Raw genomic sequence first — 57,671 nt, 5'->3', positions numbered from 1 at the left:
GACCCATCGCTTGCGCCATCGGGATGAGTTCGTGTTCCACCGTGCGTTCGATCAGGCTGTATTCGATCTGCAAAGCGACGAACGGCGACCAACCGCGCAGATCGGCAATCGTCTGCATTTGGGCGATCAACCAGGCTGGCGTGTTGCAGATGCCGACATAGAGGATCTTTCCTGTGCGCACAAGGTCATCCAATGCGCGCATCACTTCCTCAGGGCGCGTCGTGAAGTCCCACGCATGCACATAGAGCAGTTCGATCCGGTCGGTATCAAGTTGCCGCAGGCTGGTTTCCAGCGAGCGCACCAGATTCATGCGATGATTGCCGCCGGAGTTTGGATCGCCGGGGGTTCGCGCCATCGTAAATTTCGTGGCGAGCACAATTCGGTCGCGTTTTTCTTTTACCAGCCTGCCCAGAATGGTTTCGGATGCACCATTGGTATAATTGACTGAGGTATCGATAAAATTGCCGCCATAATCGACATATAAGTCGAATATTCGTTTTGCCTCGGTTTCATCCGAGCCCCATCCCCAGTCGCAGCCGAACGTCATCGTGCCGAGAGCCAGTGGCGATACCCGCAAACCGGATCGTCCGAGCAAGCGATATTGATCGAGTGTTGTATTCATTGACATGTATAGGCGTCTCCATAGAAAGTAAATACGTCGCTGTTTGATTTACTCGTTATCTATTTAAGCGAGATTGTGTTAGTGAAGGGTAGACGGTTTGTCCGCAATGCTTGCACGATTATGCGAATACCAGCCGTGCTGTTTTATTTGTATAAGGTGATTTGAGGATGACTCAACTTGATAGACTGGCGGAGATTATTGGACGCCATGCGGCTGATGACGGTGTAAATTCGTGCCCATTACCTGGCGTAAAGTTGTTGCGCTCTTCAGTGCCGACGATGCCGATACCTGTTATCTACGAGCCGACGCTTTGTCTCATCGCTCAGGGACGAAAACAGGCTATGCTCGGCACCACTGCTTTTGTCTATGATCCCGCCACTTACATGATGGCCTCTGTCGATCTACCGGTTATGGGGTCGGTTATCGAAGCAAGCGCGGAACGGCCATACTTATGTCTGCAAATCTCGCTTAATATGGCGGAACTGGGCGAACTTGCGATCCGTTATCCAATGCCATTGCAAAAAGCGCATGATTTTCCTTTGGGTTTAACGCTTAATCGCACCACCCCTGAACTCTTGAATGCCGCTGTACGTCTGGCGAGCTTGCTGGATACGCCAGAAGATATTGGCGCGCTTGCTCCGCTGGTGTTACAAGAGATCCTTTACCGCCTTCTGACCGGTGACGGCGGTAACACTATCCGGCATATGGTTCTGGCTGATAGCCGGTTGAACCATATTTCTCGTGCCATTGTCTGGATCAAAACCCATTTTCGTGAAACCTGTCCTGTCGAACAGGCGGCAGAAATTGCGGGTATGAGTCGCTCCACCTTTCATGCTCATTTCAAAGCCGTTACCTTGATGAGTCCGCTTGAATTTCGCACACGGTTACGTATGTTGGAAGCTCAACGTCTGATGATAAGTGATGCACTGGATGCCGCCAGTGCCGGTTTCCGTGTCGGTTATGCAAGCCCATCTCAGTTCAGCCGGGATTATGCCCGTATTTTTGGCATGCCTCCCGCCAGGCACGCCGCCCAACTGCGCAGAACAATGCCAACGTAGTTGAATACCAGTATGCAATATGAAATTTTCGGATTCCGGCGTCTTACCGGACGTAAACGCCCGGTTTCCGGTTTATGATGGCAAATGCCGATACGCGGCGGGAGGGCAGTCTCTGCTGTCTACACTACTTCAGTTTGATCTGATTTAATGCCAAACAAAGCATTTCTTTATCGGACGTTTTCAGGTTATGTCGTTGTATTGTCTGGATAGATGAACAGTAATCGACCTTAACGCCGCGTTTGTTTTTTAGCTCATCGGCGATTTGCCGGATAGTGGCGTCACTCAGCGCGCTAATTTGTTGCCGGATATCCGCCAAATCGCGCGGTTTCCAGTGTTGCTCCGGCACGGATAGCCAGTCGGCGCGATAGCGATATTGAATGGCTTTGGCCACGCTGATTTGTGCAATCATAAAGTTCTTGACGGATTCCCCTTCCAGACCCAAAGATTCTGCCTCAGCCAATGATTTTTCAATCACCTTACGCTCCTGGGGCAGATCCTCTACGGGTAAATGATTTTCAGCCTTATACCCAGCGACATCTTTCATATAATCCAAACGCTGATCAATCAGTTGCGTTATTTTCTCGTTTTCGCCGGCCTGGGCGGTTAATGCCCAAAAAGAAAAGACAGCCCAGCATAAAATATGAGGTTTAATTAAATACTGAAAATAACGAGATAAACGGTTATCACCCTTAATCATAAATCCCTCTTTTATCGATCGATATTGACTGAAAATTGCTTTAAATATACCCATGATAATTCCAGGTGCAAGTGTACGATAAATAATCACCCGTCAATCGCTAAAATCGCCATGAACGCCTCACGAGGGATTTCCCGTTTTGAAAATCCGATATTGTGTTTCTTATTTTCGCGTTGCTTACGGATGAGACGTTTTTTCTGCGATACGCTGCCCTGAAATCCTTGCGCCAGCGCGGTTTTCCGCAACGGCGGAATATCTTCCCGCGCGATAAAGCGGTTTTCCACTTTTGCCTGTACCGGCACCGGATACAGCTTGCGTGGGATGACGTACTTAAGCGTTTTCACGATTTCGGACGCCCGCGCCCAGGCTTTTTGTCGGGCGATAATAAAAGAAAAGGCGTCCACCAGTTGGTTATCGAGATAAATATCGCAGCGCACCAGATCGGAGCGGCGATAGCCTGAAAATTCGTAATCAAGCGTGGCGTAGCCCTGGGTGAGGGATTTCAGCGTATCAAAAAAGCCGAAAACCATCTCATTAAGCGGGATCTCCCAGGTCAAACGCACGGCGCCGCCGTCCAGATAATGCATATCCACAAACTCGCCGCGCCGGGAGGCACAAAACTCCATCATTGCGCCCACATAAGTATCCGGCGTGTGAATGGTGCCGACGACATAAGGCTCTTCGACGTAATTCAGCACGTCTTCACCCGGAAAATGAGCTGGATTATCGACGCTCAGGCATTGACCGTTATGTAACCAGACGCGATATTCAACGCTCGGCGCGGTGGCAATCACAGAGATGCCGTATTCTCGTTTCAGGCGCTCGCGGACAATATCCATGTGCAGCATACCCAGAAAACCACAGCGGAAGCCCGCGCCCAGCGATGCGGAGACTTCCGGTTCAATATGCAGCGCCGCATCATTAAGCGACAGTTTATCCATGGCGTTGCGCAATCCTTTCAGATCATCATCGGCATCAGGATAGAGGCCGGAAAACACCATCGGTTTCATCTCCTGATAGCGGGAAACCGCTTCGGTTGCGGGATTTGCCGCCAGCGTCAGGGTATCGCCAACCCGGATCGCTCCCGCATCTTTAATCCCGGCGGCGATATAGCCCACTTCGCCCGTATCCAGTTTTTTACACGGCTGACGCTCAGGCAGGAAAGCCCCGGTTTCAGTGACCTCAAAGCGAAAACCGGATGACATGAAACAGAGGGCATCGCCGATGTTGATGCTGCCGTCCACAATACGCACATGCATGATGGCGCCGTGATAAGGATCGTAATGGGAGTCAAATACCAACGCCCTGAGCGGGGCGTGCGATTCGCCGCGCGGGGAGGGGAAATGCCGGGCGACAAACGCGAGCACGGCGGCTACGCCTTCTCCGGTTTTTGCCGATACCGGCAATACCGTGCTGATATCCAGTGCGGGAATGTCAGCCAGTTGCTGCATCACGTTATCGATATCGGCTTGCGGACTATCAATTTTGTTCAGGACCGGCAGTATGGTCAGCCCATGTTGTCGCGCCAGATTGAGATTGGCAATGGTCTGGGCTTGAACGCCTTGCGTGGCGTCAATCAGCAGTATCGCGCCTTCGCAGGCGGCCAGGCTGCGTGAAACTTCCGCGGAAAAATCAACGTGTCCCGGCGTATCCACCAGATTGAATTGATACTGGCGGCCCTCATCGCTCTGATAGCGCATGCGTACCGTTTGCAGCTTGATGGTGATACCGCGTTCACGCTCAATATCCATTGAGTCGAGCAGCAGTTCCCGCATGTTTCGCTGGGCCACGGTAGAGGTTAGCTCAATAAAACGATCGGCAAGCGTGGATTTGCCGTGGTCGATATGGGCGATAATGCAAAAATTACGAAGGGAGGAAAATGACATGGAAATGGCCTTTTACATCACTGTTCCGCTTATCAACCAGCGCTGGCAATCGAGCGGACAAGAGAAATCACACTGAATATTCAGTGAACGAAAAATCAAAAAGATGTAAAAGTAGATAGCCGATGCGGATGATAACGCATTCCATTTTCGACATGCAAGCCTGTGTGCATGACAGCCCGATTTTTCTTGCGGCGACGGTTGATCAGCGCATTTGATGTCGTGAATGTTCATTTTAAATGTCCTTTCAGTGGATTAGTTGGCCTATGACGTACTTCAAAATGCTGAGTCTTGGTTTTCTCTGTGTGTTGCTTTTGTCGTTCTGGCAGAGTTGGGCGCATTCAACCCGTAATGGAGAGACATTTAGTGGTCAGGGCTGGTCGTCGTCACGGCGCGATTCAGCCGGGATCGCGCCGGATCCGGTGCGGTCGCGCAGTATCGCCATCGTTCAGGTTTATGCCGCGCCAACCTACGGCTGGCGCGGTCTGGTCGCGGTTCATCCGTGGATTATTTTCAAGAACGCCGGGGAAACGCAATATCGCCGTTACGAGGTGGTCCGTTGGGGCAGCGATGACGTGGTGCGTCTTAATCGCTCGCTTCCTGATGGATTCTGGTACGGCGCGGCGCCAAAGCTTCTGGCGGAACATCGCGGCGCGCAGGCGCAAGCCATGATCCCGCAAATCGAAGCCGCGATTAAAAGTTATCCCTGGCCGCGAACCTATCGGGCCTGGCCGGGGCCGAATAGCAATACCTTTATCGCGCATATCGGCAGAGAAGTACCGCAATTGAAGCTGGACTTGCCCGCCAACGCCATCGGTAAAGATTACCGACCGTTAACGCGTCCGATTGGTTTACCGCCGTCTGGCCTGGGGCTACAGATATCGCTGTTAGGGGTGCTCGGCATGACCGTGGGCGTGGAAGAAGGCATTGAGGCTAATATTCTGGGCGTCAATCTGGGGGTGGATGTCAATCCTCCGGCGTTGCGCTTGCCGTTTATTGGCCGACTCGGTTATGACAATAATGCGCAAGAGAAGACAGAAAAGAATGAAAGCTGATCATCTCGTACTGACAAACTGATGTCCGCTGACTTGAGTCGCATTGGCGGGGGGTAACAGCGAAAGAATACCGTCCTCCAGCCATAACGAGCGCTGGCGGACGGTATTTGCAATCAATTACGTGCGTCAATAAAGAACGACTTTTGCCGTGCGATGACGTCAGCGAGTGTCTTCATTTGTTCCGTAATCAAGCCAAGGATTTTTTCGTCTTGCAGATTACCATGCTCATCAAAACCGCCGGCAAACGCATTCGAGAACACTTCCGGCTTGTTGAGCGGATGAATGTTCAAGTAGACACAGGTTTGACGCAGGTGATATTGCGCGCGGGACGTCCCCATTCCGCCGCCGGCTCCCATCAGGGCGGCTGGTTTGTTGTCCAGCACATTGATATCAGGAAGACGGGAAAACCAGTCAAGAATGTTCTTCAGAGCCGGTGCCATGGAGTAGTTGTACTCCGTACTGGCGAAGACGAAGCCATCGGCATCTTGCGCCTGACGAGCAATACGTTGTACCGATTCAGGTATGTCGGTAAGGTCGGCATTGTAAAACGGCACATCCAGGAGCTCGGCGATTTCCAGCGACACGCCCGGCGGCAGCACCGATTGGGCTGCGCGCAGCAGCCCACGGTTGGTGGAGGCTTTGCGCAGGCTGCCTGCAATACCTAACAGTTTAATCGTGCTCATCGTGTCGCGTCCTTAAAACTCAGCATCAATATCGACAACAGAAATCAATTTGTGATTAACAAACTCTTTGATGCCTAATCCGATGAGTTCACGTCCATAGCCGGAACGACGAACGCCGCCGAAGGGCAGGTCGGCTTTCACCCGCGTCGGGTGGTTGACGTACACCATGCCCGTTGAGATGCGTTTCGCGACCTCAGCACCATGCGCCGTATCGCGTGTGAATACGGAACCACCAAGGCCGAAAGGCGAGTCGTTGGCAATGAATACCGCGTCATCTTCATCTTTAGCGCGGAAGATCATGGAAACCGGGCCGAAAAACTCCATATGGTAAGCCGGGTTATCGGGGGTGACATCCGTCAGGATCGTCGGTTGAACGAAAGCGCCTTGCTGCGGCACTTGCGGGCCGACTTCCACCGCCACCGCGCCGTGAGAAACGGCTAACTGGATTTTTTCTTTCACTTCTTCAACGGCATCCTGCGAAGAAAGCGGGGCGAGAGTGGTGTTTTCATCGAAAGGGTCGCCAGCGCGCAGTGCGGCAACGCCCTGTGTATAACGCTCAAGAAATTCGTCATATACCTCGTCAACGATGATCATGCGTTTGGAGGAGACGCAAACCTGACCGCCGTTCCAGTGACGGCCAAACACTGCCCATTTAGCCGTTTTTTCCAAATCGGCGTCAGCCAGAACGACAAACGCATCGGCGCCGCCTAATTCCAGCGTCGATTTCTTCAGTGCTTTCGCGGCCTGCTGCGCCACCGTTGCCCCAGCGCCTTCCGAACCGGTTAACGCGACGCCCTGCACCCGCGGATCGTTCAGAATCATCTCGATATGATTGCGGTTGGCGTACAGGTTGGTGAATGCGCCATCCGGCAAGCCTGCATCTTTCATCAGTTGTTCAAAACGGGCGGCGCTTTGCGGAACGTTTGATGCGTGTTTCAGGAGCATGGTATTACCCGCGGAAAGTTGCGGCGCAATAATGCGGGCAATCTGATAATACGGGAAGTTCCAGGGTTCGATAGCCAGCAGTACGCCCAGGGGTTCATGAACCACCTGCGCCGTCGCTTCTTGCGGGTTGGCGACCGGGAGCGTTTCAGGTTCCAGTAAACGTTCCGCATTGTGCACGTAATACTCGAAGATTTGGGCTGACAATTCGACTTCCGCACGCGCTTCGCCAATCAGTTTTCCCATTTCAAGCGTCAGCAAACGTGCGAACTCTTCCTGATTCTGACGCAACAGATCGGCCGCTTTTTGCAATATCGCGCCGCGCGTTGAGAACGATTCCTCTTTCCATTTCAGAAAGGTATTATGTGCTTTCGCGATGGCATCAGTGACTTGAGCGTCAGTAGCGTCTGGGAACGTTTTAATGACTTCGCCCGTATACGGGTTGGTTGTTGCATATCCCACTGTAAACCTCCTGAAAATAAGATGTACAAAAGTATGATGCTTGCATGAACTCCAGCAAGTGTTCCGCCTGTACAACGCGATGGACGAAAGTTGCCGAAAGTTGATACTTTTAGGTGACATACATACCAATAAATTTCGAGATGCCGCCAGTACGCGCAACCACTCGAAAGATGATCAGTATAGGCAAAGGTTCTTATAATTTCCTCATTAGACTTATAATTTGCGTAGTAATAAACAACATAATATCGACCACAATGCGCTACACCTGGTGAAATGGTGATGAAAAAGGCGCAAGGTATTCAGGTCATTTCAAGAGCAGTTAACAGTTTGCGATTGCTGTTCATTGCGCGCTTATATACCTTTTTATCTGTATGAGTCGCGCTGATGGCGGCTCTATTCTTGTATGACAATGATTTATCAATGACTCGGGGTGTCCGTAAGGGCTGAGAAATACCCGTATTACCTGAACTGGATAATGCCAGCGGAGGGAAGTCACGGTATACCAACCGGTTACCGCCTTCTTGATCGCCGGTTGGGAGAATGATGAATACTCGACCTGTCTCTTTACCCGCCGCTGCCGCGGCAGCCTCTCTGACACAATTTCATGCGCTTTCGCCATTGGTGCACTGTCTGACCAACGATGTGGTGCAGTCGTTTACCGCGAACGTCCTGCTGGCGTTAAAAGCCTCGCCTGCGATGGTGGTCGATCCTGGTGAAGCCGCCCAGTTCAGTGCGCAGGCGGATGCATTGTTGATTAATGTGGGAACGCTGGAGCGGGCGCGGGCGCAAGCTATGTGGGCGGCGGTTTGCAGCGCGAATCAGGCAGGAACGCCGTGGGCGCTTGATCCTGTTGCCGTCGGCGGACTGACGTTGCGCACGGAATTCGCTCATGAACTGTTGGCCTTGAAACCGGCCGCGATTCGCGCAAACGCTTCGGAGATCATGGCGCTATCCGGTCTGGATGCACGGGGGCGGGGCGTGGACAGTACCGACGACTCGTTAAGTGCGCTGTCCGCCGCCCGCGATCTGGCGCGTCGTCTGTCAACGATTGTCGCGGTGACGGGCGAAGTTGATTATGTTACTGATGGCGAAAGAGATTTCTCGATTAACGGCGGCGATAAAATCATGACTCGCGTCGTCGGAACCGGCTGTGCCTTATCTGCTGTGGTGGCGGGATTTTGCGCGCTGGACGGCGATCGGTTGCAACATGTGGCGACGGCTTGTTATGTCATGTCGCTGGCGGGGTTTCAGGCGGCGTCACAGGCGCAGGGGCCGGGCAGTTTTATCCCGGCATTTCTCGACCGGCTTTACGGACTGCGGGCGGAGGATCTGGCATGAAACGGATTAACGCGCTCACCATCGCTGGCACCGATCCCAGCGGCGGCGCGGGCATTCAGGCTGATTTAAAAACTTTTTCCGCGTTGGGCGCTTATGGCGCGACGGTTATTACCGCGCTGGTGGCGCAGAACACGCGAGGCGTACAGTCGGTCTATCGGATTGAACCCGGTTTTGTCGCCGCGCAACTGGACTCGGTGCTGAGCGATGTCCGCATCGATAGCGTCAAAATCGGCATGCTGGCGCAAGCGGATATTGTCGAAGTTGTCACCGAACGCCTGCGTCATTACCAACCGCCATACGTGGTGCTGGATACGGTGATGCTGGCGAAAAGCGGCGATCCGCTGCTTTCGTGCGAGGCGGTGGCGTCGCTGCGCCAGTTACTGCTGCCGCAAGTGTCATTGATTACGCCTAACTTGCCGGAGGCCGCCGCCTTGCTTGACTGTTCGCCTGCCGCCAGCGAGCAGGAGATGATTGAACAAGGCGAAGCATTGCTGGCGATGGGATGTCGGGCGGTATTGATGAAAGGAGGTCACCTGAGTGAAGAGGAAAGCCCGGACTGGTTGTTCAGCCAACATGCGCCACCTCTGCGTTTTACTTCCGCGCGGGTGAATACCCGACATACGCACGGCACCGGGTGTACACTTTCCGCCGCGCTTGCCGCATTGCGGCCACGGCATACGTCCTGGGCCGATACGGTGAGGGAAGCCAAAGCGTATCTGCAACAGGCGTTGCAACAGGCTGATTCGCTGGAAGTCGGGCAGGGCATCGGGCCGGTACATCACTTTCATCGCTGGTGGTGATTGCCGGCTAGCGTAAATCAATTAAATTAACAGCCAAAACGCATAGACATTGGCAATGGCGCCCGGTAATTTTCAGGACATGCAGGTTGTCCGATGGCGGGTGTCATCGGGCCGTCCTTCTGTTGACACAACCGGAGGACACCCTTGCCAGACAAGCAAGCGAAATAAGTGCAACTTGCCTTTAATGAGTTAGTGGTATGACGTGAGGAAATGGATATGGCAGGTTCGGCTCGCAGTGCTCTGGCTGCAAAAGTGCTGCAAACAGTACTGAATATCGGGCTTTTGGCGCTGGCGCTGATATTGGTGATTTTTTTGGTGAAGGAAACAATACATCTGGGCGAGGTGCTATTGATTAGCAGCGAAAAGGATTCTTCCTATCAGTTGATAGAAGGCATCGTCATCTATTTTCTCTACTTTGAGTTTATTGCGCTGATCGTTAAGTATTTCCAGTCCGGCTATCACTTTCCGTTGCGCTATTTTGTTTACATTGGCATCACCGCGATTATCCGGTTGATTATTGTCGATCACAAAAACCCGTGGGATACACTGGTATACGCGGCTGCTATTTTAGTGCTGGTCGTTACGCTTTATCTGGCCAATAGCAACCGCCTGAAGCGGGAATAGCGGCTATCCAAGCAATGCGCATTGCGGTGGCAGGCGACACCGAATAGCGGCGGGCAGCACTTCGATGTGGAAACGTTTTGCCTTGAGCGGTTCACCGTCCAGATTGAATGTCATCTCGTCTGGCGCGGTGATTTCCAGCCAGGGCAAGGTTGCGGAGATCATGTTCTGGTTTTCACTGCCGGTGAACCATGCCTGAAGCATATTGGGCAACAACTCCTGTGCGGAAAGCACGCTAAGCTCCAGGAATCCGTCGTTGATCAACGCATCCGGGCAGAGCATCTGCCCGCCGCCCGCTTGACGACCATTTCCCACGGCAATCACCAGTGTATCGCCTGACCAGCTAAAATCCGGGCCGCGGATTTCACAGCGTTCCGATTGCAGCATATCCATACGCAACAATGCATGCAGCACATAAGACGCGCCGCCTAACGCCGATTTCATTCGAGCGGGCGTTTCGCGGGTGATCCGCGTGGCGAATCCGCCGGTCGCCATGTTGATGAAATAGTGCTCGTCATTTACTCTCGCCATATCGATCGCCGTTGGCCGGCCTTTAATGGCCAGCATCAACGCGTGGTCCAGTTCAATGGGGATCTGGCTGCTGGCGGCGAAATCATTGGCGGTTCCCAATGGAATAATACCGAGGCAAGGCCGTTTCCCTTCCGGTTGTCTGGCAAGCGCGGCGGCGACTTCATTAATGGTGCCATCGCCGCCGGCGGCAATCACATTATCGGCTTTCAGACGGACGGCTTCTTCCACATAGCGTTGTGCGTCGCCAAATTCCCAGGTTACACGGACATCCAGATGATAACCGTCCTGACGAAATGCCTTGATTGCTGTGCGAAGTTCCTCATTGCCAGCACTTTTTCCATTCAGAATCAGTAAGGTAACCGGGCGTTTATCCATAGCATTCTCCATATCAAGGCGTTCAGATGAAAGCGGTAAGTTTAAGCCAGCTAAGCATAGTCAGGAAATACCGACACAGATATCAGAAGAGTCGGTGAATTGTGAATCAGTGTGTCGGGGGGAGGGAAGCGTCAAAGCAGGACAAAAGAAAAAGCCCGCTCAAGGGAGATTGAGCGGGCCAAGGAGGTGGTTCCTAGTAGTATCACTACGCTTATTTTTCGTTCTAAATTTTCTCAGCAACGCAATAATAGCCAGAAGGCTCGGCAATTGATGTGATCTGATTCTAATATTTATCCAAAACCCTGCTTTCTGTGGTTATATCCGTTTTTTTATCCGAACGCCATCTACAGATTATCCTCAACAACCCGGCGCGCTAGCGCTATTTAGCGTTGGGATTGCGCGTGGTGGTGCCGGGCAAATTACGCAGAAGTAACGCATAATCCAGCGTAATGTCATCGGGAACCGGCAAATAGACGATGTGTCCGTTACCCGGCGCGACATCCGCCGCCTGTCCCTTAGCATTTTGCATGGCTTCAATGGTGAACTGAATGTTGCCGTTGGGCGTCATCATTTCCACACTGTCGCCGCAGGAGAATTTGTTTTTTACCGCGACTTCCGCCAGTCCGTCGCGGCGAACTCCGGTAAACTCCCCCACGAATTGCTGACGATCGGAGACGGAATAACCGTAATCGTAATTCTGATAATCCTCATGCACATGGCGGCGCAGGAAGCCTTCGGTATAGCCGCGGTGAGCCAGACCTTCCAGCGTTTGCAGCAACGTCGGATCGAAGGGTTTTCCCGCGACGGCGTCATCAATCGCACGCCGGTACACCTGCGCGGTTCGGGCGCAGTAGTAGAAAGATTTGGTGCGGCCTTCAATCTTCAGCGAATGCACCTGCATTTGCGTCAGACGTTCGACGTGCTGAATGGCGCGTAAATCGCGGGAGTTCATGATGTAGGTGCCGTGCTCGTCTTCGAACGCGCTCATGTACTCGCCGGGTCGCTGGTTTTCTTCCAGCATAAAGACTTTGTCCGTCGGCGCGCCGATACCCAGCGTCGGTTCGACGTTTTTCACCGCAATCGGTTCGTGCTGGTGCACGATATTGCCGACGTCATCCTCTTTCCCTTCCTGTACGTTATATTCCCAGCGACAAGCATTGGTGCAGGTGCCTTGATTGGGATCGCGCTTGTTGATGTAGCCAGACAGCAGGCAACGCCCGGAATAGGCCATACACAGGGCGCCGTGCACGAAGATTTCCAGTTCCATCTCCGGCACGTTTTTGCGGATTTCCTCGATCTCTTCCAGCGACAATTCGCGGGATAAAATTACGCGGCTCAGTCCCATTTGCTGCCAGAATTTCACTGTGGCCCAGTTCACGGCGTTGGCTTGCACGGAAAGATGGATCGGCATCTGCGGAAAGTTTTCCCGGACCAGCATAATCAGGCCCGGATCGGACATGATCAACGCATCCGGCCCCATCTCAATTACCGGTTGCAGGTCGCGCAGGAAGGTTTTCAGCTTGGCGTTATGGGGAGCGATATTGACGACGACATAGAATTTCTTGCCCAGATCATGCGCTTCGGCAATGGCTTGCGCCAACGTCTGGTGGTTGAATTCATTATTGCGCACGCGCAGGCTGTAACGGGGTTGACCGGCATAAATCGCATCCGCGCCATAGGCAAAGGCGTAGCGCATATTTTTCAGCGTACCGGCCGGAGAAAGTAATTCCGGTTTGAACATGGATGTCTCTCGATTCTGATTACAAGTCAGGCTATTCCCAAGGGGAACAGTAAAGGCGGGGATTCTAGCGCTAATGCGGAACAAATGCAGCAGACGGCCTACGAAAAGTAGGCTTATTGTTTGATGTACATCAACGGTGATGGCCCGCAACCGTCACGGCGTTTTGCGGGCGTGATAACCATTAGCGGCTGGCGATAGTGGATTCGCCCAGCGCATTCCGGTTGTGCGGACGATACAAATCCGTTTCCGGGCCGGCCGGCACAATCTGGGTGGGATTGAGCCAGGCAATGCCATAGTAACCGGCTTTGATGTGGTCGATATTGACCGTTTCCGCAACGCCCGGCCATTGATATAACTCGCGCAGGTAGTTCGACAAATGTGGGTAATCTTCGATACGACGCAGGTTGCATTTGAAAGCGCCGTGGTAGGCGACATCAAAACGGATCAAGGTAACAAACAAACGCCAGTCCGCTTCGGTCAGGGTATCGCCGGCGATATAGCGGTGGGTCGTCAGATGTTGTTCCAGTTTATCCAGGGTGCTGAACAAAGGGATGATCGCGTGATCATAGCTCGCCTGCGTTTTGGAAAACCCCGTTTTGTATACGCCGTTGTTCACATTGTGATAAATCGTTTCATTCCAGCTATCGATCTCGCTACGCAGAGCGGGCGGATAAAAATCCAGATGGTTATCCGTCAGGTGGTTAAAGGCATCGTTCAAGATGCGGATAATGTCAGCGGACTCATTATTCACTATCCGGCCTTCTACCCTATCCCATAAGACCGGAACTGAAACTTTCCCGGTGTAGTGCGGTTCGCTGGCGCTATAAAGCTGATGCAGAAAACGGATCGGCGCGACGTGTTCGCCAGCGTCCTGCGGGGTTGTGAATTCCCAGCCGTTATCGCCGATATGCGGTTCGGCGATAGAAAGCTGAATGATGTTTTCCAGCCCTTTCAGCTTGCGGAAAATCAGCGTGCGCGATGCCCACGGACAGAGATAAGAGACGAAAAGCTGGTAACGCCCGGATTCCGGCACGATCTCGGTTTGCCGGAATTTTGTTTCCTCGCGATGGAAAGCGCCGTTTTTTATTTCTTCGGCCGCCACATCGCCGTTTACCCATTTACCGTCTACTAAACCTGACATCGTTTTATCCCCAATCTGTTCGTATGCTGTTCATGACTTCAGTCCAGCAAGGTTAACAGCCACAGATAAAGAAAAAATGATAAATTTTTAAATAAATCCGACAGATTTTTTGACTGTATCCGAGCGCGCTTACGTCCGCTGTTTGTGGTGCGCGGCAAGCGTCAGATTAAACCAACTCCGCAGGCGTCGCTTCCCAGCGATAACCCATGCCATAAACAGTACGAATAAATGAGGTTTCCCCGTCAAGCTGTTCCAGCTTGCGGCGCAAGTTTTTGATGTGGCTGTCAATGGTGCGATCGGTGACGACCCGATAGTCGTCATAGAGTTTATCCAGCAATTCTTCCCGGGAAAAAACTTTGCCCGGTTCGGTGGATAACGTTTTGAGCAGCCTGAATTCCGCCGGGGTCAAATCAAGATTCTGCCCGAGGTAGCTGGCCTGAAAGCCGCTTTTATCGATCCGTAACGTGTTTTTGCCTGTCGCTTGTCTGGGTTCGCTTTGCCAGCCGCAACGACGCAGCAACGTTCTGACTCTGACCACCACTTCCCGTGGGCTGAAGGGCTTACAGATATAGTCATCCGCGCCGATTTCCAGCCCAAGCAGGCGATCGATCTCCTCGCTGCGGGCGGTCACCATAATGATTGGCACGTTGGAAAATTGACGGATGGTGCGGCAAAGGGTCAGGCCATCGCAGCCCGGCAGCATCAGATCCAGCAGGATCAGCGCGGGCGGGGTTTGTCGCACCCACTCAACGACGTCGTCGCCGTTGGTGATCCAATGGGTTTGATAACCCGCCGCCTGAAGATAATCGACCAGGAGTTGCCCAAGCTTTGGCTCGTCTTCGACGATCAATACGGGTAAAGGACTAGCGCAAGCCGATTCAGTTGTCATCATACCGGGTTCGTTGTAACGCATTATTCCGCTATATGCTGGGGAAGCTCGACAGTAATCAACAGGCCGCCCCATGAAGAGTGCTCAGCATACAGTCGTCCGCCATGCGCCTCAACGATATTATTGCAGATGGCCAGCCCCAGCCCGGAACCCCCGCTGGCTCGATTGCGCGAGCTTTCCGCGCGGTAAAAGCGTTCAAAAATCAGCGTAAGCTGTTCGTCGCTGACGCCGGGGGCGCTGTCCTGCCAACGGATGTATAGCCGTTTCTGTCGCAGCGTAATCTGTATCGCCAGTTTCCCCTGTTCGTCGCTATAGCGCAGGCTGTTTTCCAGCAGGTTATTAAACAACTGGCTCAAGCGGTCGGGGTCGCCGAAAACCGTGGCTTGCGCCGGGAAGTCCATCGTCAGTGCAATGCGTTTTTTCTGATAGCGATCGCTGAATGCGGCAACCGCGATATGCAGCAGTTGCACCACATCCACGGTGACCCGGCGATAGGCCAGCGCGCCCAGATCAGACAACGAGAGTTGGTGAAGATCGTCCACCAGTTTGGTTAACGTCGCCACTTCCGCCTGAAGCGAACTCAATGAACAGGCGTCAGGCTGACGAACGCCATCCTGTAAGGCTTCCAGTTCCCCACGCAGCACGGCCAGCGGTGTGCGCAATTCGTGGGAAACATCGGCCATGAAATCCCGGCGCGACTGTTCGTTTTTTTCCAATGCGCTGGCAAGCTGATTAAAGTCCTGCGCCAGACGGCCAAGTTCATCATGGGTGGCGGCGGATACGCGCGCGCTGAAATCACCGGCGGCCAAACGGTGTATGCCGTTAACCAGCCGTTTTACCGGCGCCAGCAGGCCGCGTGAAGTTAACCAGGTGACAATGATCGCCAGCAGTGTCGACAGGGCGACAATCAACCAACTGGTTCGCTGCTGCTGTTTATCAAAGTTGATATCGGCATTGCGGGTCAGTCGCTCGACGGGGGAGGCGACAACCCATCCAACTTGCTGATTTTGCACTATAATTGGTTGCCACATGCCTTCTTTGGGGAGCGGGGCCTGCGAACCAAACAGTGTGTTTTTGGCGGCATCCAGCACCCAGAGGCGTACCCGCCAGCCTTGCATGCGTTTGTTGGCATTGTCTTCAGTATTCTGATCCATCGAATGCAGTATTTTAAACACCAGACGTTCGTTATTCCGCAGAAACGACCAGTCTCCATGCGACTGGTATTGCTCCGCCAGCGCGTCCCGTAGTTGAACCACGCGTTGTTCATTGTCGCGTTTGATGTAATCAATAAACCCACGTTCGAAACTCACGCGCACGCCCCAGTGCATGGTGATCAACACCAACATACAGGTGGCGAAAATGGCGAGGAATAGCTTGGCGGTAATTCCAAATTTCATAGCAACCTCACGACCGACGGGAAAGCGTCGATTGTTTGACGGTATCCGGCGGTACACGATTAAAAATCAAGGCTGGCAACGCGATGATGACCACCATGCTGAGATAGGTATAAAGGAACACGGTTTGGGTTTCGGCGGCGCCCATGCTGAAGTGTTGTTGCGAAAATATCCCCAGTAAGATCCCGGCCACGCTGACGCCCAGACTGGTAGCGATCTGCATGGTCATGGAAAGCAGGCTATTGCCGCCGCTGGTCAGAGGATCCGGCAGATCTTTCAGCGTCAGCGTGTTCATGCAGGAAAAGCGGATCGAATTCATGCAGCCGAGGAAGATCAGCACCACCGGCAGCAGCCACATCCATTGCATTAACGCCACCAGCGCAAACAGCAAGGCCGCCAACGCCAACAGCAAAGTCGATGCCACCAGCACCCGGCGATAACCAAACTGGTTGACGACTTGCACCACCACCCGTTTGACGCCCATGCTGCCGAGCACCATCGGGATCATCATCAGCCCGGCATGAAAAGGGGAAAATCCCATCCCCACTTGCAGGAATAACGGCGTCATAAAGGGCAGCATGGCGCTGCCGATGCGAGCCAGCAGCCCGCCGGTCAAGCCGATGGAAAAGGTCTGGGTATTGAAAAGTCGCAGATTAAACAAGGCCAGGGGATTATTGCGGGCGTGCAGCCAATAACTCAGCAGGGAAATCAACCCGATGGCGATCAACGCAAAAATGGCGATCGGCGATATTCCCAGGCTGCGATTGCCATCCAGCGCCAGCGTCAATGTCGCCATCCCGACCGTGAGCCACAGGAAGCCGCGCATATCAAAACGCTGCGTTTGCATGGTGTAATTCGGCATCAGGAGCCAGGTCGCCAGCGCCCCGGCGATCCCCACCGGCAGATTGATCAGAAAAATCCAGTGCCAACTGGCGTATTCCACCAGAAAGCCGCCGAGGGCTGGTCCCATTAGCGGACCGATCTGGCCGGGAAGGGTCACAAAGGTCATGGCCGCCATATACTGATCGCGCGGCACAATTTTCATCACGGTCAGCCGTCCCACCGGCACCATCATCGCGCCGCCGATGCCTTGAACGACGCGGGAGATCAGCAATGCATCCAGTGTTTGCGAACGAGCGCACAGCAACGAGCCCAGCGTAAAAAGCAGAATGGCGCAGAAGAGGATATTTTTAACGCCGATGCGATCGGCCAGCCAGCCGCTGGCCGGTAACATGACGGCGACGGTCAGCACATAGGAGACAATCACGGAATGCATACGCAGCGGGCTTTCATTGAGGCTGGCGGCCATTGACGGCAGCGCGGTATTCACAATGGTGGTATCCAGCGTTTGCATGAAAAAGCCAAAGGCGACAATCCAGAGTTGCCAGCGCACCGAAGCAGGATGGGTGTTCATCAGTCAGGGTTTCCCGGCGGCATGATTGATGTTCCTCAGCTTATCAAAAAACAGGTATACCACCGGCGTGGTGTACAGCGTGAGCAACTGGCTTACCACCAACCCGCCGACAATAGTGATCCCCAGCGGCTGGCGCAATTCGGCGCCGTCGCCGCTGGTCAGCGCCAACGGCAACGCGCCAAACAGCGCGGCCAGCGTGGTCATCATAATCGGTCGGAAACGCAACAGACTGGCCTGAAAAATAGCGTCTTTGGCGCTGATCCCACGGGTTCGTTGCGCCGCCAGCGCAAAGTCCACCATCATGATGGCGTTCTTTTTAACGATACCGATCAGCAACATAATGCCAATCAGCGCAATCAGGCTGAACGGCGCGCCGAACCACTCCAGCGCCAGCAGCGCGCCCACGCCCGCGGAAGGCAGGGTGGAGAGAATGGTGAGCGGATGCACGTAACTTTCATACAGCACGCCGAGCACAATATAGACCGTGATGATCGCCGCCAGAATCAACACCAACTGCGCGGATTGCGACTGTTGGAAAGCCTGCGCCGTGCCGGAGAATTGTCCCCGCACGGTGGTCGGCGCGCCCAGCGCGGTCATGGCCCGTTCAATGGCGGTAGTGGCTGCTGAAAGCGTCGTCCCGTCGGATAAGTTGAAGGATAGGGTTGAAGCCGCAGACAAGCCCTGATGGTTGACCGACAGCGGCGCATTGATGGGCTGCCAGCGGGCAAAGTAAGAGAGCGGGATCGGCTTGCCGTCGTTATTGATGACGAACATGCTATCCAGCGCACTCACATCCTGCGTATAGGCTGCATCGACTTCCATCACCACTTTGTACTGGTTAAGCGGCTGATAAATGGTGGAGATCTGACGCTGACCGAAGGCATTGTTCAATAACGCATTGGCGCTGGCGACACTGATCCCCAGTTGCGCCATCGCATCACGATTGTAGGTGAGCGCCATTTCCGACCCCTTACTCTGCTGATCGGAGCTTACATCGACCAGTTCAGGCAACTTGCTCAGGGCATCACTGATTTTCGGTTCCCAGATGCGCAGTTCGCTCACGTCATCAGACAGCAAGGTGTACTGGTAGCTGGCGTTCGCTTGGCGTCCACCGATGTGGATATCTTGCACCGGCATTAAAAACAGGCTGGCGCCCGCTTCTTTCGACAGCTTGCTCCTCAGACGGCTGATGACCTGCTGAGCGCTGACGTCACGTTCGGACAGCGGTTTGAGGGAGATAAACATCGATCCGCCGTTGGTGCGCGTTCCGCCGGTAAAGCCGGTCACGTTATCCACGGCGGGATCGTTGCGCACAATGGTCATGAAGTTCTGTAGTTTCCCCTTCATCGCCTGAAAGGAAATGCTCTGATCAGCCTGAATAAATCCCATTAGCCGGCCATTATCCTGCTCAGGGAAAAAGGTTTTCGGGATGCTGATATACAGCCAGACATTCAGCGCCATCGTCCCCAACAATAGCGCCAATACCCAACGGGCATGATTGAGCACCCACATAAGCGAACGGCCATAGCGCTGTTGCACCGATGTGATGACGCGGCTGAAACCACGGTTACGCGGTTGACTGCGCGCAGGCGCGGCACGCAATAAACGGGCGCACATCATCGGCGTCAGCGTCAGTGAAATCAGCAGCGAAATCATGATCGCCACTGACAGCGTTACGGCAAACTCCCGAAGCAGTCGGCCCGGTAAACCGTCCATCAATAACAGCGGGATGAACACCGCCACCAGCGAAATACTCATCGACATCACGGTGAAACCCACTTCACGCACCCCTTGCAACGAGGCTTGCAGCGGCTTCATGCCCGCTTCAATGTGACGGGAAATATTTTCCAGCACCACAATCGCATCATCCACCACAAAACCGGTGGCGATGGTGAGCGCCATCAGCGACAGGTTATTCAGACTGAACCCGAATAGATACATGGCGGCGAAGGTGCCGATCAGGGAAACCGGCACCGCCACGGCGGGAATAAAAGTGGCGCGCCAGGAACGCAGAAACAGAAACACCACCAGAATGACCAGCGCCACGGCGATGATCAGCGATTGTTCGACCTCGGCGAGCGAAGCGCGGATAGTCGGCGAGCGATCCTGGGCAATATCAAGTTGGATCGCCGCAGGCAGGCTGGCGCGCAGCGTCGGCAACGCGGCACGGATGTTATCGACGGTGTTGATGATGTTGGCCTCAGGGGTACGGCGGATCATCACCAGAACGGCGGGTTCGGCGTTCGCCATCCCCGCGTTGCGTGCGTCTTGCACCGCATCTTCCACTGTCGCCACATCGCTCAGCCGGACTGCGGCACCGTTACGGTAGTGAATAATCAGCGGCTTGTAGGCCTCTGCGCTTTTCAGTTCATCATTGGTCTGTATTTGCCAGCTTTGCTGATGATTGGCGATATTGCCCAGCGGCTGGCGCACATTAGCCTGGCTGATGGCCTCGCGCACGGCGTCCAGCGAAATCCCCTGATTAAACAGCGCCACAGGATTCAGGGCCACGCGCACCGCCGGCAAGGAACCGCCGCTGATGGAAACATCTCCCACGCCCTCCATCTGAGCGATTTTTTGCGCCAGTTGGGTTGAGGCGAAGTCATAGAGTTGGCCCTGATCATAGGTATCCGACGTCAGCGTCAGGATCATGACCGGCGCATCGGATGGGTTGGCCTTGCGGTAGGTGGGGCGGCTCGCCATGCCGGACGGCAACAGATTCTGAGCGGCATTGATGGCGGCCTGCACGTCACGGGCGGCGCCGTTGATATCCCTGTCGAGATCGAATACCAGAATAATGCGCGTGCTGCCGAGCGAACTGGTGGAGGTCATTTCGCTGACGCCGGCAATCCGGCCCAATGCGCGTTCCAGCGGCGTGGCGACCGAAGAGGCCATGGTTTCCGGCGACGCGCCCGGTAGCGAAGCGCTGACCGAGATAACCGGAAAATCCACCTGCGGCAAGGGAGCGACCGGCAGCAGCCGAAATCCGATGATGCCGCAAATGGCGATAGCCAGCGTCAGCAGCGTGGTGGCGACGGGCCGATGAATGAACAGGGCGAAGAACCTCACGCGTTTTCTTCCTCCTGACGAGACGCGCGGCGAAAGCGTTGCGCCAGCCGGTCAAACAGCAGATAAATCACCGGCGTGGTAAACAGCGTGAGGATCTGACTCATGATCAGACCGCCAACCATACAGATCCCCAGCGGTTGGCGTAATTCCGCGCCCACACCGGTACTCAACATCAGCGGCAAGGCGCTGAGCAGCGCAGCCAGAGTGGTCATCAGGATGGGACGAAAACGCAACAGGCAAGCCTGATAGATGGCGTCATAAGGCGTCATGCCTTGTTTCCGTTCGGCGGCCAGCGCGAAGTCGATCATCATGATGGCGTTCTTTTTCACGATGCCGATCAGCAGAATGATGCCGATAACGGCAATCACATCCAGTTCGCTGCCGGCCATCATCAGCGCCAGCAATGCGCCGACGCCTGCCGTGGGCAGCGTGGAAAGTATGGTGACCGGATGAATGAAGCTTTCGTACAACACGCCAAGCACAATGTACATGGCGACTACCGCCGCCACGATCAGCCACACCGTGCTGCTCAACGCAGACTGAAATGCCAGCGTGCTGCCCTGAAAACGAGTGGTGATATCCGCCGGCAGATTCATCTGCTGTTCCGCCTGAGTGATGGCGTTCACCGCCTCACCCAGCGAGTAGTCACTGTTCACATTAAAGGAGATGATGGTTGAGGGAAATTGATCGATGCGGTTGATCGCCAGCGGCCCCAGACGCTCCTCAATGGTCGCGATACTACTCAGCGGGATCGCGCCGCCGTCGCCGCTGACTAACCGCACGTCGTTCAGGGCGTCCAGTGCATTGCCGTCAATGGCGGAATGATTGGCGGTATTGTGTTCCAGCACGACGCGATACTGGCTGGACTGGGTATAAATCGTGGAAATCAGACGTTGCCCGAAAGCGTTATACAGGGCGCTGTCAACCTGCGACATGGTAATACCCAGACGGCTGGCGCTGTCGCGGTTGACGTTGACATAAGCCACCGGCGCGCGATCCTGCCAGTCGCTGCTGACGTCTTCCAGTTGCGGCAGCTTTTGCAGTTCCGCCATCAGCTTCGGCACCCACAGGCTCAGTTCCTCCTGCGACATGGCCTGCAAGGTAAACTGATATGGCGTGCGGCTGACCTGCGTATCGATGGTCAAATCCTGCACCGGTTGCAGGTAAAGCTGTATGCCGGGGAGTTGTGCGGTCTGTTGTTGCAGCCGGGCAATGATCTCAGGAATACGTTCGCCGCGCTCGCTGAGCGGACGCAGGTTGATCTGCAAGCGGCCACTGTTCAGCGCGGCGTTGGCGCCGTCGACGCCGACAAACGACGACACGCTCTGTACCGCCGGATCTTTCATGATAATTGACGCCACTTGCTGCTGGCGTTCCGCCATATTAATGAAGGAGACTGATTGCGGCGCTTGCACCGTCCCCTGAATAATGCCGTTGTCCTGTACCGGAAAGAATCCTTTGGGGATCCACAGGTAGAGCAGAATGGTGAGCGCTAAGGTGCCCAATGCCACGCTCAGCGTTAACCAGGGGTGATTCAGCACTTTACGCAACCAGACGCCATAGGCGTTTACCAGTCGGGTAAAGAACTGTTCGCTGGCGCGGGTAAACCGGTTGTGCTGACGCAGCGACCGATGACTGAGCATATGGGCGCACATCATCGGCGTGAGCGTCAGCGACACCACTGCCGAAATCAGAATCGCCACCGCCAGCGTGATGGCGAATTCCCGGAACAGACGGCCAATAATGTCGCCCATAAACAACAACGGGATCAGCACGGCAATCAGCGAGAAGGTCAATGAAATAATGGTAAAGCCGATTTCGCCGGCGCCTTTCAACGCCGCATCGCGCGGTTTTTCCCCTTTTTCGATGTAGCGGGCGATGTTTTCAATAACCACGATCGCGTCATCCACCACAAAACCGGTGGCGATGGTAAGCGCCATCAGCGTCAGATTATTGATGGAAAAGCCAAGGAAATACATGGCGGCAAAAGTGCCGATCAGCGATAGCGGCACCACGATGCTGGGGATCAGCGTCGCGACCGCATTGCGCAGAAACAGGTAGATCACCATCACCACCAGTGCGATAGCCAGCAATAATTCAAATTGGACGTCTTTAACCGATGCGCGGATGCTGGTGGTGCGATCGGTCAGGGTCGTGACCTCGACCGATTTCGGCAGGCTGGCCGTCAGGCCCGGCAACAACTTGCGAATGCTGTCGGTGGTGGTGATCACGTTGGCGCCGGGTTGACGCTGAACGTTGATAATGATCGCCTGCTGACGATTGGACCAGGCCGCCAGATAGGTGTTTTCCGCCGCCTGTTCGATGGTGGCGACGTCGCGCAGGCGCACCGGCGCAGCATTGCGCCAGGCGACGATCAGTTGTCGATAATCCTCAACGGATTTCATCTGATCGTTGGCGGACAGCGTAATGGCGCGCGTCGGGCCGTCAAGACTGCCCTTTGCGGAATTGACGTTGGCGGCGGTGATAGCGGTGCGGATCGCTTCGCTGGTCAACCCCTGCGCCGCCAGCGCGGGCGCGTTGAGTTTCACCCGCACCGCGGGACGCTGCCCGCCCGCCAGCGAAACCAGACCGACGCCCGCCACCTGCGAGATTTTCTGCGCGATGCGATTATCGACCATGTCCTGAACCTGCGTCATCGGCATGGCGCTGGAAGTGACCGCCAGCGTCATAATCGGCGGGTCGGCCGGGTTCACCTTGCTGTAGGTCGGCGGGTAAGGCAGGTCGTCGGGCAACAGATTGGTGGCCGCATTGATGGCGGCCTGCACATCTTGTTCCGCAATATCCAGCGACAACTCAAGCTGGAATTGCAACGTGATGACCGACGCGCCGCCCGAACTCTGGGTTGACATCTGCTTTAGCCCGGACATTTGGCCGAACTGACGTTCCAGCGGCGCGGTGATCGCCGAGGTCACCACTTCAGGGCTGGCGCCGGGATAGAGCGTGACCACCTGGATGGTCGGATAATCCACTTCCGGCAACGCCGCAACCGGCAACGCACGGTAGCCGATGATCCCCGCCAGCAGGATAGCGATCATCAACAGCGTGGTGGCCACCGGCCGCAGGATAAAAATCCGTGATGGGCCGCCGCCACTGGCTGGCGCAGTATCCCGCATCAGGATTTCTCCCTGCGGGTAGCCGGTCTTTGCGTGGTTTGCGCCGCAGGCAGGACATCCACCTTCGCCCCTTCCGTCAGCCGGTCGATACCATCGGTAATCACTTGCACCCCGGCATCCAGACCGGCGGTAATCACGATTTGCTGACCGTATTGAATGCCGGTCGTCACCTGCCGTTTGCTGACTTCTTGCTTATCATTCAGTATCCAGACGAAACGTCCTTCGTTGCCCATCTGCACGGCGGCTACCGGCGCAACCACGGCGTTTTGCAGCATATCGACCTTCATGCGGATGTTGACGAACTGGTTTGGGAACAACGCGTCATCCAGATTTTCAAAACGAGCCTTGAGCTTGATGGTGCCGGTGGCGGCATCGATCTGGTTATCCATACTGAGCAGACTACCCTGCGACAACCGTTTCTGATTGGCGCGATCCCAGGCTTCGACGATCGGCGGCTGACCGGATTTCTGCGCATTGAGGATGGTGGCGATCTCACCTTCCGGTACGGTAAATACCGCATCGATAGGGTGCGTCTGCGTGATGACGACCAGCCCGTTAGTATCACTGCTGGTGATGTAATTTCCTACATCCACCTGTTTCAGCCCGACCCGGCCACTAATGGGAGCGGTGATCTTGCTGTAAGCCAACTGAAGCTCGGCGCTGGCGACCGCGCCTTCATCGACTTTGATTGTGCCTTGCGCCTGTCGAACCTGAGCGAGTTGCGCATCCAGTTCCTGACGCGAGATCAGGTTACTCTTCACCAGTTGCTGATAGCGGGATAGATCCTGACGGGCGTTAGCCAGCACCGCCTGATCTTTCGCCAATTGTCCCTGAGCCTGAGTCAGTTCGACCTGAAAAGGCCTGGGGTCGATCTCCGCCAATAACTCGCCGGCTTTTACTTGTTGGCCTTCCTGAAAGTGCAGCGCCATCAGTTCACCGTTGACCCGGCTGCGGATGGTCACGGTATTGGCGGCGGTAACGGTGCCGAGGCCGGAAAGATAGTAGGGAACGGATGCTGATTGCGTTGATGCAGCCTGTACCGGCGGCAACACATTCATGCCTCCACGTCGTCCGCCGCCGGTTTCGCGGGGTTGCTGCGCACTGCCGTTTTGCCCCGGCGTAGCCTGGGTTGGGTTGAAATGACGCCAGAGCAGCAAGGCTGCAATGATGATGGCGGCAACAAGTATCAACAGACGTAAGAAGCGGTTGGCATTCATAGTGATGGATTAATCTCTCCAGATGGCGCAGAGGATCGCGCAGGTCACTGAAACGTTTCGTTTTCGTCAACCAGACGCCCTATCATACTAGTGTAAACAGTTTCTACCGGGAAAAAATGAAGGAAATGTGGAAGATGTGTCAGGGTTTGTAGGATAAAAAACCCGGCGGCGCGCGAGCCGCCGGATGAAGAGATCGACGCGTTCAGCCAGACGGTTACATCACCAGTCCCGCGATAGACGCTGACAGGATGCTGACCAGCGTCGAGCCATAAACCAGTTTCAGACCAAAGCGGGAAACCACGTTGCCCTGATGTTCATTCAGGCCTTTAATCGCCCCGGCGATAATCCCGATCGATGAGAAGTTGGCGAAGGAAACCAGGAACACCGACAGGATGCCCACGCTGCGCGGCGACAAGGTCTCAGCCACTTTTTGCAGTTCCAGCATGGCCACGAACTCATTGGAAACCAGTTTAGTCGCCATAATGCTGCCGACCTGCAAGGCTTCGTGGGAAGGGATGCCCATAATCCAGGCAAACGGATAGAAAACGTAACCGAGAATATCCTGGAAGCTCACGCCGAAGATGGCGCTGAACAGGGCGTTGATGGCGGCGATCAAGGCAATAAAGCCAATCAGCATGGCGGCAACGATAACCGCGACTTTGAAACCAGCCAGAATGTATTCACCCAGCATTTCAAAAAAGCTCTGGCCTTCATGCAGATTGCCTAACTGTAGCTCCGGTTCGTCATCCACGGTATACGGGTTGATGAGCGATAGCACAATAAAGGTGCTGAACATGTTCAGGATCAGCGCGGCGACCACGAACTTGGCATCGATCATCGACATATAGGCGCCGACGATGGACATCGAAACCGTCGACATGGCGGTGGCGGCCATGGTGTACATCCGCTTTTCGGACATCTTGCCCAGAATGTCTTTGTAAGCAATGAAATTTTCGGACTGACCAAGGATCAGTGAACTGACGGCGTTAAAGGATTCGAGTTTCCCCATACCATTCACTTTGGACAGTACCGTACCGATCACACGGATGATGATGGGCAGCACTTTGATGTATTGCAAAATCCCGATTAACGCAGAAATGAAGACGATGGGGCAGAGCACTTTGAAGAAGAACGAAATCAGGTTCTTTTCGCTATTCACCATATCGCCGAAGACGAAATCCGTTCCTTGACCGGCGAATCCGAGCAGTTTATCGAACAGCGCCGCAACTGCTTTTACCGCCCCCAGCCCGATGTTCGAGTAGAGGAAGAAGTAGGCAAGCAGAATCTCAATAACCAGCAGTTGAATAATAAAGCGGATGCGGATGCTTTTACGATCCCGACAGACCAGTAGCGCCAGCGCGCCGACCACAACCAAAGCCAAAACGAATTGCGCAATATGGGATAGAGACATGTTTGCTCCAAATATGAGTCAGGCCAAGTTTTCCAGGTCATTCTATGCAACGCTTGCATTGAAAATGAGATGAAGAACACAAAAACGCAATTATATAGTGGGAAAGTGTCTAAACTAAATGGTGTATCTGATTATCACTGACTTTTATCCATTCAATATTTTGATACCACAGATGAAATTCCTCATTTTTGTGATGATGTCGTTGTTTTCACCAGAAGACAGGGTAACGCTGCCCCGAACACTATGGCGGTATTTGCCGGCTTGATCCCTGAACCGCATTGCGCTTTTATGAGGTTTTCCGCTTTTATTCAACAAGGAGATATGATTTATGTCAGCTTCTGAATCTGTCCGTGAACTGGGACGTTCCGGGATCAAGGTCCCTTCATTGACCTTCGGGGGAAATGTGTTTGGCTGGACTATCGATCAGCCCACCTCGTTTCGTCTTCTGGATGCTTTGCTGGAGCATCAGTTGAATTTCATTGATACCGCGGATGTGTATTCTGTCTGGGCGCCAGACAATCAGGGCGGTGAGTCCGAAACCATTATCGGCAACTGGTTGAAAAAGACCGGCCAGCGCGACAAGGTGATTATCGCCACCAAAGTGGGCATGGATATGGGGGATGGTAAAAAAGGGCTGTCCGCACGCTATATTCGTCAGGCGGTGGAAGCTTCGTTGCAGCGTTTGCAGACCGATTATATCGACCTTTATCAGTCCCATGAAGATGATAAAGAGACGCCGCTGGAGGAAACGCTCACCACCTTTGACGCGTTGATTAAAGAGGGCAAAGTCCGGGCGATCGGCGCATCAAATTACGAGGCGAACAGGCTGGCGGAAGCGCTGAAAGTCAGCGCGGACAATAATCTGGCGCGTTATGAAACACTGCAACCTGAATACAATCTGTATGATCGTCAAGGCTATGAGGCGGCGCTGGAGCCTCTGGTTCGGGAACACGGACTTGGCGTAATCAGCTACTATTCGCTGGCAAGCGGTTTTCTGTCTGGAAAATACCGCCAGCCGGAGGATGCGGCAAAAAGCGCACGCGGGCAGGGGGTGGTTGAAAAGTATCTGAATGATCGGGGGCGCACCATTATTGAAGCATTGGATAGCGTCGCCAACCTGCATCAGGTAACGCCGTCACAGGTGGCGTTGGCCTGGCTGATTGCCCGTCCGGGAATGACGGCGCCGATTGTCAGTGCCACGTCACTGGAACAAGTCAAGGAACTGGCGGGGGCGACCCGGCTGCGGCTATCGCCGGCGGATATTGGCCTGCTGAATGACGCCAGCGCGTATTGAACAAACATCACCGCCTCACGGATTGAGGCGGTGGTCGTTAAGGATTGACGTGATGCGGGGGCTTAGCGCGGGATGCTGTCCTCAACTTCAAACCAGTGGGCCAGTTCGCGCCGCAGGTTATCGGACTGTCTGCCAAAGATCGCCTGAACCTGATTGTCGACAATAATAACGCCCAGCGCGCCCAGTTTTTGCAGATGCGCGCTGTTGACCGACCGCAGGTCGAGCACTTCGACCCGCAGGCGCGTAATGCAGGCATCCAGACTGGCGATATTCTCTTTGCCGCCGAAGGCGCTCACCAACTGTTGCAGGTTTTCTTTATCCACTGGCGAGGTCAACTCTATTTCCGAGATTTGCTTCTTGCCAAGCATTGATTTAAACAGTTTCTTGAAGTCGTGGATTTTTCCCATCGTCATCACCTTATTGGTTAAGCTAACCACGCCTGAGCATGGTCGGCATTGCTGAATGGAAACAGAGCGCAACCTGATGGCACAGCGCAGCGCCCGACAGCCTTGTTCCTGCCACAAAATATTAGCAGACCGCGATTTTTCCGTGCTTGCGGCGATTTCAGTTTTTGAATCCGCGTCGCAAAGAAATCATGCGCGCAGACTCGTTTGCTTAAGCGAACCGCGGTTGGACGGAAGATTGTTTTTTGTCCGGGGGCGCGCTGACAGAATAACGGCGAACCAATGTCGGGCTGAACATATTGGTGGTTTCTTTGAGCGGCTCGCCCTGGGATAACGCAATCGCCAGTTGCGCCGCGTGTATTGCCATCGCAGCAACCGGGTAATGTACGGTAGTCAAACGCGGACGTAGGTAGCGGGCGATCAGGACATCATCAAACCCCACCACCGACATATCCTGCGGCACGTTGATACTGTTATCACTCAACACCGATAGCGCGCCAGCCGCCATGGAGTCGTTGTAGCACACTATCGCCGTCATCTCGCCGCCACGACTGAGCAACGACGTCATCGCCGCTTCGCCGCCCGGTTCATCCGGCGAGGCCCTGGCGATCAGGCGTTCATTCGGTTCAATACCTTGCTCTTGTAGAGCATCGATATAACCCTGAAGACGATCGAAGGCGTCGGAAATCGGGTGATCCGAGCAGAGAAAACCGATTTTCTGATGACCTTGCTGAAGCAAATGACGGGTAGACAGCCATGAACCGTAACGATCATCCAGCGCGACGCAACGGCTTTCATAACCCGGCAGGGTACGGTTGATCAGCACCATATCAGGAATATGGCTCATCAACGCCGTCAATTCGTGAGCGGAAATCATCTTGGCATGCACCACCAACCCGGCGCAGCGATGACGAATAAGCTGTTCGATGGCTTTTTTCTCCTGATCGGCGTTGTGATAGCCATTGCCGATAAGCAGGAATTTTCCTGTTGCCTGAGCGATCTGTTCCACGGATTTGACCATAGCGCCGAAGAAAGGATCGGAAACATCCGCGACCACAATACCAAGCGTTTCCGCACTTTGATGGGCAAGGGCTCTGGCATTGGCGTTGGGATGAAACTGTAACTCAGCCATTGCCTGATGCACGACCGCTCGTGAGGCGCTGCTGGCTTTCGGGGAATTATTGATGACTCGCGAAACCGTTGCAACGGAGACACCAGCCAGACGAGCGACATCTTTTATTGTTGCCATTGAGCATTCCTGAACGGTGAAATGCGTTGTCATGTGACATAAAAAACAACGGTTTTTTTATGTTTTCCATACCTGACGCCAGCATGTGTTTAATAACGCTTATCCACGTGAACCACTTATCTGGGTAAGTGTATCCGATCATGTTGGCTAGCCGTTTTGCTGTGTGTCACGTCACTGACTTGGGTATAGCCTAACGCACTGGTTATGAGAAAAACGGATGATTTATACGTATAAATGTACAGGTTTTTTATTGATATTGCCTATTCCTCTTTTTTTCCCGTGCTATCCAGACGGTACTTCTGTGAGCGGTATCAACATTCATGCGCAACTTGTCTCTTTCCAAATCCTATTCCGAGGTTTAAATTTAGTGTAACCGTTTACACTAAGTTGCAAAATTCGTGGATGATATTCACTTTTCATGCATGAAAATGCGAGGGATTTATCAAATTTCTGATGAGATCGATTACATAATAATATGTAAAAGGAGCATCTCACTCGATTGACCACTATCGCTGATCCGCACAGGGTTGAGTCTTGCTTTGAGGAATGATCTTATGCTGTTTGAACCAACCGAACATCCGCACCGCCGCTTTAATCCGCTCAAAGGAGAGTGGGTGCTGGTGTCGCCTCATCGCGCCAAACGTCCGTGGCAGGGTCAGCAGGAAGCGCCGGACCGCAGTGCGCCGCCGTCTTACGATCCGCACTGCTACCTGTGCGCAGGTAACCAGCGGATCAGTGGCGATATTAATCCTCAGTATCAGGGTACATATGTTTTCACCAATGATTTTTCGGCTCTGCTGGAAGATACCCCGACGGTAGCTTTCTGCGCTGATCCGTTGTTCCGTATGGAGCGCGCCAGAGGCGTTAGCCGGGTGATCTGTTTCTCGCCCGATCACGGTAAAAGTTTGCCGGAGCTTCCGTTGTCGGCGCTAAGGGCGGTGATCGATACCTGGAGCGAGCAGACGGCGCAATTGGGAGCACGCTATGCATGGGTTCAGGTATTTGAAAATAAAGGCGCGATGATGGGATGTTCCAATCCACATCCGCATGGGCAAGTATGGGCCAACGATTTTTTGCCGAACGAAGCGCTGCGTGAAGATCAGCATCAGCGTGAATATTTTATTCAATATGCTTCACCGCTGCTGTTGGATTATGTTCAACGCGAACAGACGGCGGGAACGCGCCTGGTGGTGGAAACAGAATATTGGCTGGCGGTGGTTCCTTATTGGGCATGCTGGCCATTTGAAACCTTGCTGTTGCCCAAATTCACCGTACAGCGGTTGCCGCAATTGAATGATGCTCAGCGCGACGATTTGGCGGTGGCGTTGAAAACGCTGACCAGCCGTTATGACAATCTGTTTCAGTGCGCCTTCCCCTATTCGATGGGATGGCATGGCGCGCCGTTCAACGGTGATGACAATGCGCACTGGCAACTGCATGCTCATTTTTATCCCCCATTATTACGTTCTGCCAGCGTGCGCAAGTTTATGGTCGGTTATGAAATGCTGGCGGAGGTGCAACGTGATCTGACGGCGGAGCAGGCTGCCGAGCGGTTGCGTAGCGTAAGCGATATTCATTTTCGTGAGCAAATTTGAGGTCATCGAATGAGCCATATAGATTCTCTGCGCCAGTCTGCCGAGTCGGTCTTTATTCAGGTGTTTGGTTATGCGCCGAACGCCAATATTCAGGCGCCAGGCCGGGTAAACCTGATTGGCGAGCATACCGACTATAACGACGGTTTTGTTTTGCCTTGCGCCATCGACTATCAGACAGTGATCAGCGCGGCGGTGCGACAGGACAGTGTAGTGCGGGTAGTGGCGGTAAACTGCGATAACCAACAGGACCAGTTCGATCTCACCCATGTTATTGAACATCATCCTGAATATGCCTGGGCTGACTATGTGCGGGGAACCGTCAAATCTCTACAAGCGCGCGGATTGCCGCTCAGCGGTATGGATATGGTGATTACCGGCAATGTGCCGTCAGGGGCGGGGCTGAGTTCTTCCGCCTCGCTGGAGGTGGCGATCGGTCAGACATTCAAGACCTTGAATAATCTTGACGTAAGCCCGTTAGTATTGGCGCTGGCGGGGCAGCAAGCAGAAAACGATTTTGTCGGTTGTCGCTGCGGCATCATGGATCAGTATATTTCCGCTCAGGGGCAGGCGGGTCATGCGTTGTTGATCGACTGCCGCACGCTGGAGGGGCGGGCGGTGCGGATGTTGGCTGACGTGGAGATAGTGATTGTCAATTCCAATGTACGTCGCGGTCTGGTGGACAGCGAGTACAACACGCGGCGTCGGCAGTGCGAAGCAGCGGCGCGTTACTTTGGCGTCAACGCGCTCCGCGATGTTTCATTGTCGCAGTTTGCAGCAGGCGCGGCGGGCCTTGATCCGTTGGTATGCAAGCGAGCCCGGCATGTCATTTCGGAAAACCGCCGCACACTGGAAGCCGCCGATGCGCTGGCGCGACAGGATGCGCGGCGTCTGTTTACCCTGATGGCGGAATCACATGTTTCCATGCGTGATGATTTTGCGATCACGGTGCCGCAGATTGATACGCTGGTTGCGTTGATTCAGGACTATGTCGGTAAACGCGGCGGCGTCAGAATGACCGGCGGCGGTTTTGGCGGCTGCATTGTCGCGTTGATCCCGTCAGCGTTGACGGAGGAAGTGATTGAGGTTATTGAACGCGAATATCCCGCCCGTACCGGGTTAACGCCTTCGATATATCGATGTCAGGCTTCCGGTGGGGCGGGGCCATTAAGTTAATAGAAGAAAACCAGATGTCGTTATTAGGAATGCGGCAGTTGACCATTAACGGAATCAATCAATGAAGGCATCGCGCATTGAATATGCGATGCCTTATATGCGTTTTCAGCACAAGCCAATCATCCAACACATCAGAATACTTACGGCAATAGAAACACTGTCGCCAGCCCCAGAAAAATAAAAAAGCCGCCGGTATCGGTAATCGCCGTAATCATAACGCTGGAACCCACCGCCGGATCGCGGCCAAGAGACATCAGCGCCAGCGGGATCAGCACGCCCATCAGCGCCGCCAGCAACAGGTTGAGCAAGATGGCGAACATCATGACGCCGCCCATTGCCATATCGCCATATAGCGCGTAAGTAACCAGCCCCATAACAGAGCCCCATATCAGGCCATTGACCAGCGCTACCCCTAACTCTTTCAACAACAGGTAGGATTTTTTGCCGTGCTCCAACTGATGCAAGGCCAGCGCCCGTACAATCATGGTGATGGTCTGGTTGCCGGTATTACCGCCCAGGCCGGCGACAATGGGCATCAGCGCCGCCAGCGCCACCAGATGCGCAAGTGTATTTTCAAACAGGCCAATGACGCGGGAGGCGACCAGCGCGGTACACAGATTGATCGCCAGCCATGCCCAGCGGTTACGCACCGATTTGTAGATTGGCGCGTACACGTCTTCCGAAGGGGTTAAGCCGCCGGAACGACGCAGGTGGCTGTCATTTTCTTTATTCACCACGTCCACGATATCTTCAACCGTCAGGCGTCCCATCAGTTTGCCCTTGCTATCGACCACGGCGGTGGAAATCAGGTTGTATCGCTCAAATGCGCCTGCGGCTTCTTCAAGGCTATCTTCAGGCTGAAACATCAGCGGATGAGGTTCCATAATCGCCGAAACCGTCGTTTGGGGCGGGTGAAGTAAAATAGCGGCCAGAGAAAGTTCGCCAATCAGCGTATTTTTTCTATCGGTGACGAACAGTTTATCGGTGGCGTCAGGGATGGTTTTACGGTAGCGCAAATAACGCTGAACTGTCGCCAGCGTCACATCGGCACGGATGGTGACGAGTTTGAAATCCATCAGATAGCCGATGCGGTCTTCGTCGTAATTAATCGCTTCCCGTAGTTGCGCCCGCTGTCTGGCTTCCAACGCCGTCAATATTCTCCCCAGCAGATTGCGGGGCAAACGGCGGGACAGTTGCGCTTGCTCATCCACATCCAGTGGGCGCACCGCCTTCAGGATTTCTTTATCCTGCATGTCTTCGATCAGGCCGTCAGAAATGCTGTCCGACACTTCAATCAACACGCGTCCGCGTTTTTTTATCGGGATGAGTCGCCACAGGGCCCGTCGTTCATCATGCGGTAATGATTCCAGCAAGTCGGCAAGGTCGGCGGAATGCCATTCGGCAATCAACCGGCAGATTTCGGCTGTTTGATCGAGTAGGGCTTTATTTTCTTTTACAACACGATTTTCTTTTTTAGTATCAGCAGGTTGCTGATTGATAATGCTGTCAACCAGCGCCTTGTTGTCCAATAACAAAAGAGAGATGCGACGCCGTTGGGCGCTAAGTTTTTTTACTGTCGACATGGGTGATTTCCGCTCTGTCTGGTGAAGTTCCTGACCTGATTTTTATTTCCGTCATCCTGCTTTCGACTGTTAAGCAGCCGTGTAATGGCGAGCGACCCGGTAAATGTTTCCGTTATGAATAAACTTAGCGCAAAATCAGAGAATTAAGAACATCAGTGCGAGGTTTCAGCCTGATTATCGATGGATCTGAATATCGCTGTCAGTCACAGGTCAACTCAGGATTTAAATCGCTTGCTATTTAATTTTTAACGATATAGATTAGCTTGCATGAACAGAAAAGACACTCACATCACCCCGCGTTCACTGGACGCAACGGCCTACCGGCTGGATAGTCAGCTATGTTTCGCCTTATATTCGGCTAATCTGGCGATGAATAAACTCTATCGTCGTCTGCTGTCTGAACTACAGCTAACCTATCCGCAGTATTTGGTGATGCTGGTATTATGGGAGCGCGAGGGGCTTACTGTGTCTGAGTTGGGGGAACGTTTGTATCTGGATTCCGCGACCCTGACGCCGCTGCTTAAACGTCTGCAAAACGCAGGGCTGGTAGTGCGTAATCGCAGTACGGATGATGAACGTCAAGTGTTGATCAGCTTAACCTCCGCCGGACGTGAATTGCAGCACAAGGCGCGCGCGGTTCCTGAAGGTGTATTCTGTGCGGCCGCATGTAATATCGAGCAGTTGCAGTCGATTAAACGAGATTTGGAAGCGCTGCGTACTAGTCTGATTAGCCACCTCTGAGTGGTGGCGAAAAGGCGTTTGTTTAAATAATTAAATAGTGCGCGATTTAATATCCCGATACTTAATTAAACCGTATACTTTGTGTCAATCTGAATAACAGGAGTTAATGATGTCAATCGAACAAGTGGTTTATGTTGCGCATGCCCAGGCTACCGGTGGTCGTGATGGCCGTGCGGTATCTTCCGACAAACAACTGGATGTCAAACTGACAACCCCGCGTGAACTGGGCGGCGCCGGTGGCGAAGGGACCAACCCTGAGCAACTGTTTGCCGCGGGTTACTCGGCCTGTTTCCTGGGCGCCCTGAAATTTGCCGCTGCCCGTGAAAAAATTGCATTGCCTGCGGATACAGCAATCAGCGGTAGTGTGGGAATTGGCGCGATCCCGGATGGTTTCGGTATTGAAGTGGAGTTGAAAATTTCTTTGCCAGGTCTGGATCGGGCGGTAGCGGAAGATTTAGTGCAGAAAGCCCATATCGTATGCCCGTACTCCAATGCAACCCGTGGCAATATTGATGTAACGCTGACGGTGGTTTGAGATAGCTTAAACTGAAATGTATAAAAGCACGGTGGTCGCGATAATTCGCGCTGCCGTTTTATGTTTTTATCTATAAAATATGCGAATAAATCAGGAATAAGCTTTAGCGTTATTCTTTTTTATTGATTGGCACATCTGTGGCAGGCGTGAAGGATTGTTCGAAACGTGGTTGTTGTTTGTCCTGGTGATGGGCAAACGCGCTGACGGTGGAGTAGGCGAAACGACCTAAAAGAATGATAAAACTGATGAGTAACACGGCACGGGCGATACGTGAACCACTTCGTCGAGGGCGCATTGATATTCGTCGTCTATGGGTAAGCGTAGACATTACCGTTAAATCTCCAGTGGAAGCGGACATTCGCTGTTTGTTATTTAGGCACAAGCGCAGGAATAGGTCAATTGTTCGCGTTGAAAAAGATGGAGGCTGTGCGCCGCTTGCGCATTATAAACAACGATGGCAACAATCGCCGCCAACAATGCTGAACGATTGTCGGGCGCCAGCATTGTTGGCCTGAATCAAGCCTTTTCTTCCTCAATACTCAGCTTCCAGCCCGTCGCTCCCTGCCAGAACTCCTGTTCCCGTTCCAGATCGAGTTGCGCCAGCGTGTTCTGAGTAAAGAAATCATGCGGGAAGATCAGCGTCCAGTGATTGTCGTCCGTTAGCAGCCTGAGCGTTTTAGGGGTGGTGGTCGCCTGTCGTTGATTGTTCAGCAGTGTCGCCAGACGCAACAGTTGAACCATCGGCAGGTATTGTTTCTTCTTGAAAAGATTCAGGCGCGGCAACTCTTCCAGCTTGATGGCCTTGCGATGCAGACGCACGATCAGCGCCAACAAAATTTGCTGTTCCTGATTGAAACCGGGCAGGTTGGTATATTGCAGAATGTAGGCGGAATGGCGATGCATGCCGCTATGGTTTATGCTCAGCCCGACCTCGTGCAGCATGGAGGCCCAGTCGAGAATGGCGGTAAGCTGCGGATGCACCAGATTAGGGTTTTGCTGCGCCCATTGGACATACAGTCGCTCGGTGGTTTCTCTCACCCGGCGCGCCTGTTCGCGGTCGATATTATAATGGCTGGCGAGACTTTGCGCGGTACGGATGCGAATATCCTGATGGCGGAAACGGCCTTCCATTTCGTACAACACGCCTTCGCGCAGCGCGCCATCAGACAGACGAAGCTCTTTGATGGCCAGCGCGTCAAAAATGCCGCACAGGATCGCCAGACCAGGCACCAGCACCGATTGACGATCGTCCGGCAAACCCGGCAGGCTGAGTGATTTGAAGTTTTTAAACTTTACAACCTGGCTGCGCAGCATTTCCAGACGTTCCGGGGTGATCAAGCCATCTTTTTCGCCCATTTCCACCAGAATTTCATGGGTTGCCTTGATCGTGCCGGATGCGCCGAGGGCGTATTGCCAGCCGTAAATACGGTATTCCCAGGCCAGCGTTTCCAGTTTTTGCGCGGCGGCCAATCGCGCGCGCCTGAAGTTGGTGTCGCTGATTTCTCCATGAGGGAAGAACTGTTGCGCGAAACTGACACAGCCCATGCGACGGCTCTCAACCAGCATCGGTTCAAAGTCTTCACCGATCACCAGTTCGGTGGAACCACCGCCAATATCGATAACCAGTTTACGTCCCTTTTCCGGTTGGGTGTGTTCCACGCCCATAAAGATCAGACGGGCTTCTTCATGGCCTGAAATGATTTCAATCGGGTAGGGGATAATTTCCGCGGCGCGGCGCAGAAACGTCTGCGCATTCGCCGCCTGACGCAAGGCGTGCGTCCCGACAATGGAGACATTTTGCGGGGAAAAGCCCTGTAGTCTTTCCGCAAACAACGCCAGACAGTTTAAGCCGCGTTCCATAGCCTCTTCGCTGAGCATGTTTTGGCTATCCAGACCGTCGACCAGATGAACGCGTTGTTTCAATCGGCTGAGCACCTGAAGTGCGCCGTTGACCACCCGCGCCACCACCATATGAAAACTGTTGGAGCCCAGATCGACGGCGGCAAATTCCTGGGGTTTCGCAACATCTTGATCTTTATTCGTTAATGGCATTATTCAGGCTTATCTCCGGGTTGCTCAAGCGCTTTGATGTAATCATAGATGACATTTTGCGCACGTACTTTACGTCGGTTACCACGCAGCACATAGCGATTACTCAACTCTTTATCAATGACGCGGGCTTTGACGGTATCGCTGAACAAAATATCCAGAATGTCCAATACCCGCTCTTTCAATATGGGATCGAGCATTTCCACCGCGACTTCAATACGATAATCAATGTTACGCGTCATCCAATCGGCGGAAGAGAGATAAACTTTCTTATCTCCCCCATTATGGAATACATACACGCGGTCATGTTCCAGATAGCGATCGACAATACTGATTACCTGAATATTTTCGCTGATACCGGATAAATTCGGGATCAACGAACACATACCCCGCACCAGCAGATTAATCTTCACGCCTGTCGCAGAAGCCTGGTACAGTTTTTCAACCAGTCCCTTATCGACAAGATTGTTAACCTTAAGCGTGATCCCGGCATCGATCCCTGCCTGTGCATTGGTGATCTCTTTATCGATCAATTTATAAAGCTTGTCACGCGAGTTTTGCGGCGAAACCAGCAAGTGTTCAAAGGCCACTGGCCGGTAAGGGTTCTCAATGAAGTTGAATACCCGGCGCACCTCGTTGGTGATGCGCTCATCGGCGGTAAGCAACGAGTAGTCGGTATACAGACGGGCGGTTTTTTCATTGAAGTTGCCCGTGCCGATATGGGCGTAACGCACAATGTTCTCTCCCTCGCGGCGCGAGATCAAAAACAGCTTGGCGTGAATTTTCAGTCCGGGGACGGAGAAAATGACGTGAACGCCAGCTTCGGTCAGTTGCTTCGCCCAATGAATATTCGCTTCTTCATCGAAGCGCGCCTGCAACTCCACCACCACGGTGACTTTCTTGCCATTGTGCGCGGCATGGATCATCGAGTTGATGATGCGGGAATCTTTCGCCACCCGATAAATATTGATTTTGATCGCCAGGACACTGGGGTCGAACGAGGCCTGACGCAATAGCTCCAGGATATGCTCGAAGGTATGGTACGGATAATAAAGCAGAACATCCCGCTGCCGGATGGCATCAAAGCCATTACGGAAATAGGTGAACCACATGTGGCGCAGACGCGGCAACGATTTGTTGACCAGATTGGCGCGGCCCACATTGGGGAACGAGATGAAGTCTTTAAAGTTATGGTAGCGCCCGCCGGGGATGACCGAGTCGAAGGAGGAGATCCCCAGTTTTTCTTGCAGGATTGTCACCATGGCATCGGGCATATCGCGCTGATAGACAAATCTCACTGGTTCTGCGGTAAGGCGCTGCTTCAGGCTGGATGACATCAACTCCAGCAGGCTGGATTCCATTTCCGTCACCAGATCGTACTCAGCGTCACGCGTCATCTTCATGGAATACGCGTTCAGGGCATCGTAATCAAAAAAGCCTTTAAAAATATCCTCCAGACAGTAGCGCAGAATGTTGTCGATCAGAATCATGGTCTTACGGCGGCGGGGCGCTTCTGCGGGCAGATTGACAAAACGCGGTACTTTGTCCGAAGGGATTTCCAGCAGCGCGTAATTGATCTGATCGCCGCGGATGATTTCGACAGCAAGATAGGTGTAGTCATCCTTGAGGAACTGCACCAGATTGGTGTCGTGCAGAATAAGTATCGGGGTGATATGCGGGCGTAGATATTGCCTGAAATACTCTCTCAACCATTCTTGCTGATTGGGGGAAACCTGACGTTCGTTGACCAGGAAAATCTGGTTGCGCGCCATTTCGAGTAATAACTCGTTATAGAGGTTGTCAAAGATCTGGTCTGTTTTCAGGACGCGCGCCTGAATTTTCCCTAACAGGTGGCGCAGGTTTCCGTCTGAACCTTGTTCTTCATTAATCAGGATACGTCTTTTCAGATCGGCAAAACGGACTTTGTAAAACTCATCAAGATTGTTGGAGTAGATGCCAAGAAAGCGCATACGCTCGATCAATGGGTTGCTTTTATCCGCGGCCTCCTGAAGTACGCGTTCATTAAAGGACAACCAACTTAACTCTTTCTCAATGTAGAGTTTGCCCTGACTCATTGTCACTCCATTCAATTAGTGTGCTGTGGTCTCGCTAATGATGCCTGCCCGGTGGTTTTCAGGTGCGATAAAGATTGCTGTCGGGCCATGTTCTGGCGGTGATGCGCCAGGGTGTCGCCGCAGCGACGGCGCATCCCCCGTGTAACTCGAATTATTTAGGATATAACAATATTATGGCTCGTTCATGACCACAAAATCGAGACACTTACCATTGCCTTATTATGGGGGAAAGACAACATATGTTACTCGCTTTTTCTGCGAAAGCGTGAGAGACGGTTTATTTGGCGATAGTCGCCTGGAGCCGATATTTACCGCCTGATGTCGTCACTGCCCGGTATTTTTCGCCATTTTCATGGGACGGATCAAGATTATTGATACCGTTCATCAATTGTCCGTGCCATTTGAGAAATGGATGATAAAATGCGGACAATTTAACGGCTCAGGCAGACGGCGGATAAGATGAGATTCAGCACCATGAGTGAAGGCGAAATTATAACGGAGCTTTGCCGCAGAATAAAAGACGCCCGCATCCAGCAACGTCTGTCTCAGGTTGATCTCGCTGAACGGGCCGGATTAGGCATCGCGACCATTAAACGCGCCGAGATGGGAGAATCTATAACGCTCAGCAGCCTGTTGTGTATTCTGCGTGGTCTTAACCGCTTACATCAACTGGAAAGTATTTTATTTGATGCGGAGGTGGAATCATTTAACGCTCAGGTCAGCGGTAAGAAAAAACATACGCCATTGCGTATCCGCAAGAAGGCGGCGGTTTTTCCAGCCCAATCAACCGCTAAGCGTGAAAGTGAGGAAAAAACGTCCGCCAGTACCGTGGATTGGTATATTGCAGCCGCTGAAAATAATATTATCTGGTCATGGCCGGACAGCGAAAAGAAATAAGTTATCCGGCCTATTCACACAACACCACTTTAATCGCTAACCCTCCGCGTGATGTTTCGCGATATTTTGCATTCATATCCTTACCGGTTTCGAACATGGTTTCGATGACTTTATCTAGTGAAACCCTCGGTTTGCTGGTGCGGCGCATCGCCATCCTCGCGGCATTAATCGCTTTTACTGAAGCGATGGCGTTACGTTCAATACACGGCACCTGAACCTGACCGGCGACGGGATCGCAGGTCAACCCCAGATTGTGCTCCATACCGATCTCCGCCGCCACGCACACCTGTTCAGGATTGGCGCCAAGTAACTCGGCCAGTCCTGCCGCCGCCATGGAGCATGCTACGCCAACTTCACCCTGGCACCCCACTTCCGCACCGGAAATCGAGGCATTCATTTTATAGAGCATCCCGATCCCACCGGCAGCCATGAAGTAACGCAGATAAGATTCCGGCGTAACAGGCTGAATATAGTGATCATAGTAAGCCAGAACCGCAGGGATGATGCCGCAGGCTCCGTTGGTCGGCGCGGTGACGACGCGACCGCCGGACGCATTTTCTTCCGCCACGGCCATGGCGAACATATTCACCCAGTCCATCGCATCCATCGGATCGTTAGAAAAACGATCGTTGATGAACAGCAAACGATGCAACGCCGAAGCACGGCGGGGAACGCGTAACGGCCCCGGCAACACCCCTTCGGTATTCATACCGCGATGAATGGCATTCTGCATAATTTTCCAGACATCGGCAAAATACGCTTCAATCGCTTCACGACCGTGTATGGCGATTTCGTTTTTCATCACAATAGCGGATAAGGAGAGGCAGTTATCGTGACAGTGCCGCAGTAACTTTTGCGCGGAAAAGAACGGATAGGGCGCATTCTCTTCCGTCAGATTGGTTTTGCCAAAATTCTCCTGATCAACGACGAACCCGCCGCCGATGGAATAATAGGTTTTACTGTAAAGCAGTTCCTGATGGCGATAGGCGCGAATAACCATGCCGTTTTCATGCAGCGGCAGGTTTTCCGCTTGAAAACACAACGCGGTTTCCAGCGGGAAACTCACTTCATACTGACCGTCGAGCAGCGGCAGGCGGTGGGTTTCCCTGACCCGTTGTATGAACGCGGGAATAGCGTCGATATCGACGCTGTCCGGCTGGTTACCGGCCAGCCCCATGATAATGGCGATATCGGTATGATGACCTTTGCCTGTCAGAGACAGTGAGCCGTAAACCTCCGCCTCGATACGCGTCACCGATGAAATAAGCGCGTTGCTGACCAGGTCATCCGTAAACATTTTGCCAGCTTTCATCGGACCTACGGTATGTGAACTGGATGGACCGATACCAATTTTGAAAATATCAAATACGCTGACCATAGTTACTTCCTTAAAAAACGCCGGTCGTTGGCAAAACGTCCCGGCGTTGAGATGAGAGGATCAGGACGGCGTCACCTTAGCCAAACAAGCTGTAAATAATCGCGCTGATGGCAATCAGGCCCATGATGGTGACAAAAATATTGCTGATCTGACCGCTGTATTTTTTCATCGCCGGCACTTTCTGAATGGCGTACATCGGCATCAGAAACAGCAGGCAGGCGATAATCGGGCCGCCCAGCGTTTCTATCATCCCCAGAATGCTGGGGTTCAGCGTGGCGACTATCCAGGTGGTGATCAGCATGAACAGCGCCGTGATGCGGTTCAGTCTGGCGCCGGAGATGGTTTTGCCTTTGCTGCGCAGCGATTTAACCACCATGCCGTTAAAACCTTCGCCCGCGCCCAGATAGTGTCCCAGAAAAGATTTGGAGATAGCGATGGTGGCGATGATCGGCGCCAGGTAACCCATGAACGGATTGTCAAAATGGTTGGCCAGATAGGACAGAATGGAGATGTTCTGTGTTTTGGCTTCCATCAGTTCCGTTGGCGACAGGCTCAATACGCAACTGAAAACAAAGAACATGACAGTCAGCACCATCATGAGGTGGCTGTAAGACAGAATGCGCGAACATTTCTTCTCGGCGTCGTCACCGTATTCCTTGCGCTTGGCCACGGCGAAAGAGGAGATGATCGGCGAGTGGTTGAAGGAGAAAACCATCACCGGGATCGCCAACCACAGTGTCGCCAGCAAACTATTGCCGGTAACATTATTTGCCAAAGAAATATTTTCAAAAACCGAGGTATTCCAATGGGGAATTAAATATAACGCCAGCATCATTAATACTGCAACGAATGGATAAACAAGAACACTCATTGCTTTAACAATCATGGTTTCGCCAAAGCGCACAATGAACATCAAACCAAGAATTAATATTAATGACAGCAGCGCTCTTGGCGGCGAGGGCAAATGTAATTGGTGAGTGATAAAACTGTCTACCGTATTGGTGATTGCCACACTGTAAACCAGAAGAATCGGATAGATGGCGAAGAAATACAACAGAGTGATTAATTTTCCAGCACCAACGCCGAAATGTTCTTCAACCACTTCGGTAATATCTTCACCACCTTTTTTACCCGATAATACAAATCGACATAAAGCGCGATGAGAATAATAAGTCATTGGGAAAGCAATAATTGCCATAATAATTAACGGGATCAATCCGCCAATACCCGCATTTATCGGCAAAAACAGCACGCCAGCGCCAATGGCCGTACCATAGAGGCCGAGCATCCAGACGGTATCGCTTTTACGCCAGCCTGAAGCCTGCTCTAAAACCTGGCCGCTGTCTTGAATTGTGCTCATGTTAGTTTCTCCTCAGTGAACACTGGGTATAAAAAATTACAGTACCGGCACATTGCCGTTACAGGGATTAAACGTGAATAGGACATATAATTATGTTGATAAGTAAATACTGTTTGCGTGGGTTGCATTCTATATCGTGCCGGTCAGCGAATAATATTGTGGCGATCACAGAAATGAATGGATGGAAATTATTTTAATAGAATCTATCGGAAATTAAAACATCAATAATGATACTTTATTTTAATAATTTTTAAAGGCGCTTTATTGATGCTTTATTTACCGGTTAAATGATAAAAAATAACCAGTAATAAGCGATGTATTAAAATAATGTCGTTATCAATAATAGACTCAAATAGAGCGATGTCACGCTGAAAATCATTTTTGCCTTTGCCAGACAAACGGATAAACCGTCTGTCTGGCGCGATGCGCGCATCAGGCAGAGAGTTTTTCCTGTGCCCAACGCAGACCGCTATGGTATTCATCCGTCAACATGGCCGCCAGCGACTGCAAGGTCTGCTGAAGTTGAACGGTATCCTGGGCCTGTAAGTTCAGGTGGCCGACTTTCCGCCCCGGACGTACCTCTTTGTCATACCAGTGTAGATGCACCAACGGCAAAGCGAGCCAGTCGATATTCACCCCGGTGCCGATCAGATTGACCATCACCGACGCGGTGCCGACGACCGGCGCGGGCATCGGCAAATCCAGAATAGCGCGCAGATGCAACTCAAACTGGCTGATGGACGCGCCATTTTGCGTCCAGTGGCCGCTATTGTGCACACGTGGCGCCAACTCATTGATCAGCAGACGATCCTCCACGATGAAACATTCCATCGCCATTACGCCCACATAGCCCAGTTCGTTCATAATGGCCGATAGCATCTGCTCGGCCTGCTGCTGGAGTTGAGGCTGCGGTTGCGGCAGAACTACGCTGGCGCGCAGAATGCCGTCCTGATGCAAGTTATGCGTCAGCGGATAGAACACGCATGTCCCTTGCGCGTTGCGCGCGCCAACCAGCGACACCTCGCCGGAGAAGTTAATGCCTTGTTCGACGATACATGCGCCGTAGCAATCGGTCGGCAATGTCGTCTGCTCGCCTGAGCGCAACCGCCATTGACCGCGGCCATCGTAACCGCCCACACGACGTTTGACGATGGCCAGATCGCCCAGCCGGGCAAAAATCCGCGGCCACTCTTCCGCGCCAGTGAGTAGCTGCCAGGGCGCCGTCGCCAGATTCAGCGAATCGAGCAACTGTTTTTGAGTGAGGCGATCGGCCAGTCGCGGGAAAATATCACGGTTAACGAAGGCGCTATGGGCAGCCAGTTGATGGGTGAGGGCGGTTTCCGGCCAACGTTCAATCTCGGCGGTAATCACGCTGTTCTGAAACGGAACAGACTCCGGCTCCGCATCCAGACCGACCGGATAAACGGCAATACCCAGAGGCTCGCCCGCCTGACGCAGCATTCTGCCCAGTTGACCATTACCTAATACGCAAACCGGCTTCATGCGTCCTCCCTGGGATCAGGATGGGATAGCACTTCATCGGTCTGGCTCTGCCGCCAGTCAGCCAGACGAACAGCGAGCGTATTGTCGTGCAAGGCAAGGATTTGTGCGGCCAGCAGCGCGGCATTGGCGGCGCCCGCTTTCCCGATCGCCAGCGTACCGACGGGAATGCCGCGCGGCATTTGAACAATTGAATACAGGCTGTCTACGCCGCTCAGCGCCGCGCTTTGTACCGGCACGCCCAGTACCGGGATCAGCGTTTTGGCGGCCAGCATCCCCGGCAAGTGCGCTGCGCCGCCTGCGCCGGCGATAATCACATCGAAACCGTTCTGAGCGGCTTGCTCGGCAAAACTGAACAATTTATCGGGGGTACGGTGGGCGGAGACAACTTCAACATGAAAAGGGATGTTCAGTGTGGTGAGAATGTCCGCAGCAAACTGCATGGTGGCCCAGTCACTCTTGGAACCCATGACGATGGCGATTTTAGCCGGGGCAACGTTGGATGACATGCCTGTAAAGCTCCTGTGGTTTTACATGATCATGACGCAGAGTAAGGGGACTGCGTCGGCCAGATAGACAGTGCTCTGGCGTTGAGGGCGTAGAGCATACCATGACCTTATGACGAGGAAAACGGTTGCGTCGGCATCAACGGCGGATTATCGCGGCGACAATCCGCTAAACCAATGGGCGCAAAAGAATTAACGCTCGTATTCCATCAGAACGGAAAAATGATCAGGTCAAGGCCGTGTTCGGTGACTTTGATCATCGAGCCTTCATGATGCCAGGCGCCCAGCACGGCGCGTTGTGCTTCGAGGTTTTCGGTAATGATCGGATGAATAGCCGGACGGTGAGTATGACCGTGGATCATGGTATTAACCTGATAATGCCGCAGCCGACGAATAACCTCTTCGGGATTCACGTCCATAATCTGCTGTGATTTATGCTGATTGGCATGGCGGCTGGTCGAGCGCATTTTTTCTGCGATGCTGAGCCGAAGACGCAGCGGCAGCAACAGGAAAAGACGCTGTATCAGCGGATTGTGTACTCGGCGGCGAAATTTCTGATAAGCGTGATCATCGGTACACAGCGTGTCGCCGTGTAAAATGAGTACCCGCCGACCATACAGATCGCACACCGTTTCTGTCGGCAACAAGATCATTCCGCTTTGCCTGGCAAAGCGCTTGCCGATCAGAAAATCACGGTTGCCGTGTACGAAATAGCAGGGAACGCCGTGCTGATGCAGTTCATACAACGCCTCCGCTACGGTTTTATGCAGCGGCTGCGGATCGTCATCGCCGATCCAGGCATCAAACAGGTCGCCCAGAATATAAAGTGCATCGGCGTTCACGGCCTCATGGCGCAAAAATCGCAGAAAACCGGCGGTGATCGCCGGTTCGTGAAGACTTAAATGCAGATCGGCAATAAACAACGTCGCCATGAGAGTACGCGATTACTCGTTGACGGTTACGCTGGTGATCACCACATCTTCTTTAGGGACGTCCTGATGCATTCCGCTGCGACCGGTCGCGACGCCTTTGATTTTATCCACCACATCCATGCCTTCGGCGACTTCGGCGAATACGCAGTAGCCCCAGCCGTCAGCGCGTTCTGAACGGAAGTTCAGGAAATCGTTGTCGACGACATTAATAAAGAACTGCGCGGTAGCGGAGTGCGGATCGTTGGTTCGCGCCATCGCCAGTGTGCCACGGGCGTTTTTCAGGCCGTTGTTGGCTTCATTCTTAATCGGCGCGTCGGTGCTTTTCTGCGCCATCCCCGGCGCAAAACCACCACCCTGGATCATAAAACCATTGATAACGCGGTGAAATATTGTGTTGTCGTAAAAGCCGTTACGGCAGTAATTCAGAAAGTTTTCTACGGTAGCCGGCGCTTTATCTGCGAAAGTGTTGATAACGATATCGCCGTGGTTGGTATGCAACGTGATCATAGTAATGAACCCTAGATAGCCGTGGTAATAAGAATAAAGTTCACCGTACACGGTGAGCGATCAAGAGCGCTCTTATAACATAACTGGCTGACTGAGTCAGCAGAGCCTTCGTCTTAAAGGGGATGCGGACAAGGAAGCGTGGAAAGAAAGCGAATGAGTGAAATTCGGCATACAAATAAATCGATCAACTTTCATTTATTTAGTTAATTTATTTGAATAATAATTTTTTTGAGCCAGATCAATGTATTGACTGAACAACGTATTCTTTGAGAATGACAGCGATTAATCTGAAATTGATTCGTATACCCCCCGAATAACACTAAATAGATAGGTGGATTATGCTGGACAGTATTAATCGCGTATTAGATAAACCTGATTTCGGAAAACTGCTGCTGCGTTTATCTTTCAGTATTCTGATGTTGCTCCACGGATGGCATAAGGTACACAACGGGATTGGCGGTATTGAAGGTATGCTCGCCGCGGCGGGGATCCCGACGTTTGTCGGATATGGTGTTTATGTGGGTGAAGTGGTTACCCCTGTTTTGATGATTCTGGGTATCCTGACTCGTCCTTCCGCATTGATTTTCTCTTTCACCATGGTTGTTGCCGCATTGTTGTCAAACCCGGCGGGCTTCGCCATGCTGACGAAAACCGGCGCATGGGCCGTTGAACCCGCGGCGGTTTTCTTCTTTGCTGGTCTGGCTATTGCCTTGTTGGGCAGTGGCAAATACTCGGTGATGTCGAATCCTCGCTGGCGCTGATGGTTAGTCGAATCGCCCGGTAAGGCGTGATGAAAGGTCCGTATCGTACGGACCTTTTTGCTGTTCATCGATAAGTCCGTGTTTGTCGCCATCGTCTGCATTTAACTCTGTCTGGCGTGAAAACAAGGATGAGGTTAATCCCTGTCAATTATCTGTTTGTTGCGTGGCATCGGTCTTGCGATCAGCCTTGCAATAGAATGGGGATCAGGTTTCAATACGCCGTCGGGTTGCGAAGCCCTTAGCAAATTGACTGTTATTCATGCTGACACAATCAATGAATCACCTATCCTGCGAACACCATGGAATGCCCTGATGCTAAAGATTTTTAATACGCTGAGTCGCCAAAAAGAGGAATTCAAATCTATCCACGCTGGTCAAGTGGGGATGTATGTGTGTGGGATCACGGTTTATGACCTGTGTCATATCGGTCACGGGCGTACTTTTGTGGCGTTTGATGTCGTGGCTCGCTATTTGCGCTATTTGGGTTATTCGCTGAAATATGTGCGCAACATCACCGATATTGACGATAAAATTATCAAACGCGCAGCGGAGAAAGGTGAAACCTGCGAGCAGCTTACCAGCAGAATGATTGCGGAAATGCACGCTGATTTTGATGCGCTGAATATTTTGCGTCCAGATGTGGAGCCGCGGGCGACTCACCACATTACCGAGATTATCGAACTGGTTGAAACGTTAATTGCTCGCCGCCATGCCTATATAGCTTCGAACGGCGATGTCATGTTCTCAGTGGATACCGCGCCGGGCTATGGCGTGCTGTCCCGTCAGGATCTGAGTCAGCTTCAGGCGGGCGCACGGGTTGAGATTACCGAAGTCAAACGTAACCCGATGGATTTTGTCCTGTGGAAAATGTCCAAGCCGGGCGAACCGCATTGGTCTTCTCCGTGGGGAGACGGTCGCCCTGGCTGGCATATCGAGTGTTCCGCCATGAACTGTAAACAGTTGGGCGAACATTTTGATATTCACGGCGGGGGGTCAGACCTGATGTTCCCGCATCATGAAAACGAAATCGCCCAGTCCAGTTGCGCGCACGACGGCCCTTATGTGAACTATTGGATGCATTCCGGTATGGTGATGGTTGACCGTGAAAAAATGTCGAAGTCGTTGAATAACTTCTTCACGGTGCGTGATGTGCTGGCCTATTACGATGCTGAAACGGTACGCTACTTCCTGATGTCCGGTCATTACCGCAGCCAGTTGAATTACAGCGAAGAGAATCTGAAACAGGCACGCTCGGCGCTTGAGCGGTTGTATACGGCGCTGCGCGGTACGGACAGCAGCGTGGAAGCGCGAGGCGGCGACGTGTTTGAAGCGCGCTTTCGTGAAGCGATGGACGACGATTTCAATACGCCGGAAGCTTACTCCGTGCTGTTTGATATGGCGCGCGATGTTAATCGTCTTAAAGCTGAAGATCCGCATGCCGCCAACCAACTGGCATCGGCGCTGCGTAAGCTGGCTAACGTTCTTGGCCTGTTGGGACAAGATCCCGATGTTTTCCTGCAAAGCGGCGCGCCAGGGGATGACGACGAAATTAAGGAAATTGAAGGGTTAATCAAACAGCGTAAAGACGCCAGAGCCGCCAAGGATTGGGCGTTGGCGGATCAGGCACGTGATCGGTTGAATGAACTTGGCATCATTCTGGAAGACGGCCCGCAGGGAACGACATGGCGACGTAAGTAAGCGGTTATCGTCTTCCAGACCGTAAAAGCCCGCCGGTGAACGTATCGGCGGGCTTTTGCTATCAGGGGATCAGGCGATGATTTCCACGGCTTCGCCTGCAAATTCAACCTTCTGACCGGCAACAATTTTGCAGCGTTTACGTGTTTCAATCTGTCCGTCAACGGTGACTTTACCAGCCGCGATAACCAGCTTGGCCGCCGCGCCGCTCTCACTCCAGCCCAGTAGTTTCAGTAAATCGCACAGTTCAACGTGCGGATGATTTTCGAGTTGAAAAATAGTCATAATTTCCTGATTTCTGCTGTTTGTATAGCCTGACGAATTATTCGACGCTATCGTGATATTCTTCGCAAGCCTGCAATGTATTCTGAATCAGCGTGGCGACAGTCATCGGGCCAACACCGCCCGGCACCGGGCTGATATAAGCGGCTCTGTTCTGTGCGGTTTCATATTCCACATCGCCGACCACTTTGCCGTTCTCCAGGCGGTTAATCCCCACATCCAGCACGATCGCGCCCGGTTTGATCCATTCCCCCGGAATAAATTCCGGCTTGCCGACTGCGACCACCAGCAGATCCGCATTTTCAATGTGATGGCGCAGATTTTTAGTGAAACGGTGCGTCACCGTCGTCGTACAACCCGCCAGCAACAATTCCAGACTCATCGGGCGACCGACGATATTGGAGGCGCCGACCACCACCGCATTCAGGCCAAAGGTTTCAATATTGTAGCGTTCCAGCAGGGTGATGATGCCGCGGGGCGTACAGGCGCGCAGCAGCGGGGCGCGTTGGCACAGACGCCCAACGTTGTACGGATGGAAACCATCAACGTCCTTATCCGGTGCGATACGTTCAATGACATTGGTGTTGTCAATCCCTTCCGGCAGAGGAAGCTGAACCAGAATACCGTCAATTGCTTGATCCGCGTTCAGTTTATCGATGAGCGCCAGTAATTCCGGCTCGGTGGTCGTGGCGGGTAAATCATAAGAGCGGGAAATGAAGCCAACTTCTTCGCAAACTTTACGTTTACTGGCAACGTAAATCTGTGAGGCCGGATTCTCACCGACCAGAATAACAGCCAAACCTGGCGCTCGTTTCCCTGCCGCCAGACGCTCTTTTACCCGCGCGGCGACTTCGTTTTTAACCTGCTGCGCAATCGTTTTACCATCAATAATCTTTGCTGCCATCTGAGAGAAGATCCATCAGTATTAAGTACGTAAGATGGCGCTATTTTGTCAGAAGCGGCGCTTGCTGTCAGGCATTGTGTAAATATAAATTGTGTAAATATAAATTGTATCAATGAAGTGATTTTCGTCACGATGAAATGACCACGTCGCCATTTTATCCGCCAGTAACGATGCCGCAGATATTTCCTCCGCATATTTCCCGGTAGTGTGCTGAATGCATTCAAATGCATTTAATCGTAATTGATACATAACATTATGATTTCAAGTAACAAATATAAATATATCATCTATATTTAATAGGCAGGTGTTATTGGCCGTCAGATATACCCGTCATCCTCCAGGTAGTCGGGTAGTTGCCGATCATCTGGATTCAGGATTTATTGGATACGACAAGCATCAATAGGCTGGTGAAAACATGGTGTGACCGCGGTTTATAATTCTCGGGGGGAAGAGAAAATGGATGTGGAAACTCGAATGATCGAACTTATCGTTAAATCTGGCGAAACACGTTCCTGTTCAATGGAAGCGCTTCGTTCAGCCCGCAAAGGGGAATGGGAACATGTCGATCAATTGCTGAAAATGGCGGCGACGGCCTTGAAGAAGGCCCAGCTTATCCAAACCGGATTTATTGGTAATCATGATAAGGAAAAGACGAATCTCGATCTCATTGTGGTACACGCGCAGGATCATTTAATGAATGCCATGCTGTGCCGTGAACTGGCGGAAGAGATTATTGCACTTAGAAAAGAGGTATGTGGCGTAAAATAATATGAAACATTCATCTATCAGCAATTTATCTATCAGCAATATAAGGCCATTCCGTGTGAAGCTGAATGGTTTTGAATTCTGATGGGAGACGCCGTTTGTCTTCACTGCTGCGATATTTTCCGGGATTCAATCCATACGGCGACAGCTTGTGCATCGATAGGGCGGGAAAAGAGGTAACCTTGAAGAACAATCGCAACGGGCTGGTCAGCAAGTAGCTGATGCTGCTCGCGGGTTTCAACCCCTTCGGCCACCACCGTCAACTTCAGGCTCTGGCCGATACCAATTACCGCCATCACCAGCGCCTGTATACGCGCTTCTTCCTGGCATTTATCAATGAAACTGCGATCAATTTTTACCTCGGTCACGGGTAAATTGGCCAGATTCGACAGGCTCGAAAACCCTGTACCGAAATCATCCACCGATAGACCAACCCCAAGTGCGCGTATGGCATTCAACAGCCCCAGCATCTCCGGTGTAAGTGACATTGCGGTGTTTTCCGTTATCTCTATCGTCAGGCTTTCACCTGGCAAACCATATTTGCTGAGCAACCCGGCGACGAAATTCGGCAGATTGCGGTCGCGGAAATTAAGCGGCGATAGATTGACCGATACCACAGGTATCTGAACGCCAGCCGTGCGCCACCCTGCCATTTGTCGGCAAACCTCGGCTAACGCCCAGCGGCCAATGTTCTCTATTTCGCCAATTTCCTCAGCGAGCGTAATAAACTTACCGGGCGGCACTTCGCCAAATTCAGGATCATGCCAGCGGGCTAATGCCTCCATCCCGTAAAGTTCTCCGCTGTCTGAATAGACCTGGGGCTGATAGTGCAGGTATAACGCGCCGCTGGCGATGGCGCGCTTAAGGGCGCCGCCGAGCAACAGGCGATCATTCACTGCCTGATTCATCTCCGGGTTGAAGAACTGGTAGCTACCCTGGCGGCTGCTCTTGGCCTGATACATGGCGCTTTTCGCGTTGCTGAGTAACATGTCGCGATCGTGACTGCCATCGGGAGCATGGCTGATGCCGATACTGGTGGAAAGATTAAGCAGATGACCGCCCACCTCCATGGATTCTCCGACAATTTGCTGAAGGCGCTCGGCCATTCGGACGGCGGCGCGAACATCGCAATCAGGAGCGACGATAAAAAATATATCGCCTTCCGTATGGCTCAGGAATTCTCTGGGAGTGAGTTGTTGTTGCAGGCGATTGGCGATAGTGACCAGCACCTGATCGCCCGCCATATGGCCCAGCGTATCGTTGATGTCTTTAAAGCGATCCACGCCCAGAGAAAAGAAAGCCATCGCCTGTGAGGGATTCTGTTTCTGTAGTTCATCAACATGGCGACGCAGGTATCTGCGATTTGGCAGGCCGGTGAGCATGTCGAACTGTACCAGATGCTCCATCCGCTGGCGGTACTCCTCACGTTCGATGGCCAGCGTACACAGATAGACGCTGGCATCGGCAATGCGTTCCAGCCACGGGTCCGGTTCGGCGTTGAGCTTAAAATAGAAGGCGAAAGTGCCGATGACGCTGTTATTGCGGCTTTTGATCGGGTAGGTCCAGCAGGCGAGAAAACCGTGCGGCAACATCTGGTGTTTATAGGGCGCCCAGAGCGGATCGGTGTTGATATCGTATACCATCACCGGCTCGCCACGATGCGCGCATGTGCCGCAACCCGCTACGCCTTCACCGATTTTTACCCCTTCCCAGTTGGGGCCATACTCGGCGGGGAAACTTGGCGCGGCCCAGGGACGAAGCCGTCGCTCGGCAACCCGGCATATGGATACCAACACACCCGGCGCGATGGATTCGATGCGCCGACACAAATAATCTCCCAGTTCCTGAAATGATTGGTTGCTGGTCAGGGCTTCCAGCACATCGCGCTCCAGTGCTCGAATCTCATGTTCATCGGTAAGGTTGAATTTATGTACGATATCGAAAACCGAGGCCATATGGCAGATGCGGTCGCCAACCTGTACTTTCGACAGAGTAAGGGCGACTCGCCGTTGGCTCCCATCCTTACGCGTCAGCAGTATTTCACTGGTTGTCCCCGCTAACTGATTAAGGCCATTGTTGTCATGAATATTGTCATGAACTCCCAACAGATCCAGAGACAGCAACATTGCCACATTCTGCTCCAGCACCTCGACTTGGGCATAGCCCCAGAGCCGCTCTGCGGCCGGGTTGAAAAATTTTACCTGATTATGCTCGTTGAACAGAATAATGGGGGAAATTGATTGTTCCACAGCAAGTCGCAACGCACGATTCAAATCAATGGGTTGGTTTATCATGTTCATGAGTACTTATCCTTTTTTTCAACCCTGAGAAATTGCATTCGTAGCAAATGTTATGGTGTTCTGGGAATACCATTTTATTCTCCGCTACTGTACATCTGTTTTCCTTGGTGACAAAACGTCAGACAACGGTCAGGTTATCTGCTAATTACCGGTAGCCTTAATATAAAACTTCTCGCCCGGTAAAAAATAAAAGAGAATGAAACAATTTAAATGTAGGGCTTGCTTAAAAATGATTTAAAAAAGTTATCTCATTAATTATTTTTATTAACAATAACTATTTCATTAAGAATAACGAGTAAAAGTAACAAGTTACTCAAGTTTTAATTATATACTTAGGCTGTAAATTAATAGCAGAGAGGAAGGTATAGTAAACGAAGGTGGAATGATAACTAAAACAGTGACTGATAGTAAACTAAAAAATTTGGCGCTGTTTCTACTTCTTATTCAAAATAAATGAATAACATCTGGCTTGCAAAGCGCTTCATAAGCAGGCAATTGAGGCATAGGACACGATTAAGTAAATATTCAGAATATGTTTCATATAAAAATCAATATAAAACTTGAAAAGTAGTGTTGGTTTTAATTATTATATGAAGAATTTATATATGCCGAGGTTTATAATGGAATATATTCCCACTGATTATCAATCCAACCCACCTCAAGAGGTAGGCATAGATTGTATTTATAATATAGTTGAGTCTTGTATTATAAGAAATATTCAGATTTTTGATTATGCCATGAATGGACATTCGCTATTTTTATACAGCCATCAATTAAATATACCTCTTAAAATTAGCTGTGATAAGAAAATGCATTTTGGGACAGAGTTTATCACTGCAAAAGAATATTTACGTCGTGTTTTAGAAAAAAATGACTATATAGATGTTGTGGCTTTTCCCTCTGGTCATGAACATATTGATATAGCATTATTTTGGATACATATCGTCTATGTCGGAAACAGAAAACAAGCAGGAAAATTTTCTAAGAAAGATGATGGAATGTTTGCGATGCGAACTAAATCTGGAGAAAAGGCCGAGCGAATAGTTACCAGAAATCTTATAGCTGAAGGGCACGACTTTCTTCCTGAATTATCTAAATCTCCCGGAGATTTTACAATTCAGTACGAGGGTAAACGTCATCGAAAACCGGATCGTATCTGTCTTAAATGTGGTATTACTTTTGAAATAAAGAAACGTAATAAAGATCAGCATATTAGAGTATCACATAGCGAAACAAGGCCATTTAAACGTGAAAATAAACCTGATGGTTGGCATGCATTTGTTTTTCCCGATATGAAGCCGAGATATATTCCTAACAAATCTATCATTTTAGCAATTGAAAACAATGAATTTAGACCGGGATCAGATCAGTATGACTCATGGGCGGATGTTGATCATCTTTATCCTGAAAATCCGCCCAAATGCATGAGTTAGGCTAAAATTAATTCAGGGTTTTGTATATCCTGGATAAATACAGCTTCATTAGATCGTCCGAGTGATGTTTTGAAGTCTCCCAGACGCTGGAATGGTAACCAGTTGGCATCATCACCCTCGCAAACAATTATTGCGCCTTTACGCGATAAACACCATTCGCTTAACTGTTGATACTCACTAAATGTTTTACGATAATAACGGCCTTTATTTGTGTAAGGGGGGTCAATAAACCAAGTTGCTTCATGATTACTCAAGCTTTCATATGAATCATTTGTTACTTTCCATCCTCTGATAAACTGAAGTTGAGATGCAATTCGCTCTTTTGCTCTTGCTCCCCAAACTAACTGAGCCTTATCTATGCGTGATGAGTAGGCTGTTCTGGTTTTCTTGGGGCTGGAACTACCTCTATTTAACCAAAAACCAATTAACCATTTAGCTTCTTCGCATATATTATAATTATCGACGCAATCACCCGTTTCAGGTAATTCAGGTAATTGCATAATTTCTGCTGGAGTTGACTTAATAAGGAATGACCATACTCCTGTAATGATAGGATCAATGTCAATTAAATGAACATTTGGGCAAGCGTAAAATGTTGAATAACCCGCTGAGCCAGCGAATGGTTCAATGACAATATTGTGTTTCGGTTCGGGATAATGGCGAGCCATGTTCCATTTTGAACCATAGTAAGGAAAAAATGGACGCAATTTTTTTTGTTGAGAAAACACAGTGTTTACTTTTTTTATTGCCTTTTGCATTAATTCGTCCTTACCATTTTTATAAAATTTAATGCCATGCTAATGGCTAGATTTTAAATCATAATTATATTTATGTCCAGTTTGTTTTATGAGGATAAAAATTCATGTGACTGATAAAACAGTTTGTTTTTTATGACTATGTAAATTCTTTTTATTTTATTTTTTAGTAAAATTAAAGCAATAAAATAAATTTAATTTAGATTTAATGTTTATCTATTTACTCGGATCTTTACATTCAGTGTTTTTTGAGTTTTTATAATAAATCTATCTTGGGTAAAAATGTTAAAGGGCCGCGATATGGCCCTTTAGTTAATTTACTTTCTTCCGAGAAGAAAACCGAAAACCACACCAACCGCCGCCGCGATTGCAACACCAGCCAGTGGGTTAGACTCAACATGATTACGCACAGTATCTGCCGTATCACGAACAGCATAGCTTGCTTGCGAGGCGTATTTACGAGCTGCGCCTTTTAATTCATGTTCAGGTGAGTCAGCCAATTCGCCATATGCTTCTTGTGTTGCCCCGACCACTTCTTTTGCTTTGTCTTCAGCTTTACCAAACATGTTGTCTCCTTGATTGTTGCATGCCTGAAGTAAGAATAGCAGAGCGGCAGAAAAGCATCGGAAGATCGCGGGTGTTTACTCGTTCGATTATTAATTTACCCAGTTTTCTATACGACGTCCCGGTATACGTTCAAACTCACGAACACTATTGGTTATCAGTATCAATCCAGATGCGCGAACGTGGCCTGCTGGTCGGCATGACGTCATAAGGGCCGACCGGTTTTCCATTTTTTGCTGGCTCTGAGTGAATCTGCCCGGTATAAACGGTGGGATTAAAGCCATCATTCCAGCACTTACAGACGAGCGGGAAATCCTTCTATCGCTGCCCGATTTTTCTCTGGATTAACCGATTTTCTAACGAGCGGCTGTAGTTGCTTGTCAGTGAGTTTTTTGGGCGTCTTTAGAACCATAATAATAAGTAGTAGGAGTAGCATTCTGTCCGCTGCCAACAAAATATATTGCTCTAAGGTTTTATTCTTTGATTCAAGTATTTTGTTACAATAATCAATGAAATATAACGATGAAACTGTTTCCAAAATGATATCCTTCGTGTCTGATAGCATATTGAATTTTTCCAGCCCTATACGCTTGAAGAAAAAAAGGGCGATGACTACGATTAGTAGAACATGTGTTTTCGATGAGGGTTCCCGTTACCTTTTCATGTCGTTCTACAGAGCGCGAGAAGCAGATGTTTATCCTTCGGCGCTTCCCGACGATAACTGTCCCAGTCGTCGTTGGTTGTCATGCTGATATTAAAGGTGTTAGCAGTTCACAGAACCTTTCATCGGCGCCTATAGTTACCGTACTTTAACTCACATTAGGACATTGAATATGGAGAAAACAGATGAGCGATAATCAAGATTCTCGTCCGGCAGATATCATAAGTCCGATCAGCAATTCGATTCTTCCGAATAAAGTTACACTAGAGGAGGCTCATAAGGCAGGGCGGTACGGGCACGACAAGCCAACGTCCGAAAATAGCATTATGCTGCTCATTGACCATCAAATCGGCCTGATGGCAGGTGTAAGGGATTTTTCTTCACTTGCGGAATTTAAAAGCAATGTCACCGGTTTAGCCCGGGTTGCAAAAGCTCTTGAAATCCCGGTACTGATCACGACGTCTAATGCGCAATGGCAGAATGGCGATACGCTACCTGAAATCAAGGAAATATTCCCACAGGAGCCTATTTATCGCCGTACAGGGATCATCAATGCCTATGAAGATGAGACGTTCCGTAACGCTTTCGATAAGTTAGTTGAATCTACCGGACGGCGCCACATTATTCTAGCTGGCGTGACAATAGGTACATGCTGTGTCTTCCCTACGCTTTCCCTGCTTAATGACGGTTACAAAGTTTACCCTGTTATAGATGCTTGTGGCGCATGGAATCGCTATGAAGCGGAAGCGGCAATATCGCGTATGGGGAATGCTGGAGCCGAGCTGGTTAGCACATTTGCTCTTGCATGTGAGCTTCAGGCTGACTGGAAACGTCCGACAGCGGATGCGATGCTGGCTCCATTCACCAACAATCTGTCGGAATATGGATTTGTTCTCCAGAATTTCTGGAACAATGCAAACCAGCACAGCGTTCCTGATCCTTTCAACATCGTTAAATAGCTGAGGTTGTTCCGCCGATTTTCAACGAGTTGGCGGGACAGCAAAAGCTGCAAATAAATCAGCATTTGTCGAAGCCATTTCTTCATCGATGTCTGGGTCGGATTTTCAATCGATCCATGGAAACGGATGGGATTTTGAGATTGCTGGTACCTATGATAAAGAAAAAAATAGAAAAACAGTTGAAAAGGGTAATCCCCCCGAAAAACCGGTGTGTTCATAAGTAGAATTTTCTCGTAACCTGAACCGGGGAGATCTCTATAAAAAAATCACGTTTCACTGACAGCCAGATCATGTCCATCCTGAAGCAAGCCGAGGCAGGAACGCCGGTGGCCGAACT

Annotated in this window: 48 protein-coding genes, 1 pseudogene and 1 riboswitch (1 of these 50 running past the window's edge); of the genes and pseudogenes, 16 read left to right on the top strand and 33 right to left on the bottom strand. The window is 51.8% G+C overall.

Annotated elements, in window-relative coordinates; translation table 11 throughout:
* Nucleotides 1-628, bottom strand: partial view of an aldo/keto reductase gene (locus tag NC856_RS14420; protein ID WP_264091135.1) — the 5' portion only. 458 nt of this gene lie to the left of the window's left edge; only the first 628 of its 1,086 coding nucleotides appear in the window; its start codon is at nt 626-628; the stop codon falls past the left edge of the window.
* A gap of 161 nt (nt 629-789) precedes the next feature.
* On the opposite strand from NC856_RS14420, the gene NC856_RS14415 reads away from it, so the two are divergent.
* A complete protein-coding gene (locus NC856_RS14415; protein ID WP_264091134.1) occupies nt 790-1,680 on the top strand; it encodes an AraC family transcriptional regulator in 891 nt (296 codons plus the stop codon).
* Between the two features lie 124 nt (nt 1,681-1,804).
* Here NC856_RS14415 and NC856_RS14410 read toward each other — a convergent pair whose 3' ends face one another.
* Nucleotides 1,805-2,467, bottom strand: a complete 663-nt coding sequence (locus tag NC856_RS14410; RefSeq protein WP_264091133.1) for a chorismate mutase — start codon at nt 2,465-2,467, stop codon at nt 1,805-1,807.
* Nucleotides 2,464-4,263: a translation elongation factor 4 gene (gene lepA, locus NC856_RS14405; protein WP_264091132.1), complete on the bottom strand. Its 1,800-nt coding sequence runs from the start codon at nt 4,261-4,263 to the stop codon at nt 2,464-2,466. The genes NC856_RS14410 and lepA overlap by 4 nt, the downstream gene beginning before the upstream one ends.
* Before the next feature lie 263 nt (nt 4,264-4,526).
* On the opposite strand from lepA, the gene NC856_RS14400 reads away from it, so the two are divergent.
* Nucleotides 4,527-5,315: a DUF3750 domain-containing protein gene (locus tag NC856_RS14400; protein WP_264091131.1), complete on the top strand. Its 789-nt coding sequence runs from the start codon at nt 4,527-4,529 to the stop codon at nt 5,313-5,315.
* Between the two features lie 113 nt (nt 5,316-5,428).
* Here the strand turns inward: NC856_RS14400 and NC856_RS14395 are convergent, their stop codons facing one another.
* Complete coding sequence (locus NC856_RS14395; protein WP_264091130.1) at nt 5,429-5,998, bottom strand: NADPH-dependent FMN reductase; 570 nt, start codon at nt 5,996-5,998, stop codon at nt 5,429-5,431.
* 12 nt (nt 5,999-6,010) lie between these two features.
* Entirely contained in the window at nt 6,011-7,402 is a 1,392-nt protein-coding gene (locus NC856_RS14390) for an NAD-dependent succinate-semialdehyde dehydrogenase (RefSeq protein WP_264091129.1), read from the bottom strand.
* Nucleotides 7,403-7,818: 416 nt separating this feature from the next.
* Nucleotides 7,819-7,909, top strand: a riboswitch (TPP riboswitch).
* Between the two features lie 36 nt (nt 7,910-7,945).
* Here NC856_RS14390 and thiM point away from each other — a divergent pair.
* The 3 genes from thiM to psiE all read left to right on the top strand — a co-directional run bounded on the left by thiM (nt 7,946) and on the right by psiE (nt 10,164).
* Nucleotides 7,946-8,740: a hydroxyethylthiazole kinase gene (thiM, locus tag NC856_RS14385; protein ID WP_264091128.1), complete on the top strand. Its 795-nt coding sequence runs from the start codon at nt 7,946-7,948 to the stop codon at nt 8,738-8,740.
* Entirely contained in the window at nt 8,737-9,540 is an 804-nt protein-coding gene (gene thiD, locus NC856_RS14380; protein WP_264091127.1) for a bifunctional hydroxymethylpyrimidine kinase/phosphomethylpyrimidine kinase, read from the top strand. Before thiM ends, thiD begins: the two co-directional genes overlap by 4 nt.
* Before the next feature lie 216 nt (nt 9,541-9,756).
* Nucleotides 9,757-10,164 (top strand): phosphate-starvation-inducible protein PsiE, encoded by a 408-nt coding sequence (gene psiE, locus NC856_RS14375; RefSeq protein ID WP_264091126.1) that lies wholly within the window; start codon nt 9,757-9,759, stop codon nt 10,162-10,164.
* 3 nt (nt 10,165-10,167) lie between these two features.
* On the opposite strand, the gene yegS is transcribed toward psiE, so the two are convergent.
* The 10 genes from yegS to NC856_RS14325 all read right to left on the bottom strand — a co-directional run bounded on the left by yegS (nt 10,168) and on the right by NC856_RS14325 (nt 26,477).
* Nucleotides 10,168-11,067, bottom strand: a complete 900-nt coding sequence (gene yegS / locus NC856_RS14370; protein WP_264091125.1) for a lipid kinase YegS — start codon at nt 11,065-11,067, stop codon at nt 10,168-10,170.
* A gap of 379 nt (nt 11,068-11,446) precedes the next feature.
* Nucleotides 11,447-12,808, bottom strand: coding sequence for a prephenate-dependent tRNA uridine(34) hydroxylase TrhP (gene trhP / locus NC856_RS14365; protein ID WP_264091124.1), 1,362 nt, complete (start codon nt 12,806-12,808; stop codon nt 11,447-11,449).
* A gap of 181 nt (nt 12,809-12,989) precedes the next feature.
* The gene (locus NC856_RS14360; protein ID WP_264091123.1) at nt 12,990-13,949 is read right to left on the bottom strand and encodes a glutathione S-transferase family protein; all 960 of its coding nucleotides are present in this window, start codon (nt 13,947-13,949) and stop codon (nt 12,990-12,992) included.
* Nucleotides 13,950-14,115: 166 nt separating this feature from the next.
* Complete coding sequence (gene baeR / locus NC856_RS14355) at nt 14,116-14,838, bottom strand: envelope stress response regulator BaeR (protein WP_264091189.1); 723 nt, start codon at nt 14,836-14,838, stop codon at nt 14,116-14,118.
* A 23-nt stretch (nt 14,839-14,861) separates the two neighbouring features.
* Nucleotides 14,862-16,235 (bottom strand): envelope stress sensor histidine kinase BaeS, encoded by a 1,374-nt coding sequence (gene baeS / locus NC856_RS14350; protein WP_264091122.1) that lies wholly within the window; start codon nt 16,233-16,235, stop codon nt 14,862-14,864.
* A 7-nt stretch (nt 16,236-16,242) separates the two neighbouring features.
* Nucleotides 16,243-17,646 carry a multidrug transporter subunit MdtD gene (gene mdtD / locus NC856_RS14345; protein ID WP_264091121.1) on the bottom strand — a complete coding sequence of 468 codons (1,404 nt, stop codon included), beginning with the start codon at nt 17,644-17,646 and terminating at the stop codon, nt 16,243-16,245.
* Nucleotides 17,647-17,649: 3 nt separating this feature from the next.
* Entirely contained in the window at nt 17,650-20,715 is a 3,066-nt protein-coding gene (gene mdtC, locus NC856_RS14340; RefSeq protein ID WP_264091120.1) for a multidrug efflux RND transporter permease subunit MdtC, read from the bottom strand.
* Complete coding sequence (locus NC856_RS14335; protein ID WP_264091119.1) at nt 20,712-23,849, bottom strand: MdtB/MuxB family multidrug efflux RND transporter permease subunit; 3,138 nt, start codon at nt 23,847-23,849, stop codon at nt 20,712-20,714. Before NC856_RS14335 ends, mdtC begins: the two co-directional genes overlap by 4 nt.
* Complete coding sequence (locus tag NC856_RS14330) at nt 23,849-25,066, bottom strand: MdtA/MuxA family multidrug efflux RND transporter periplasmic adaptor subunit (protein ID WP_264091118.1); 1,218 nt, start codon at nt 25,064-25,066, stop codon at nt 23,849-23,851. The genes NC856_RS14335 and NC856_RS14330 overlap by 1 nt, the downstream gene beginning before the upstream one ends.
* Before the next feature lie 214 nt (nt 25,067-25,280).
* Entirely contained in the window at nt 25,281-26,477 is a 1,197-nt protein-coding gene (locus NC856_RS14325; protein WP_264091117.1) for a NupC/NupG family nucleoside CNT transporter, read from the bottom strand.
* 328 nt (nt 26,478-26,805) lie between these two features.
* Here NC856_RS14325 and NC856_RS14320 point away from each other — a divergent pair, with 328 nt between their 5' ends.
* Nucleotides 26,806-27,771 (top strand): aldo/keto reductase, encoded by a 966-nt coding sequence (locus NC856_RS14320; protein ID WP_264091116.1) that lies wholly within the window; start codon nt 26,806-26,808, stop codon nt 27,769-27,771.
* A gap of 62 nt (nt 27,772-27,833) precedes the next feature.
* Here the strand turns inward: NC856_RS14320 and NC856_RS14315 are convergent, their stop codons facing one another.
* Nucleotides 27,834-28,178: a glucose PTS transporter subunit EIIB gene (locus tag NC856_RS14315; protein ID WP_264091115.1), complete on the bottom strand. Its 345-nt coding sequence runs from the start codon at nt 28,176-28,178 to the stop codon at nt 27,834-27,836.
* A gap of 208 nt (nt 28,179-28,386) precedes the next feature.
* Nucleotides 28,387-29,424 (bottom strand): HTH-type transcriptional regulator GalR, encoded by a 1,038-nt coding sequence (gene galR, locus NC856_RS14310; RefSeq protein WP_264091114.1) that lies wholly within the window; start codon nt 29,422-29,424, stop codon nt 28,387-28,389.
* A gap of 554 nt (nt 29,425-29,978) precedes the next feature.
* Here galR and galT point away from each other — a divergent pair.
* Both galT and galK read left to right on the top strand, forming a co-directional pair.
* On the top strand, nt 29,979-31,019 hold the full coding sequence (galT, locus tag NC856_RS14305; protein ID WP_264091113.1) for a galactose-1-phosphate uridylyltransferase: 1,041 nt from the start codon (nt 29,979-29,981) through the stop codon (nt 31,017-31,019).
* Nucleotides 31,020-31,028: 9 nt separating this feature from the next.
* Nucleotides 31,029-32,192 (top strand): galactokinase, encoded by a 1,164-nt coding sequence (gene galK, locus NC856_RS14300; protein WP_264091112.1) that lies wholly within the window; start codon nt 31,029-31,031, stop codon nt 32,190-32,192.
* 140 nt (nt 32,193-32,332) lie between these two features.
* Here the strand turns inward: galK and mgtE are convergent, their stop codons facing one another.
* Entirely contained in the window at nt 32,333-33,775 is a 1,443-nt protein-coding gene (gene mgtE, locus NC856_RS14295) for a magnesium transporter (protein ID WP_264091111.1), read from the bottom strand.
* A 267-nt stretch (nt 33,776-34,042) separates the two neighbouring features.
* Between mgtE and NC856_RS14290 the strand changes: the two genes are divergently transcribed.
* Together NC856_RS14290 and NC856_RS14285 are read left to right on the top strand one after the other, a co-directional pair.
* Nucleotides 34,043-34,516 carry a MarR family winged helix-turn-helix transcriptional regulator gene (locus NC856_RS14290; RefSeq protein ID WP_264091110.1) on the top strand — a complete coding sequence of 158 codons (474 nt, stop codon included), beginning with the start codon at nt 34,043-34,045 and terminating at the stop codon, nt 34,514-34,516.
* A 109-nt stretch (nt 34,517-34,625) separates the two neighbouring features.
* Complete coding sequence (locus NC856_RS14285) at nt 34,626-35,051, top strand: organic hydroperoxide resistance protein (RefSeq protein WP_264091109.1); 426 nt, start codon at nt 34,626-34,628, stop codon at nt 35,049-35,051.
* A gap of 109 nt (nt 35,052-35,160) precedes the next feature.
* Here NC856_RS14285 and NC856_RS14280 read toward each other — a convergent pair whose 3' ends face one another.
* The 3 genes from NC856_RS14280 to ppk1 form a co-directional block, all read right to left on the bottom strand.
* Nucleotides 35,161-35,346 carry a YfgG family protein gene (locus NC856_RS14280; protein WP_404802335.1) on the bottom strand — a complete coding sequence of 62 codons (186 nt, stop codon included), beginning with the start codon at nt 35,344-35,346 and terminating at the stop codon, nt 35,161-35,163.
* 221 nt (nt 35,347-35,567) lie between these two features.
* Nucleotides 35,568-37,103: an exopolyphosphatase gene (gene ppx, locus NC856_RS14275; protein ID WP_264091106.1), complete on the bottom strand. Its 1,536-nt coding sequence runs from the start codon at nt 37,101-37,103 to the stop codon at nt 35,568-35,570.
* A complete protein-coding gene (gene ppk1 / locus NC856_RS14270; protein WP_264091105.1) occupies nt 37,103-39,175 on the bottom strand; it encodes a polyphosphate kinase 1 in 2,073 nt (690 codons plus the stop codon). Before ppk1 ends, ppx begins: the two co-directional genes overlap by 1 nt.
* A 459-nt stretch (nt 39,176-39,634) precedes the next feature.
* On the opposite strand from ppk1, the gene NC856_RS14265 reads away from it, so the two are divergent.
* Nucleotides 39,635-40,072, top strand: a complete 438-nt coding sequence (locus NC856_RS14265) for a helix-turn-helix domain-containing protein (RefSeq protein WP_264091104.1) — start codon at nt 39,635-39,637, stop codon at nt 40,070-40,072.
* A gap of 10 nt (nt 40,073-40,082) precedes the next feature.
* On the opposite strand, the gene NC856_RS14260 is transcribed toward NC856_RS14265, so the two are convergent.
* The 6 genes from NC856_RS14260 to ppiB form a co-directional block, all read right to left on the bottom strand.
* On the bottom strand, nt 40,083-41,450 hold the full coding sequence (locus NC856_RS14260) for an L-serine ammonia-lyase (RefSeq protein ID WP_264091103.1): 1,368 nt from the start codon (nt 41,448-41,450) through the stop codon (nt 40,083-40,085).
* A 76-nt stretch (nt 41,451-41,526) separates the two neighbouring features.
* On the bottom strand, nt 41,527-42,810 hold the full coding sequence (locus NC856_RS14255) for an HAAAP family serine/threonine permease (protein ID WP_264091102.1): 1,284 nt from the start codon (nt 42,808-42,810) through the stop codon (nt 41,527-41,529).
* Nucleotides 42,811-43,242: 432 nt separating this feature from the next.
* The gene (gene purK / locus NC856_RS14250; RefSeq protein ID WP_264091101.1) at nt 43,243-44,313 is read right to left on the bottom strand and encodes a 5-(carboxyamino)imidazole ribonucleotide synthase; all 1,071 of its coding nucleotides are present in this window, start codon (nt 44,311-44,313) and stop codon (nt 43,243-43,245) included.
* Nucleotides 44,310-44,819 carry a 5-(carboxyamino)imidazole ribonucleotide mutase gene (gene purE, locus NC856_RS14245; RefSeq protein ID WP_264091100.1) on the bottom strand — a complete coding sequence of 170 codons (510 nt, stop codon included), beginning with the start codon at nt 44,817-44,819 and terminating at the stop codon, nt 44,310-44,312. The genes purK and purE overlap by 4 nt, the downstream gene beginning before the upstream one ends.
* Before the next feature lie 206 nt (nt 44,820-45,025).
* Entirely contained in the window at nt 45,026-45,748 is a 723-nt protein-coding gene (gene lpxH / locus NC856_RS14240) for a UDP-2,3-diacylglucosamine diphosphatase (RefSeq protein WP_264091099.1), read from the bottom strand.
* Between the two features lie 12 nt (nt 45,749-45,760).
* On the bottom strand, nt 45,761-46,255 hold the full coding sequence (ppiB, locus tag NC856_RS14235; protein WP_264091098.1) for a peptidylprolyl isomerase B: 495 nt from the start codon (nt 46,253-46,255) through the stop codon (nt 45,761-45,763).
* Nucleotides 46,256-46,593: 338 nt separating this feature from the next.
* Here ppiB and NC856_RS14230 point away from each other — a divergent pair, with 338 nt between their 5' ends.
* Nucleotides 46,594-47,016, top strand: a complete 423-nt coding sequence (locus NC856_RS14230; RefSeq protein WP_264091097.1) for a DoxX family protein — start codon at nt 46,594-46,596, stop codon at nt 47,014-47,016.
* Between the two features lie 312 nt (nt 47,017-47,328).
* Nucleotides 47,329-48,714: a cysteine--tRNA ligase gene (gene cysS, locus NC856_RS14225; RefSeq protein ID WP_264091096.1), complete on the top strand. Its 1,386-nt coding sequence runs from the start codon at nt 47,329-47,331 to the stop codon at nt 48,712-48,714.
* Nucleotides 48,715-48,783: 69 nt separating this feature from the next.
* On the opposite strand, the gene ybcJ is transcribed toward cysS, so the two are convergent.
* Nucleotides 48,784-48,996 carry a ribosome-associated protein YbcJ gene (ybcJ, locus tag NC856_RS14220; RefSeq protein ID WP_264091095.1) on the bottom strand — a complete coding sequence of 71 codons (213 nt, stop codon included), beginning with the start codon at nt 48,994-48,996 and terminating at the stop codon, nt 48,784-48,786.
* 37 nt (nt 48,997-49,033) lie between these two features.
* Complete coding sequence (folD, locus tag NC856_RS14215; protein WP_264091094.1) at nt 49,034-49,897, bottom strand: bifunctional methylenetetrahydrofolate dehydrogenase/methenyltetrahydrofolate cyclohydrolase FolD; 864 nt, start codon at nt 49,895-49,897, stop codon at nt 49,034-49,036.
* A gap of 456 nt (nt 49,898-50,353) precedes the next feature.
* On the opposite strand from folD, the gene NC856_RS14210 reads away from it, so the two are divergent.
* Nucleotides 50,354-50,665, top strand: coding sequence for a PTS lactose/cellobiose transporter subunit IIA (locus tag NC856_RS14210; protein WP_264091093.1), 312 nt, complete (start codon nt 50,354-50,356; stop codon nt 50,663-50,665).
* Nucleotides 50,666-50,766: 101 nt separating this feature from the next.
* Here the strand turns inward: NC856_RS14210 and NC856_RS14205 are convergent, their stop codons facing one another.
* A complete protein-coding gene (locus NC856_RS14205; protein WP_264091092.1) occupies nt 50,767-52,962 on the bottom strand; it encodes a bifunctional diguanylate cyclase/phosphodiesterase in 2,196 nt (731 codons plus the stop codon).
* 620 nt (nt 52,963-53,582) lie between these two features.
* On the opposite strand from NC856_RS14205, the gene NC856_RS14200 reads away from it, so the two are divergent.
* Nucleotides 53,583-54,395, top strand: a complete 813-nt coding sequence (locus NC856_RS14200) for a hypothetical protein (RefSeq protein ID WP_264091091.1) — start codon at nt 53,583-53,585, stop codon at nt 54,393-54,395.
* On the opposite strand, the gene NC856_RS14195 is transcribed toward NC856_RS14200, so the two are convergent.
* The 3 genes and pseudogenes from NC856_RS14195 to NC856_RS14180 all read right to left on the bottom strand — a co-directional run.
* Complete coding sequence (locus tag NC856_RS14195) at nt 54,392-55,153, bottom strand: hypothetical protein (RefSeq protein WP_264091090.1); 762 nt, start codon at nt 55,151-55,153, stop codon at nt 54,392-54,394. The two genes, NC856_RS14200 and NC856_RS14195, sit on opposite strands and share 4 nt — an antisense overlap.
* Before the next feature lie 314 nt (nt 55,154-55,467).
* On the bottom strand, nt 55,468-55,716 hold the full coding sequence (locus NC856_RS14190; RefSeq protein WP_264091089.1) for a glycine zipper domain-containing protein: 249 nt from the start codon (nt 55,714-55,716) through the stop codon (nt 55,468-55,470).
* Nucleotides 55,717-56,332: 616 nt separating this feature from the next.
* Nucleotides 56,333-56,473: pseudogene (locus NC856_RS14180) on the bottom strand (IS1 family transposase); the annotation flags it as partial.
* A gap of 87 nt (nt 56,474-56,560) precedes the next feature.
* Here NC856_RS14180 and NC856_RS14175 point away from each other — a divergent pair.
* Nucleotides 56,561-57,334, top strand: coding sequence for an isochorismatase family protein (locus NC856_RS14175; RefSeq protein WP_264091087.1), 774 nt, complete (start codon nt 56,561-56,563; stop codon nt 57,332-57,334).
* The last annotated feature ends 337 nt before the right edge of the window (nt 57,335-57,671 follow it).

This window comes from Brenneria izbisi, assembly GCF_025840185.1.
Classification (GTDB): Bacteria; Pseudomonadota; Gammaproteobacteria; order Enterobacterales; family Enterobacteriaceae; genus Brenneria; species Brenneria izbisi.
This window is presented reverse-complemented; position numbering and strand designations above follow the sequence as displayed.

Excerpts from the sequence above, each read along its gene's own strand:
- NC856_RS14415 (WP_264091134.1), top strand. The coding sequence starts at position 790 with ATGACTCAACTTGATAGACTGGCGGAGATTATTGGACGCCATGCGGCT.
- lepA (WP_264091132.1), bottom strand. The coding sequence starts at position 4,263 with ATGTCATTTTCCTCCCTTCGTAATTTTTGCATTATCGCCCATATCGAC.
- NC856_RS14400 (WP_264091131.1), top strand. The coding sequence starts at position 4,527 with ATGACGTACTTCAAAATGCTGAGTCTTGGTTTTCTCTGTGTGTTGCTT.
- NC856_RS14395 (WP_264091130.1), bottom strand. The coding sequence starts at position 5,998 with ATGAGCACGATTAAACTGTTAGGTATTGCAGGCAGCCTGCGCAAAGCC.
- thiM (WP_264091128.1), top strand. The coding sequence starts at position 7,946 with ATGAATACTCGACCTGTCTCTTTACCCGCCGCTGCCGCGGCAGCCTCT.
- thiD (WP_264091127.1), top strand. The coding sequence starts at position 8,737 with ATGAAACGGATTAACGCGCTCACCATCGCTGGCACCGATCCCAGCGGC.
- psiE (WP_264091126.1), top strand. The coding sequence starts at position 9,757 with ATGGCAGGTTCGGCTCGCAGTGCTCTGGCTGCAAAAGTGCTGCAAACA.
- yegS (WP_264091125.1), bottom strand. The coding sequence starts at position 11,067 with ATGGATAAACGCCCGGTTACCTTACTGATTCTGAATGGAAAAAGTGCT.
- trhP (WP_264091124.1), bottom strand. The coding sequence starts at position 12,808 with ATGTTCAAACCGGAATTACTTTCTCCGGCCGGTACGCTGAAAAATATG.
- NC856_RS14360 (WP_264091123.1), bottom strand. The coding sequence starts at position 13,949 with ATGTCAGGTTTAGTAGACGGTAAATGGGTAAACGGCGATGTGGCGGCC.
- baeR (WP_264091189.1), bottom strand. The coding sequence starts at position 14,838 with ATGACAACTGAATCGGCTTGCGCTAGTCCTTTACCCGTATTGATCGTC.
- baeS (WP_264091122.1), bottom strand. The coding sequence starts at position 16,235 with ATGAAATTTGGAATTACCGCCAAGCTATTCCTCGCCATTTTCGCCACC.
- mdtD (WP_264091121.1), bottom strand. The coding sequence starts at position 17,646 with ATGAACACCCATCCTGCTTCGGTGCGCTGGCAACTCTGGATTGTCGCC.
- NC856_RS14335 (WP_264091119.1), bottom strand. The coding sequence starts at position 23,849 with ATGCGGGATACTGCGCCAGCCAGTGGCGGCGGCCCATCACGGATTTTT.
- NC856_RS14330 (WP_264091118.1), bottom strand. The coding sequence starts at position 25,066 with ATGAATGCCAACCGCTTCTTACGTCTGTTGATACTTGTTGCCGCCATC.
- NC856_RS14325 (WP_264091117.1), bottom strand. The coding sequence starts at position 26,477 with ATGTCTCTATCCCATATTGCGCAATTCGTTTTGGCTTTGGTTGTGGTC.
- NC856_RS14320 (WP_264091116.1), top strand. The coding sequence starts at position 26,806 with ATGTCAGCTTCTGAATCTGTCCGTGAACTGGGACGTTCCGGGATCAAG.
- NC856_RS14315 (WP_264091115.1), bottom strand. The coding sequence starts at position 28,178 with ATGGGAAAAATCCACGACTTCAAGAAACTGTTTAAATCAATGCTTGGC.
- galR (WP_264091114.1), bottom strand. The coding sequence starts at position 29,424 with ATGGCAACAATAAAAGATGTCGCTCGTCTGGCTGGTGTCTCCGTTGCA.
- galT (WP_264091113.1), top strand. The coding sequence starts at position 29,979 with ATGCTGTTTGAACCAACCGAACATCCGCACCGCCGCTTTAATCCGCTC.
- galK (WP_264091112.1), top strand. The coding sequence starts at position 31,029 with ATGAGCCATATAGATTCTCTGCGCCAGTCTGCCGAGTCGGTCTTTATT.
- mgtE (WP_264091111.1), bottom strand. The coding sequence starts at position 33,775 with ATGTCGACAGTAAAAAAACTTAGCGCCCAACGGCGTCGCATCTCTCTT.
- NC856_RS14290 (WP_264091110.1), top strand. The coding sequence starts at position 34,043 with ATGAACAGAAAAGACACTCACATCACCCCGCGTTCACTGGACGCAACG.
- NC856_RS14285 (WP_264091109.1), top strand. The coding sequence starts at position 34,626 with ATGTCAATCGAACAAGTGGTTTATGTTGCGCATGCCCAGGCTACCGGT.
- NC856_RS14280 (WP_404802335.1), bottom strand. The coding sequence starts at position 35,346 with ATGCGCCCTCGACGAAGTGGTTCACGTATCGCCCGTGCCGTGTTACTC.
- ppx (WP_264091106.1), bottom strand. The coding sequence starts at position 37,103 with ATGCCATTAACGAATAAAGATCAAGATGTTGCGAAACCCCAGGAATTT.
- ppk1 (WP_264091105.1), bottom strand. The coding sequence starts at position 39,175 with ATGAGTCAGGGCAAACTCTACATTGAGAAAGAGTTAAGTTGGTTGTCC.
- NC856_RS14265 (WP_264091104.1), top strand. The coding sequence starts at position 39,635 with ATGAGATTCAGCACCATGAGTGAAGGCGAAATTATAACGGAGCTTTGC.
- NC856_RS14260 (WP_264091103.1), bottom strand. The coding sequence starts at position 41,450 with ATGGTCAGCGTATTTGATATTTTCAAAATTGGTATCGGTCCATCCAGT.
- NC856_RS14255 (WP_264091102.1), bottom strand. The coding sequence starts at position 42,810 with ATGAGCACAATTCAAGACAGCGGCCAGGTTTTAGAGCAGGCTTCAGGC.
- purK (WP_264091101.1), bottom strand. The coding sequence starts at position 44,313 with ATGAAGCCGGTTTGCGTATTAGGTAATGGTCAACTGGGCAGAATGCTG.
- purE (WP_264091100.1), bottom strand. The coding sequence starts at position 44,819 with ATGTCATCCAACGTTGCCCCGGCTAAAATCGCCATCGTCATGGGTTCC.
- lpxH (WP_264091099.1), bottom strand. The coding sequence starts at position 45,748 with ATGGCGACGTTGTTTATTGCCGATCTGCATTTAAGTCTTCACGAACCG.
- ppiB (WP_264091098.1), bottom strand. The coding sequence starts at position 46,255 with ATGATCACGTTGCATACCAACCACGGCGATATCGTTATCAACACTTTC.
- NC856_RS14230 (WP_264091097.1), top strand. The coding sequence starts at position 46,594 with ATGCTGGACAGTATTAATCGCGTATTAGATAAACCTGATTTCGGAAAA.
- cysS (WP_264091096.1), top strand. The coding sequence starts at position 47,329 with ATGCTAAAGATTTTTAATACGCTGAGTCGCCAAAAAGAGGAATTCAAA.
- ybcJ (WP_264091095.1), bottom strand. The coding sequence starts at position 48,996 with ATGACTATTTTTCAACTCGAAAATCATCCGCACGTTGAACTGTGCGAT.
- folD (WP_264091094.1), bottom strand. The coding sequence starts at position 49,897 with ATGGCAGCAAAGATTATTGATGGTAAAACGATTGCGCAGCAGGTTAAA.
- NC856_RS14210 (WP_264091093.1), top strand. The coding sequence starts at position 50,354 with ATGGATGTGGAAACTCGAATGATCGAACTTATCGTTAAATCTGGCGAA.
- NC856_RS14205 (WP_264091092.1), bottom strand. The coding sequence starts at position 52,962 with ATGAACATGATAAACCAACCCATTGATTTGAATCGTGCGTTGCGACTT.
- NC856_RS14200 (WP_264091091.1), top strand. The coding sequence starts at position 53,583 with ATGGAATATATTCCCACTGATTATCAATCCAACCCACCTCAAGAGGTA.
- NC856_RS14195 (WP_264091090.1), bottom strand. The coding sequence starts at position 55,153 with ATGCAAAAGGCAATAAAAAAAGTAAACACTGTGTTTTCTCAACAAAAA.
- NC856_RS14190 (WP_264091089.1), bottom strand. The coding sequence starts at position 55,716 with ATGTTTGGTAAAGCTGAAGACAAAGCAAAAGAAGTGGTCGGGGCAACA.
- NC856_RS14175 (WP_264091087.1), top strand. The coding sequence starts at position 56,561 with ATGAGCGATAATCAAGATTCTCGTCCGGCAGATATCATAAGTCCGATC.